The sequence below is a fragment of the Ruminococcus sp. N15.MGS-57 genome (genome assembly GCF_000980385.1).
GTDB lineage: Bacteria > Bacillota > Clostridia > Oscillospirales > Ruminococcaceae > Hominimerdicola > Hominimerdicola aceti.
Genome location: NZ_LARF01000012.1, coordinates 1 through 57,671 on the forward strand (window position 1 = coordinate 1; position 57,671 = coordinate 57,671).

Consider the following 57,671-nt stretch of genomic DNA (forward strand, 5'->3'; position numbering starts at 1 on the left):
CTTTTTGGCAAGATCGCAGCCTTTTTTCTTGGGGACTTTTTTTACAGCCCCTTTTACTTTTGTTCTTTCACATAAGACTAAACATATGTTATATCTATTCCTGCGATCTTTGCTCTGCCCTTTATGATAAGGATCTTTTCTTTTTCATCATAAGCTCCGTTAGGCTGGTCTATTCCGCCAAGAACGCAGTCGGCTTCCACCTTTATGCCCCAGTTCTTCGGGATATAAAGCTCCACTCCGCCGCAAAGCACATCAACATTCAGCTCGACTTCGTTTCCTGCCATATCGGCAGAATCAAAGTACACCTCCATACCGCTGTAACGGCAGCTTATGTCGACTCTTTTCAACACCTTTGAGGTTATATACTTTGTGCAGCCTGAAAATTTTGCGTCGATACGCACATATTCCCCGTTGTCTGAGGATTTATCCCATGCAGGATTATCGGTAGTGTGGGTGGTCCACTTGCTTTGTGTAAACCTGTAGCGGTAAGGGAAAATAAATGAAAATCCCACGCTGAGAAGCAGTGCCGCACCCAGAACAGGCCATGGGGTGAACTTCTCGATACCGAGAGTTTCGTCAAAGAGTATCGCCATGATAGCCATAGGGAAGAATATTCCCCAGCAGTTAAGGTGTCTGACGCTCGTTACGATAACAGGAACGAGGAGCAGTGAGATCACAACGCTCCACACGCTTACACTTCCAAGCAGACCTGTGCGGTCAAGGATAAGCGCAACGCCTGCAAGGATAAAGAACAAGCCCCATATAAGATTTTTGTTTTTCATAGAAATCTCCTTTCTCCAAGTCTGAGCTTCAAAAGCTTGTAATAGCTTCGTGAGGCGTAAAGCTGTTTGTGAGTGCCTGCAAAGCTTATAAGGCTTGCAGAGGTTATGTTTCGCTCAACGGAATAGATGTGCTTTACATTCACGATAGCGGATTTTGACACCCGCACGAACTTTCGTGGAAGTATCTCTTCAAGCTCGAAAAGCTTCATTTTGACCTGAAAAACGTCGTCAGAGGTATGAGCGTTAAGATTATGTTCCCCTGTTTCAAAAAACAGTATGGAATCAAGGGGAGGATAGAACTGAACTGCGTCTTTGAAAAAAGCTATCTCAGGATCGCCCTCAGCGGACTCCGCCGCCCTTTTCATTTTAAGCACACGTTCATCGGGCTGGGCGCACCTTATGACTATCTCGTCTTCAGACATATTCTCGTCTATCTCTATCCTGACCTTCACGCTTTCACCCCCGTTTTATCTGACAGCCTTATTATAATCTATTTTTCTTTTCATGTAAACCCCTTTTGGCTGACAGGTACAGATTTCTATGCAAGAGGTAAATTTTATGGCCCAAAGGGGTGCTGACCATGCAGCACCCCTCGATTTAGTTTTTTACCAGTAGCTTGCCTCGCTGCCTGTGCCGTTTTGCATATATTTGTATATGAGTTCAAAAAGCTCGCTGTTGTCAACATTGTTTTGTTCCATATAATCCACAACGCCCTGAGCGGTAAGACCGCTTGCATAGTCGCTGTTTCTAAGCACCATTGCAAACTCTGCCGCAGAGCAAGCCTTTGCAAAATTCTGTGACACAGCCTCTGTATAGTCAGAACACATAACAGACTTGTCTATAAGCTTGCTTTCGCTCGCCTCCGGGTCTTTATACCTCACTGAAACTGTGAGCATTTCTCCGCTGAGCTCGTTGGTTTCAGCCTTGCTCTCGTTATCCTGATATTTCAGCGACTTTTCATTGCCGTTATTTGGCACTATCTCATACAAAACCGTGACCTGCTGACCCGAGCCGATATCGCCTGCGTCCTTTGTATCGTCCTCAAAGTCCTCATCATTGAGAAGTCTGTTTTCATAGCCCACCAGCCTGTATGCTGAAACATTTTCGGGATTAAACTCTATCTGCACCTTTGCGTCCTTTGCGACAGTAAAAAGAGTTCCGCTCATTTCTGTTACAAGCACTCTTTTTGCTTCGTCAACGCTGTCGATATAAGCATAGTTTCCGTTGCCGTTATCAGCAAGGGCTTCAAGCCTGTTATCCTTATAGTTTCCTGAGCCGAAGCCAAGCACTGAGAGATATACCCCTGAGTCACGCTTTTGTGATATAAGGTCGGTAAGCTCTTCTTCACTTGACAGACCAACGTTCAGATCGCCGTCAGTTGCAAGGATAACTCTGTTGTTGCCGCCCTCTATGAAATACTCCTCTGCAAGCTTGTAAGCTGTGGTAATTCCTGCCGCACCTGCTGTCGAGCCGCCTGCTGACAGGCTGTTAAGTGCTGAAACTATCTCCTCGCTGTTGTCGCCACTTTCGCCCTCAAGAACAACGCTGTCGCTGCCTGCATAAGTGACGATAGAAACTCTGTCATCAGCCCCAAGGTTTTCAGCAAGCATTGAGAAAGCCTGCTGAACAAGAGGAAGCTTATCCTCGTCCTCCATTGAGCCGCTCACGTCTATGAGGAAAACAAGGTTTGTAGGAACGTCCTTGACCTTTGCTTCCCTTGCCTGAAGCCCCACCAGCATAAGCTTTGCTTCACTGTTCCAAGGACAATCTGAAAGCTCGGTATTTATAGACACCGCACCCTCCGTAGGCTTTTCATAGTCATACTTGAAATAGTTTATGAACTCCTCTGTTCTCACAGCGTCAGTGTCGACCTCCCAGCCGTCGTTTATCATTCTTCTCACGTTTGTGTAGGAAGCCGTGTCAACGTCTGTGGAAAAGGTGGAAAGCGGTTCGTCTGAAACAAGCTTATAGCCGTTTTCGGTCAGATGGTTATATTCCTCGGTATTGTAACCGCCTCCTATGTTCGCTGTGCCGTCAGTATCTCCGGCTGTAACATTGTTGTATCTGTAGTTTTCCGCAGTTGTTCTTTCATTGTTATAGCTGCCGCTCTTTCTGCTCTCCGAGCCGTCATAACCGCTTCCGCATGAAGCAAGCATTGTCGCCGTCATAACAAGCGACAGAGCTGTGGTCAAGTTTCTTTTTATGCTGTTTGAAGTTGTCTTTTTCATAGCTGTCATCTCCCGTAAAATAGCGTGGGCGATATGCCCTTGCGTTGTTAGCTACATAGTCCTCCACTTAGCAAGCAGGTCTTGCAGATCGTTTTTCGAGGAATATCTCATTCGGTCATAGAAATAATCGTTCTTGCTTTTCTGCGAGTCCTTAAGAATACCCGAATCATCGTCAAGACTTTTCCAGCCGTTTTGAAAAACGATATTCCCGTCAAGAGAAATTTCTATCTGAGGTGCATTTTCAAAAGCAATAGAATAGGTGCCGTTTTCTTTCCTCAGTGGTATGAAATATTCTCTGTTTTCCTGCATGATATAAGGGGTAGAGCTTTCAATGGTGATATTTGTTTCGCTTTCTTCTCCTGTCTTTGATACAAGGCTGTTTATTCTCAGGGTGTAATGTGCGCTGTCGCTGTCGAGCCTTGCTGAAAGCACTGTCACATCTGCAAAGAAGTCTGTATCTTCCAGAACGCTGTCCTCTGTGAAATAATCATCGCCCTTTGGAATGTAGCTGTCCTCATAAGCCTTTGTGTCTGTGTGGCTGAAACTGAGCTGTTCGTATGTCTTTTCTTCTCTGTTTTCAAGCCTAGCCTTGTCAGCCGTTTCTACGCTATGCTTTGAAACACTGTCCGACTCTGAGCGGATATCGGCGTAAAGGCTTACGCCGCCGATAATAAGCACGAGCGAGGCTGCTGCCGCTGCAAATTTTCTGTAATTTCTGCGGCTTACTTTTATCTGTGTCTGATCTTTGTCCGTTTTGTTTTCAAGCTGTCCCTCTATCCTGTCCCAGAGCTTTTCCATGTCAGGGGCAGTATCAGAAATATGCTTTTTGTAAAGAAATTTTATGTTCTTAGCCATAGATACTGTCCTCCTTTATGGTCTTTTTTAGTTTGAAAACAGCCTGACGGTATTTCCATGTGACAGTACCCAGCGGCTTCCCCACTGCCCGACTTATCTCACGAAATGTCATATCCATTCCAAGCCTCATGTTCAGGATATCCCTTTCGCCCTCTGAAAGCAGCTTCAAAGCCTCCTCGAAGGTGAGCTTTCCGATCACATCGTCGTCTACCCGCATACTGTCCTGCTGTTCTTTGTGCCCTGCTTCATCATCGTCAAGGGTCGGCGTTTCGTGCCGCCTTTTTCTGATAAAGTCAAGAGCGAGATTTTTCGCCATTACAGTCAGATATCGCTTATGCCCCGTTCCCTTTCGGTACTGACCTGCGGTGTCCCATAGCTTTAGGAAAAAATCTGATGTGAGGTCCTCAGCGTCCTGAGGACTTTTCACAATGTCAAGCATGATGTTATATATCACCTTGCCGTAGCATTGATAGATCTCCCTAAGCCCGTTTTTGTCATTTTTCAGGATCAGCTCCACCCTGAAATCGAACTCAGTGTCGGTCAAGTCTTTCACACCCCTCGATAACTTATATACGATTCTGCACGGGAGATTTTATGGCAAAATAGTATACAAATTTTATTTTTATTTTTTGTGCATTGATAACAAACTTATGTACAAACACAATTGTGCCGATAAGATATTTTAGCACATTAAAGTGCTCCTGTCAAATAAAAGAACACACCTCCGTCCATATGAACGAGGGTGTGTTCTTCGTGTGAAGATCTATGAGAAATTATTTGGAGAGGTCAATATTTCTTACAGCGTCCCTGACTTTGAGAACAAAGGTCGGAGAAACTGAAAGCTCGTCAATGCCCATTCTCAGGAAGGTTTCTGTGAGAGTAGTGTCAGCCGCAAGCTCACCGCATATACCTATCCATGCGCCGTTCTTGTGGGCATTCTCTGCAGACATTTCAATAAGTCTAAGTATAGCCTCATGGTGAGTGTCGCAGAACTGCTCTATATCAGGGTTCTGTCTGTCGCAAGCAAGGGTATACTGAGTGAGGTCATTAGTGCCAACACTGAAAAAGTCCACAAGCTTTGCAAGCTTATCGCTTATGATAGCCGCAGCAGGGGTCTCTATCATGATGCCAAGCTCAACGCTGTCAGAAACTGTTATACCCTGTTCTTTAAGCTCAGCCTTGACTTCACCACACATAGCAAGGGCTTTTTCTACCTCTGAAACGCTTGTTATCATAGGGAACATTATGCCCAGATTGCCGTATACGGAAGCTCTGAAAAGCGCTCTGAGCTGAGTTTTGAATATCTCAGGTCTTGTAAGACAAATTCTTATTGCTCTGTATCCCAAAGCTGGGTTTTCCTCTTTTTTCAGGCCAAAATAATCCACCTGCTTGTCAGCACCGATATCGAGCGTTCTTATGATGACCTTTTTCCCTGCCATGCTCTCAAGAACACGCTTATAAGCATGAAACTGCTGTTCCTCTGTAGGGAAATCTGAGTTTTCAAGATAGAGAAACTCGCTTCTGAAAAGACCTATTCCTCCTGCGTCATTGAGAAGCACAGCACCGATGTTGTCAACGCTTCCGATATTTGCATAAATGTTTATCTTTTTACCGTCCTTTGTGACATTCTCCTTGCCTTTGAGGGTCTGCAAAAGACGCTTTTTCTCCTCGTCTGCTTTCTGCTTTGCGGTAAGCTCAGCGGTGGTCTTTTCATCAGGGTCAACGAATATCTCCCCTGTAAAACCGTCAACAATAGCAAAGTCGCCGTCCTTTATTTCTGATAGGAATTTGCTTCCTACGCCTATTACCGCAGGTATGTTCATATTTCTTGCAAGGATAGCTGTATGTGAATTTGACGAGCCATGTGCAGTAACGAAGGCAAGCACCTTGTCTTTATCAAGAGATATAGTTTCGCTTGGTGCAAGATCATCGGCACAAACTATCATCTTGTCGTCACCTGCTGAGCCGTCGCTGACATTGCCCGTGAGGTTTGCGATGATCCTGTTGGAAATATCCTTTACATCTGCGGCTCTTGCCTGCATATAAGGATCGTCCATAGAAGCAAACATCTCCGCAAAGTTGTCTGCCGTCACTGCCACTGCATATTCTGCGTTGACCTTCTGGCTGTCGATGATATTCTCTATAGACTCGTTATAATCATCATCTTCAAGCATCATCATGTGTATCTCAAAGATCTGAGCGTTTGTTTCGCCCACCTCCCTGAGTGCCTTGTCATAAATGCTCTGGAGCTGTTCTGTGGCTGCCTGCTTAGCTCTGGCAACTCGCTTCTTTTCTCCCTCGCTGTCTTCTGTGTGAATACGTTTTATAGCGGTATCCTGCTTTTTGAATACTGAGATCTTACCCATTGCTACCGCACCGTAAACGCCTTTTCCTGTATACTTAGTCATAAATATCCGCCCCTTTTCTCATAGATCTTATTATTCTTCACGCTGTTTCCAGCCGATGGGACGCTCCTGCGAACACACCGCAGAAACGTCCCGCCGGCTGGACGGCTTTAACCGCCCAGCTGACAGATAATAATTAAAGTGTTTCCTCAAAAAATGCCTTGAGTGCTTCGGAAGCCTTGTCCTCGTCTGCACCCTCGCAGGTAACAGTAACAGTATCGCCCTGCTTAACGCCCAGACCCATAAGAGCCATAAGCTTTGTGATGTTCACGCTCTTTCCGCCCTTTTCGATAGTGCAAACGCTCTCGAACTCCTTTGCTTTCTTTGCAAGAAGTCCAGCCGGTCTTGCGTGGATACCAACTTCGTCTGTGATTGTGTAGCTAAATGTTTTCATGATGAATACCTCCAAATAATTATTTGATCTTCAAAATTATATCCCCTGCCGATATGCTGTTTTCGGCAGCAGGTTCAACAGACGCATAATCGTCCGTGTTGCCAATTATGATAGGTGTTGTCACCTTATAGCCTGCGGCTTTTATCTTATCCATATCAAAGCTTATGAGCAGGTCGCCTTTCTTAACTTCCTGACCGTCGCTGACATGGGCTTCAAAATACTGTCCGCCAAGCTTTACGGTGTCGATACCGATATGGAGAAGTATCTCCACTCCATCGTCCGATACCATATTTACGGCATGCTTTGTGTCAAAAACGCTGTCTATCTTTCCGTCGCATGGAGCGTAAAGCTTGCCCTCTGACGGCTCAACGGCTGCGCCCTCGCCCAGTATCTTTTGTGAGAACACCTCGTCCTCAACGTCCTCAAGCTTAACGGCAGTGCCGTTCATGTGGGAGTAAAGCGTTATTGTCTTGCCGTTAGTTTCTGTGTTTTCTGCACCCTCGGTCTGCGGTTTTTCTTCTATTTTATCAGAAGCTTTCTCAGTGCCGATAATGCTGTCAGGGTCATCGCTGTATGGCGAGTCGATAAAATCCTCAAGATCTGATTTTATAACTGAGACCTTTGGTCCGTAAATGACCTGAACGCCGTTGCCCTTGTGGATAACGCCTGAAGCACCGCTGGCTTTGAGCATATCGTCCATGACCTTTGAGGCGTCATTTACTGTAACTCTAAGTCTTGTTGCACAGCAGTCAACGTCTGAAAGGTTATCTTTACCCCCAAGACCTTTGAGTATCATTGCGCTTACAACGTCTGAAGCTCTCTTGTCTGTGCTCTTTACCTTTGCCGCCTTAGCCTCGTTCACGTCGCTTCTGCGATAAAGCTTAGGTTCAACGTCATCAGGCTCTCTGCCAGGTGTTTTAAGATTCATCTTTGTTATCATAAAGTAGAACACAAAGTAGTAAACAACTGCATAGATAAGTCCAACAACAACTATCCATATCCAGTGGGTCTTTGCGTTGCCCTGCAAAATTCCGAAGAGGGTCATGTCTATAAGACCGCCTGAGAACGTCATTCCAACGCCAACGTTAAGAATGTGCATAAGCATATAGGAAAGTCCTGCCAATACGCAATGAACAGCATACATAAGAGGTGCAACAAACAGGAATGTGAACTCCAAAGGCTCTGTTATACCTGTAATCATTGAAGTAAGAGCCGCTGACAGAAGCAAGCTTCCTACTACCTTTTTCTTTTCAGGACGAGCAGTTTTGTACATTGCAAATGCTGCAGCAGGAAGACCAAATATCATGAACGGGAATTTTCCTGCCATAAATCTTGTTGCCGATACTGAGAAAACTTCTGTTGACTTTGAAGCAAGCTCTGCAAAGAATATGTTCTGTGCGCCTGCTACCATGTTGCCGTCTATCATCATCGAGCCGCCAAGCTCTGTCTGCCAGAAAGGCATATAGAAAACGTGATGAAGTCCGAATGGGATAAGAGCACGTTCAAGTATTCCGTATATCCATGTGCCTGCATAGCCTGAGTTGAGAACGAGCACGCCAAGCTTTGATATACCAAGCTGTACTATAGGCCACAGATAGAACATTATGATACCAACGATAAGGTATGTGACAGTTGAAACGATAGGAACAAATCTTGTTCCGCCGAAGAATGAGAGCACCTGCGGAAGTTCTGTTTTATAGAACTTGTTGTGCAGTGCCGCAACGCCAAGTCCTACAAGGATACCGCCGAAAACGCCCATTTGCAGCGTGGTGATACCAAGCACTGACGTTGTGGAGTTTTCTGCCATTGCCTCAACGCCGCCCTTTGCGGTGATAAGTGCGCTGATAGTGGTGTTCATTACGATATAGGCGATAGCACCCGAAAGGGCTGCGACTTCTTTTTCCTTCTTTGCCATTCCGATAGCAACGCCCATTGCAAACAGAAGCGCAAGGTTATCGAAAACGGCGCTTCCCGTTTTGCTCATTATGTCGAGTATAGTGTAAAGCACACCGCCCTCATAGATGAATTTGCCAAGATGATAGGTTTCGATAGTTGTGGCGTTTGTAAAGGAGCTGCCTATTCCAAGAAGCAGACCCGCCACCGGCAGCAGTGCGATAGGGAGCATGAAGGAGCGTCCCACACGCTGCAATACGCCGAAAATTTTATCCTTCATAATAATAATATCCTCCATGATCAATTTATCTCAGCTGAATTATCATTATGGTACCGTTAATGATAATACCGCAGCGAATACATTATATATAAGCTGTGGCAATAATGCCTATCCACTTATTTTCTTCAGATGAATCGAAAGAGTTATCATTTCATCTTCCGATATAGTTTTAGCATAATTCTTCAAAATATGATCCTGCATATGCTTTGCGCATTTATACTGCTTTTTGAATTTCTTTTTTATGATATCAGTGAACTCCTCGTCCCTGCTGAGAACATTAGGAAGCTCCTGAGATTTGAAGAGTCTTTTCGCAAGATATTTTAAATGCACAAGAAATCTTTCATATGCAACAGAGTTCTTGTTTATCTTCCCTGCCAGGCAAGCGTCTGCTATCTCAGCACAGCTGTTCACCATTTTAGTGATATCCTGTATCTGTTCCATTTTTGTGCCGAGCCTTGCGTTTATGATGTGCATTGCGATAAAGCCCGCTTCATCACCCCTCAGCTCAACGCCCAAACGCTGATATATCTCCGCCACGCAATATCTTCCAAGAGCAAGCTCCTTCGGGAAACAGTCGCTTATGGCGTCCATGAGAGGATTATCAAATTCAAGTCCCTGCTTTTTTCTTTCAATGGCAAATGAGATGTGGTCTGAAAGTGTTATTATAAGCGACTCGTTTAGCTGTCCGTCGATATGTGAAGAAATATAGTCCACAAGATCTGCCGTAAGCTTTATATGCTCATATGGTATCTCGGTCAGGCACTCGATAAGTCTTTTTCTAAGCTCTGAGTCTGTGACAAGATACATTTTCTGTATTTTATCCTTATCAGGCTCGTCGCCGTATTTTTTTCCAAAGCCTATCCCCTTGCCTGAGATTATCTGCTCTTTTCCTTTATCGTCTATGACGCTTACGGTGTTATTATTTATCACCTTGATTATTTTCATTAAAAATCCCCCCTATAAAATAAAAAAACCAACCTTAATACGAACTCACACAATATGTCCGTACAAAGTTGGTCATGCCCAGTCTATAAATGAAAGGTAACACTCCAATAAAAGATGTTATGTATCAATTTCACTATAATTATATTAACACACCCATATTTATTTGTCAACAGCATACATAAAATTTGTTTTCCGAATCTGTTTTTTTAACAAATAAACTCATTTTGTTTTGTATAAAACCTACAATTATCAGCCTGAAAAGCATAAAAAAGCCGTGGAAACACTGCTGTTCCCACGGCTTTCGGTATGTTAAGAGAGTATCTGTATAGCTTTATTACTTTGTCATAAGCTCGCAAACAAGGTTTGCAAACTCAACAGGGTTGTCGATAGACATACCCTCGATAAGCAAAGCCTGATCGTAAAGAAGCTTTGCATAGTCTTTCAGCTTGTCCTTATCGTTAGCATAGAGGTCTTTCAGCTTCTCAAAGATAGGGTGGTTTGGATTTATCTCCAGTGCCTTTTCAGCCTTTACCTTGTTGCCGTCATTCTGAGGCATAGCGTTGAGGACTTTCTCCATTTCGATAGTTATACTGCCGTCTGATGAAAGACAAACAGGGTGAGTTTTAAGCTTCTTTGAAAGACGAACTGTCTTTACCTTGTCAGCGATAGCTTCCTGCATGAAAGCGAACATATCCTTGTTCTCTTCGTCAAGCTTTTTAGCCTCTTCCTTTTCTTCCTCTGTGTCAAGGTCGAGATCAGCGTCGCTTATGGACTTGAAAGGCTTGCCGTCATAGTTTATCATCACCTTGATAGCGAACTCGTCAACGTCCTGTGTAAAGTAAAGAACTTCATAGCCCTTATCCTTGATCTTTTCAAGCTGAGGGAGCATTTCGATCCTTTCCTTTGTTTCGCCGCAGGCATAATAGATCTCTTTCTGATCTTCTTTCATTCTTGAAACATACTCTTTGAGTGTAACGTTCTTGCCGTCAAATGAGGACGGGAACATAAGGAGATCTTTCAGAGTTTCGTTTGCAGCGCCGTATGACTGATAAATGCCAAACTTAAACTGAAGCCCGAATACGCTGTAGAACTTCTCATACTTCTCACGGTCGTTTTTCAGAAGCTTTGCAAGCTCGTTCTTTATGGACTTTTCAAGGTTCTTTGCGATTATCTTGAGCTGTCTGTCCTGCTGTAAAAGCTCACGGGAGATGTTCAGTGAGAGATCCTCAGAGTCAACAACGCCCTTTACAAAGCTGAACCAGTCAGGAAGCAGGTCTGCACACTTTTCCATTATCATTACACCGCTTGAATAAAGCTGGAGTCCCTTTTCATAGTCCTTTGAGTAATAGTCAAAAGGCGCACGAGCAGGTATATAAAGCAGTGCGTCATATGTTGCAACGCCCTCGTTCTTTGAATGGATATGTGCAACAGGCGGCTCATAGTCACCGAACTTCTCCATATAGAAGTTGTTGTAATCCTCATCCTTTAGCTCGCTCTTGTTCTTCTTCCAGATAGGGGTCATGCTGTTAAGAGTTTCGATAGCCTTGTGTACCTCTGGCTCTTTACCATCCTCATTATAATGAGTATGCTCGACTTCCATTCTGATAGGGAATCTGATGTAGTCAGAATATTTCTTTACAAGTGACTGTATCTGATACTGATCAAGATATGTTGAATACTTCTCGTCATCAGTATCGTCCTTGAGTTTCAGTGTGATAGTTGTGCCGACGCCGTCAGGCTTGTCACACTCTTCTATTGTGTAGCCCTCAACACCGTCAGATGTCCACTTGTAAGCCTGATCGCTGCCAAAAGCCTTTGTTACAACGGTAACTTCCTTTGCTACCATAAAAGTAGAATAGAAGCCTACACCGAACTGACCGATTATATCAACATCGTCCCCAAGGTCATTGTCTTTCTTGAAAGCGAACGAGCCTGAGTTTGCGATAGTACCAAGGTTGTTTTCAAGATCCTCCTCGGTCATACCGATGCCGTTATCAGAAACTGTAAGCGTTCTGTTTTCCTTGTCGATAGCGATATTGATAGCGAAGTCGCTCTTTTTCATTCCCACAGAAGTGTCTGTCAAGGACTTGAAATACAGCTTATCAATAGCGTCGCTTGCATTGGAGATTATCTCTCTGAGAAAAATCTCCTTATGAGTGTAGATCGAATTGATCATCATATCAAGCAGTCTTTTGGATTCTGCCTTAAATTCTTTTGTCTGCATAAAATCTCGACCTTTCCTTAATAATATTTTACTTTCTTTGAATACTGTTCCATATAATTAGCACTCTATCTATTTGAGTGCTAATTATATTATACAACAAGGTTGATAAAATGCAATAGTTATCACAAAATTTCTCTTATTTATTTACATTTTCATAACATTTCATCACATACCTGACAAAATACCATTTGCAAAAGCACCATGTTGTGTGTTATAATATATAGATAAGACCGAACAAGGGAGGAATAATATTTGACTACCAAAAAGTCTGTTTCTCTGCTGACCCCTGAAAAACAGCAGGAAAAGAAACTTCTTACTATAGATTGCGTGAAAATTTCACTTCTGCTCATTTTATACAACCTGCTAAACAGGATATTCGCAGTGTTATTCTTTTACGTTGCATACACTTACCACTCAGGAAAAATCACTCTTAGCTACTCGGCAGTTCTCAGCTATCTGAAAAAGCAGACCGCTTTTATAAGCTCAACTACTTTTTCCATGACGGCAAATTTGTTTATCACTCTTATGAGCGTGCTTGTTTTTGGGATAGTTTTTGCTATACTTTTCCGAAAACGAGAATCAAGCTTCATAAAGCCGAAAAAAGACACGGCAGTAAAAGGGTTAAAATGGTTTTCAGCCTGCTTTGTGATAAACATTCTGCTGTCACAGCTCATATCTATCCTCACGGGTATACTTGGTCAAAACGGAGTGACAGTTCCCACAAGCGATTTTTCCATTCATCAGCCCTCTGCCCTTGCAGTAATAGTGCAGTTCTCATACGTTGTGATAATAGCCCCTATCGTGGAGGAATTTATCTACCGTGGAGCGATCCTCACGGCTCTAAGCCCATACGGAAGGGGTGCGGCGGTGCTTTTCTCGGCACTTGCATTCGGACTTATGCACGGAAATATCCCTCAGGCGGCTTCGGCATTCGGCACAGGACTTGTTTACGCTATTATCGCCGCAAAGTGCGGCTCGATACTGCCAACAGTTATAATACACTGTCTAAACAATCTGCTTGCAAACTTCTCGTCCATATCTGATGCAATAGGGCTTGAACACTATGAGACCTTCATGAGCGTTGCTGAGATAGTCATAGGTCTGGTGGGCTTTATGGTGCTTTTCACAAGCCTTAAAAAGCTTCTCATTGATGACAGCGAAAACGTGCTTACACCAAAAGAGTGCCGCAGATATGTCTTTACAAACCCTGCCACTATAGTATATATGCTCTGCCTTATCATACCGATAATAAAGAGTCTTGTCCAAGCAAACAGCTAAAAATCACAAACAAAAAACGGGTGACTGCCAATAACAAATTGACAGCCACCCGATATTTTTTTATCCAAAAAGCCTATTAATAAGCCTTGCCCCAAAGCACCATATGCTTTGCAGGCTTTCCACAGCATACGCAGGTATCTGCTATCTCTTCCTGCTCGAACGGGATACATCTTGAACCTACTCCTGTGAGTTCTTTTACCTTATCCTCGCAAGCCTCATCGCCGCACCACATTGCCTTAACAAAGCCGTCGCCCTTTTCCTCAAGAGCCTTTGTTATCTCGTCAAGTGTCTTGCAAACATAGGTACGTCTTTCTCTGTTTTCAAGTGCCTTCGCATAAAGGCCATCATGAACAGCCTGAAGTCTTTCATTTACTGTTTCAACAAGCTCACCAAGCTTGCAGAATACCTTTTCTCTGTTGTGTCTTGTAACAAGCACACACTGATCGTTCTCAATATCCTTTGGACCAATTTCAAGTCTTACAGGAACGCCCTTCATCTCATACTGTGCAAACTTCCAGCCAGGTGACTGCTCTGAATCGTCAAGCTTAACTCTTATGCCTGCATTTTTAAGTGTGTTGTAAAGCTCGTTAGCCTTGTCAAGAACGCCCTCTTTGTGCTGTGCTATAGGTACGATAACTACCTGAACAGGTGCAACAGCAGGTGGCAGAACAAGTCCGTTATCGTCGCCGTGTGTCATTATAACTGCACCGATAAGCCTTGTCGTAACGCCCCATGATGTCTGGAATGGGTGTGCAAGCTTATTATCTCTTCCAGTATAAGTGATATCGAAAGCCTTTGCAAAGCCATCGCCAAAGTAATGCGAAGTGCCTGCCTGCAAAGCCTTGCCGTCGTGCATAAGAGCCTCGATAGCGTATGTTGCTTCTGCACCTGCGAACTTGTCGCTCTCTGTCTTTCTGCCCTTTACGACCGGCATAGCAAGCTGCTGCTCGCAGAAATCAGCGTATACGTTGAGCATTCTCTCTGTCTCCTCGATAGCCTCCTCAGGTGTCTCGTGGATAGTATGACCCTCCTGCCACAGGAACTCTCTTGAACGAAGAAATGGTCTTGTTGTTTTTTCCCAACGTACAACAGATACCCACTGATTGTAAAGCTTAGGAAGATCTCTGTAGGAATGAACTATATTAGCATAATGCTCGCAGAAAAGCGTTTCAGACGTTGGTCTTACGCAAAGTCTGTCTTCAAGCTTTTCACTTCCGCCGTATGTTACCCAAGCTACCTCAGGAGCAAAGCCCTCAACGTGGTCTTTCTCCTTCTGAAGCAGGCTCTCAGGGATAAACATAGGCATGCAAACATTTTCATGACCAAGCTCCTTGAACTTTGTGTCAAGTATATGTTGGATATTCTCCCATATTGCGTAGCCGTAAGGTCTTATTACCATACAGCCCTTTACGCTTGTGTATGAAACAAGCTCAGCCTTCATACATATATCAGTATACCACTTTGCGAAATCCTCGTCCATGGAGGTTATCGCATCAACCATTTTCTTATCCTTAGCCATTTATAAAACCTCTTTCTTATATCATTCAGGCATTGTCATTATTCTTGTTGCCGTCATCTTTTTTAACAGCTTCACTGCTGACATTCTTCTTTTTCTTTTTAAAATTAAGAGCATAGATATCCTCGTTATATATCTTATAATTGGGATCCCAGCCGTCAATGTGGGACTTATCAAATATGCCCTGTACCTTATAGTTCTCAGGATCATTCCCTGTATTCTCACCGTCCACCCTTTCGGGATCGTCCTTTTCGGCAAGCTCAGGGTGACGTTTTTCAATAAATCGTGCTATTTTTGGAGTGATAAGGCAGGCAATGACGATAAAGGTCATTATTACGACACAGCCTGCTGCCAGCTTCAACAGCAATAGCAGTAATTCTTTATTCAGACAAGTCACCTCTTTTCGCAAACATAAAGTTATTATAGCACAATTATTATCCAAATTCAAGAGGTGAAATATGAATTTACCGCCATTTCTGACCTTTAGCACAAAAAAAGGCGGAACAAAGTCCGCCTTAAAGCATTTTCTTTCGTTTGAAAAAGATTATACACACTATCACTACTATTATACTAAGGGCTATAACACCCGGATACCCCTCTTTAAGTTCGGGCATATTCTGAAAGTTCATGCCATACCAGCCCGTGATAAGGGTCAGAGGGAAAAATATAGTGGATATGACCGTAAGAAACTCCATATTCTTGTTCTGCTGAGCATTGACATGGGACTGATAAGCGTCTCGCACCTGCGTTGCATATTCAAGAAGATGTACAGTTCTGCCCATGAGCCTGTCGGCACGGTCTGAGATAGTGCCGAAATATTTTTTCTGCTTTTTCTCAAAGAAGCCGTTCTCGTCCTCTTCAAGCTCTCTGCCCAGATCCATTATTTCATCATAGTAGCTTCTCAAAATAAGAAGCTCTTTTCTGATAGGCGTTATGGTTTCAAGAAAATCGTCCGTCTTGCCATCGTTTACGTTTTCCTCAAGCTCCATAAGCTTTTGCTCATGTTCCGCAAGAAGCTCGGTGTCACGGAGCATAAATTCGCTGAAAAAATTGTAGATAAAATGCTCCCTGCTCTCTCCCTGATTATGCCTGCTTCTCTGTATGCGTTGGACTAACCTGAGCGAGAACTCCTCATCGTCTATTATCACCATGTTTTTGTTGTCGATAAAAAACTGTATCCTGTGTCGGCTTCCCCTTATGTCAAGAAGCTTGGGGATAGAAAGCGTGCCTGCCAGACAGAAAGGCTGTGATTCTATCTTACAGAACACAACGTCACGCAGGGATATCACGCCCTCGTAGGTTATGTTCGCCGTTCTGAGGGTTTCCTCTGCGTGAGCAGAGTCGGTAATAAACACAGCCGAGCAAGTTTGCTCGCTTAGCTGTGCCGGTGTTATTTCTTCAAGTGAACCCTTCAGGGCAAATATGGTCATTTATCCTCGACCTCCGCCTTTGAAGCTCTTTCATAGGCAAGGTCATAGAAAAATTCCTGAGAATTGAGCGGCTCTTTGCCGTCTGAAACAAGGGTATATTCCCCGTCAGAATCAAGCTCTCTTGCCTGACAATTATCTGCAAGCATTTTGTCGAACATCATGCTTATCTGAGACTTGATATCCTCGTCAAGAATAGGTGTAGCGACCTCAACACGTCTGAGGGTATTTCTTGTCATAAAGTCTGCGGAAGCAATATATATCTTTCTTTCCTCGCCCTTGCCAAACATATAGATACGGGAATGTTCAAGAAAACGTCCTACAATGCTTATTATCCTGATGTTGTCGGTTTCGCCCTCAACGCCTGGGATAAGACAGCATATGCCTCTTACCACAAGGTCTATCTTAACGCCTGCTTTTGAAGCTTCGATAAATCTGTCGATTATCTTCTTATCAGTGAGAGAATTTATCTTCACGCCAATATAGCCCTCTCCCCCTGATTGTGCTATGGCTATCTGCTCGTCTATCATATCAAGCACCTTGTTTTGCAGACAATTCGGTGCAACAAGAAGCTTGTCAACGCTCTTTACAGTATCGTCAGAAGCAAGAGCATTGAACACATCTATAGCGTCCTTTGCGATGTCCTTATTGCAGGTCATAACAGACAGGTCGGTATAAAGTCTTGAAGTTTTCTCGTTGTAGTTTCCAGTGCCTATCTGAGTATAATACTCGGTCTTTGTGCCTGAACGCTTTGTGATAAGACAAAGCTTTGAATGTACCTTATAGCCCTCCAGACCATAGATAACAGTACAGCCAGCCTTTTCGAGTCGGCGTGACCACTCGATATTATTTTCCTCATCAAATCTCGCCTTAAGCTCTACCAATACAAGAACGTCCTTGCCGTTCTCTGCGGCTTCACAAAGGGCTTCGACCACCTCACTGTGCTTTGCCACACGATACAATGTCATTTTTATAGACACAACATTTTTATCGTCAGCCGCCTCACGGAGCATATTGATAAAAGGCTTTATGCTCTCAAAAGGATAAGAAAGCAGTCTGTCTTTCTTTTTTATCTGCGGCAGGATCGGCTTGTTATCGTCAAAGGCAGTAAACCTCTGCGGAACTCTCTTTTTATAGAAAAGCTCGGTTTTCTGTCTGAGTATATCCTGTATCTGGAACAGAAATGACAGATCAAGAGGAGTGCTGTTTCTGAAAACAGATTTTTTATTCACTTCAAGCTGTTTGCAGAGCAGGTCAACGATATTGTTATCAAGCTGTCTTGAAAGCTCCAGTCTGACAGGTGCAAGACGCTTTCTTTTCTTGATAAGGTCAGCCATGAACTCACGGTAATCAAGATCTTCGTCGTAAAGTGCATCAGCGTCGATATCAGCATTTCTTGTAACTCTTATAAGCGACTTTGACTTGACGGTGTAGCCCTTGAAAATTTTAGGTACATAGTGGAGGATAAGCTCCTCAGAGAGCATATACTTGCCTGTTGAACCGACCTTTATAAGTCTTGGAAAGACCTCACTTCCGCAGGAGATAACACCCAGCTTCTCCTTGGAATTTTTGCTTTCAAGGACAACTGCGGCATAGATATCCTTATTTTTAAGGAAAGGGAAAGGCTGTCTTTTTCCCACCACCATAGGCGACAGGAGCGGAGCTATCTGATTGAGAAAATACTGCTCCAACTGAGAATTTTCCTCCGCTGTAAGCTTGGAAAAATCAACAAGAGCAACGCCCTGCTCGGCTATTTTCTTCATAAGGTCAGCGTATATCTTATTTTTACGCTCGTTAAGCTCGCCCACTCTAGCGATAACGGCTTTGAGCTGTTCCTTAGCGGTCATATTTGTTTTATTTTCCCTACTGTCTGGATCGACCTCCATCTGGTCAGTAAGCGAGCCTACACGGACCATAAAGAACTCGTCCAGATTGCTCTGATAGATAGAAGCAAAAGAAAGTCTTTCACAGAGTGGCACGCACTCACGCTCAGCCTCCTCAAGGACTCTTTCATTAAATTTCAGCCATGACAGCTCTCTATTCATAAACACATTTTTCATTGTGCCATACTCCTTTTATTATGATATCAAAACACATATACTTATTTAATATATTATATCACAAAACGACAAATTGTTAAAGAGTTTTAAGCAAAATTCATGTAAAATATTCTTATTTTACACTTCCTATATTGTAGCTGCGCACAAAAATTATGCAAAATGACGCATTTGCTTTTTAGTGAAAGCATAATACTGTGCAAAAAGGCAAAAATCAAAAAAGTCCAAACTTTTCACGCAAAAAAGGTTGACAACGGGGCATAAATAGTGTATAATAATCAAGTCGCTATGAGAAACGCATATGGCGGTATAGCTCAGTTGGCTAGAGCACTTGGTTCATACCCAGGGTGTCACCGGTTCAAATCCAGTTACCGCTACCACATTTCTCATAGCGAAAAATCGGCCCGTTGGTCAAGAGGTTAAGACGCCGCCCTTTCACGGCGGAATCATGGGTTCAATTCCCGTACGGGTCACCAAAGTTTAAAGCTCGGAGATAGCACTTTGCGCTGTTTCCGAGCTTTTGTTATCTGAAGTTTCATACCTTCCATGTTCTGCCCTACTTTTCCCCGCACACCTCACTCTTGAGTTTTTTCGCCACCTTGAAATACTCATGCATTTTCACGTCCGCAGGGTCTATCTGCAATGCAAAGGATATCCTGCCCAGTAGCGAATTTATGTACTTCTCAGACGTAATGTCAGCACCTTTGAAAAACAGGCTTTGGGAAACTCCGTATTTCTCACAGTAATATATTTCCTGACGTATCTCCCGACGCTGTTTCGACGAGATCTGCGCCTTTTCGTTGACTACTATCCCCGTTACCTGCTGACGTTGCGATGAGCCGATAAGCGTCGTTTTTTTCATGTTTAGCTTAAACCCCATTTTCCGCAACGCCCTGCTCACAAGTTGCGTTATCTCTTTGGCGTTAAGCTCAGCTTTTCTACCTGAAAATGTCATATCATCACAGTATCTTGTGTAATTTATGCCACGCTCTCCACACCACTTGCCTATCCTCTCATCAAATCTTTTCATCACCAAATTCGATAACTGCGGAGATGTTGGCGCACCCTGTGGCAGCATGCTGTTGTGAGTGCATATATTTGTCAGCAGCGTTGTAGCAGGCTTAGAAAATCCAAGCTCGCACATGACCCCATAGACCTTGCCAAAATCAATGCTGTCAAAAAAGCCTGAAACATCGAGTTTAAGCACTCTCTGTTGACCAATATGCGGCTCTGCATTTTTCAAAAGCGAAGAGTTTTTGCAATATGCAGTGGCATACTCAGATACAGACAGCGTGTAAAGATACCTTTCAAGTATCCTTCTTTGAACGAGCTTGAGATATTCGTTCGGCACTTTTAACACCCTGTTTTTATGCCCTCTGCCACGATGTATTATCACCTTGCGGTAATTTGAATAACACTTTTTCTGATTTCGTTTATGATAGCGTATTCGGTTGTTGCTAAGCATATAAAGCTTTTTTAAAGGAACATCAAGCTCCTCTGAGATCCTTATGATATCATTATCAATATCATTCATTTTGTCACCTCAAAAAAATAATAACAAGCGTCAGCACAAGATTCAAATGCTTTGGAGCCGAATTTTATTTAATGGAATTAAATCCGATTCGGTGAAAAAGCTTTTGATAAAGCTACTATTCCCTGAAACTTCCACAGCGACTCGCTGTAGTTATGCGTTTTGCAATATCGCTGCTGACGCTTGTCATATTTTATTAAACCATGTTATGTACTCATGATAAAAGCACCTTGTTTATTTTATGAGATAATTATATCACGCGAAATGCACAACAATTGGTGCATCTCGCAGAGTACAACTAAAAAAATGGCTGTATACAAACACACTGATATCATTTTACCAATTTATGCACGACACGTCAATGGGTTATCCTGACATTTTGCGCCAAACGCCAATATTTTGTATGAATACACAAAAAAACATCAAAAAAGGAGTGTATTCGCAAATTTAGAAGTTCCAATTACAGAGAAGTTTTTTTCAACAACATTGTTCTACCTATTCCAACACCATCTTTTACAATTGCAACATATGGTTCACCTTGGTGAAAAAAATCAATCTTTCCAATTAAACCTGATGCACCATATACATCGTATGCACCATTCTTATCAACAGCCTCAGATAGTTTCAAATTAGAGATACCTTTTTTCGCATACATCTTCAAGTCTAACCCGCATAAACCCATCTACAAACCCGAATTTGTTGCGTAAGTATCGTAAGAATTATTAATGCAGATTTGAGGGCTAAGCGTTTTTGGCTTATAAAGTCAAATAAGTGTCGTGTAATGGGCTTAAAAAGTGTGCTTGCCCTTGTTGTTGACACGCCATGTGCTTATGTGCTACAATTCAGCAAGTAGGAAACACAACTCATAAGCGACCTTTCCAACTATTTTGACGTCGAGCTTATCAACCGCTTCTCACAGAAATACACTTTCAGCGAGATATCAAGATCGGTGTACAGAAAGATAGTTGAAAAACGGCTTGCGAGCGAAATAAAAGTCATCAAAAGGCTTCGCCCTGAGCTGAATATAGACAGCCTGTTCAGTGCAGACGAGCTTGCAAAGGCAGTAGATAAGATAACAGCCGACACCTACAACGTGAAATCAGGCGCAAGACCTGCCGTCACAGCAGTGAGCAAGTTCATTGACAGCAAGCTCCTTTCACACTTCTCACGCATGGCAAAAACATACAGACCAAACCAAAACTAACGCTCCGCCACAAAATACTAATGACCGCACCTTTCACGGGTGCGGTCAATTTTTTTATTCTGACAATTTTACTCTTATTAAACAGATATAAAGAAAAGAAAGATAAAAAAAGCTCGAATTATGTTATTAGGATATGTCACACCCACAAAATATCACGCTAAACAGCCGATATCAAAATGTGATTTTTGCATTTGATGTGCGGGAATTGGATTTTTTCTATATGATCTTACCGTCAGACACTTCGATAACACGACTGCATTGTTCTGCGACTTTTGGATCGTGAGTAACGATAACGACTGTTTTTCCCTCTTTGTTAAGGCGTTTGAAAAGCTCCATTATCTCGGCCGAGGTCTTTGTGTCCAGCGCTCCTGTAGGCTCGTCCGCAAGTATCATGGCAGGCTCGTTGACAATTGCTCTGGCTATAGCAACACGCTGCTTCTGTCCTCCCGAAAGCTTGTTGCAAGGCTTCTTAGAAAGATCCCCCATACCAACAGCTTTTAATGCTTCAAGAGCTTTTTCTTTTTTATTCTTTATCTTTTTCTTTGCAAAATCCAATGGGATCAATACGTTTTCAAGGGCAGAAAAATCCTCAACAAGTGCAAAGTCCTGCATTACAATGCCTATCTTTTCATTTCTTATCTGTGCATACTGCCCCTCCGATAAATTTTTTACCAAAGTGCCGTCAATTGTGTACTCACCACTCTGATAGCTGTCTATGCAGGCAAGGATATGCAAAAGTGTGGATTTTCCTGCGCCTGATTTTCCAATTATCGCTACCATTTCACCGTCTGATATCTCGCATGATACCCCATGCAAAGCCTCATATTCATTGGCTTTCTTTGGATTATATATCTTTATTATTTTATCAAGCTTTATCATTATAATGCCTCTCTTATTCATTTATCATCAAGATCTCATTTGGTGTATTTCGTCTCATTATAACGCCCGGTATCAAAAGTGAGATCAGAATGTTCAAGATAACGATACATACACAGCCGATCAAGTGCAGCCAACCAAAACTTATCACTGTATTTCCCATAAATTTGCTCATAGTAAGAACATTTGAAATACACACTGCAATGGCGGCTGCCATAACTGCGGTCATAAGATCACACACAAGATCTATCTTGATATATGTGTTCCACTTTGCTCCGCAGAGATAATAGATACCATAATCTCCAAGTCTCTTTTTTATGTTCACTGCCGAAGCCGAAACTGAGCTTACAATAACAAGAACTATCACGCATATAAGCATTGGAACAAGCTTGATAAGCTGACCATTAATATAGACAAGCGAATTTTCTCTGAAATCCTCAAAGTCAAAAACCCTGCCATAATCCCTCAGATATAATTCAAGCTCCTTAAAACGCTCATTGCTTACATTATCCTTTAACGTTACTATTTGATTGCCGCAAGGATATATTTTACAGTTTATATCTTTAAGGCAATCTGTCGGAACTATCAGCATCATATTGCCATGCTTATTGACATTAGCATAAAGATCTCTGAAATCAGGCTTTTCTTTTATACTATCCTCAGTGCCTAAATATGCAGATGAAAATCCCAGCAACTGTGAGCCGTCAGCTATGACACCGACAATTTCCACCTTGTTCTTAACATACTCATACTTATAAGGATCAGCATAGTCAAAATCCTCATCATCAGGGGACATCTCCCCTACTTTCTCTTTGTGCATAATGGTAACTATGTCACCCGTTTTGTAGTTGCTGTTTTCAGTCACAACAGCAGGTATCAAATCTCCGTTAGCCGACGCATTAGACAGCCATTTTCCCGAACTCATCTGCGGCGTAAATGACTTTATCATATCTTCAGATAAAGCATTAACGCTCATTCTATCGTCACCAAGTCCATTAGATAGATCTTTTGATGACGGAGAATAATACAAGCTTGTATCATATCCGCTTGTCACCGACTCCACATCATCAATATTTTTAAGCTCACTGTCAAGAGGAGCAGTATCATATATATTACATATATATAGTCCCTTGCCATCAGGAAAGTATTTCTTTACAGGAGTATACATCTCTATTCTTGAAAGAACAGAAGAAACAGCCGCCGTCATTATAATAAATGCAATGGCGAGCTGAACAGCGATAAAAATATTGCTGTAGATATTTCTTGCAAATTCTTTTAAACCATATTTTATCATATTATTTTCCCCTCTCTTTCATCATTTTCACAGGGGATCTTTTATTTGTAAACAATATCACAATGTTAAGGAACAAATAAATAGAAATAATATATATTCCAAATATGGTCATATATACCCTGAAATTATATGCGACCTTGATATACTCAAAAAACAAAGTAAGCTTAGGAAGCAGCGCATAATTGAATACCAATGCAAATATCACATATATCGTCACTGATATCATACCTATCTCGGCTATATACATCCGTCTTATTTTATTTGACGTGCAGCCACACAGCATGAATATAGCAGTCTGTTTAGCACGGGATCTTATTATGTATCTGAAAAGCATTGCAAGGTTTATTGCAGAAGCTATCGCAACGGCTACGGACATAAATATAACGGAATTGTAGAATTTTATTTCAGCCATATCGATCGTGTCTATCGGAGGAAAATTAACATTACACGTTAGAACTTCGCTGAAAGCTTTTTTCAGCTTAAAAAAGCTTTCTGTATCGAGAGCATTGTCATCAAGAAAACTTATGCTTGAAATAGTGCAGTTATCACCCAACGTTTTAAATGGCACCTGAAATTCCTCTTGTACAGTATTACCGAATATGCCTATGACCTTATAGCTTTTGCCAAGCAGTTCAACATTCTTGCCAATCATATCGTCTTTTGCGCCGCTAGGCAGCACGACCAAATTTTCGTCTGAAGCATATTCTTCCTTAGTAAAATATCTGCCTTTGCGTATACTCATATTGTCGACATACGATTCGTATAAACTATAATCATTCAGCTCCTCATCATATTGAATGCGCACCGCAGACATAAGATACGGTTGACCGTCGTCAAAACACTCATCAATTTTAAGCTCGTTCTGATCAAAATTTATACTAAAATACATACCCGGTATTGACGCTTTAGAATTATCATCAAGCTTGTCAAGCACCTCCCGAAGCTGAACAGGAGTTATAGAATCTGTTCCAAAATAAGACAAGATCCTGCCATCACTGTCTTCCTGAGTATCTATTATATCGCCAAATGAAAAAGTATAGTTAAATACATACTTCTTTTGCTTTTCAATATCCTTGCTTGCTTTAAAATTCTGAAATGCACCATGTGAAAACAATATTATAAGCACATCAGTAACGGCGCAAACAATAAATAGAATAAAGATAAGTACATTCTTTACGGCAAAATTTTTCAGGTTAATAAAAACGTATTTCATTTAGTCCCCTTAATATTACTTATTTTGATTTATACGATAATAAACATCGTCTATAGTATACTGATTATCCTTATCGGTTTTAACTTTTACACGATGGATATAATAAACATATGAATTATTCTTGTTTCTTTTAATTCCAATACCTGTTCCGGCATTTTTTGTTGTTATCTCATTTGTCTGATTTGATATAACAGCATTATTTGCTGTATTTCTGCATTCAACCGATACCTTTATGTAACGTTGAAACTTACTTTCTGTTTTTCCCGCAGTAGTCATTGCAGTTGAAGAATCGCCCTTAATATTCCAGCTCACATAACTATTATTTCCAAGCTTTCCTGAATAAGCATATGACTGACCATATACCTCTTTGGTTGCTGACGTAGTTGCTAATGCAGTAGTAACAGCCATAGTGCTTACAATAGCCAATGCAACAATTCCCGTAACAATTTTCTTAATAATCATACTTATTTCCTTTCTCGTTTCGCAATAAATCACGAATTTTTAATTATACAACTAATAATTTTATGACCTGTGCTTAACTTAGAATATCTTCATGCTCACTTGAATTTCATCAAAAATTCAACACAGTACTATGAAGTTCTAAGTATTCTGACTTACTTCCACTGTAGGTATACACCTGTAATTCCGTACGATATTTATGACCTGAGATCGCACTAGAGTAGGAATCAGTTGCTGTCAAGTATTTCCCGTTGACCTCTTTTCTTAAAACGTGAACATTTCTCCATGAACCATTCACATTTTCCTGAAGATAAAGATAAACTGTTATCTTTGTTGCCGTTGATTTTCCTGTAACGGAACAATCATATGAAATTTTCTTAGAACTGGAACGTGTGATGTTTGTGCTGATTTTGTTCGTATATAAATTCATTAATGCTATTTCATCATCAACTGTTGTTTCAGCAAAAACATTAAAACTAAAGCAGCAAGTCATCACACATATAAGAACAAGTGTAGAAATAAATTTTTTTAACATAAGATCACCTCCTTTCCCATAAAAACCTTCCACATAAATTAAAACATGAAAGCACGCTGTTTTTGACAATAATTATCAAAAATATTTTTAATTTGTAGACTCAACTGAATTTGCCATACGAATTATGTCATCTTTGCACAAATTACCGTCTATTTCAAAAGCATAAGTTCCATCTGTCCATGCAATTATTGTATATTCACTGTCATATGAAATGAATGCTTTTTTGCCATTAATATCTACCCATTCAGTCTTCATATTTTCGGTATCTACCTGATTAGACACTGTCAAAGAACTTTGCGAATAGTTTATGTATTTATCGCCTGATATATAATGTATTTCATGCCTTGTATCGGTAGTGACAACAGATTTGATTTCAAATTCGCTAGGTACGAATGTCGGTACATACTTAACAAAATTATAAATGCTAAAATCGTCCAAAGAATTATCTTTTATATGCGTTATTTCAGCGTTTCTATTATTATCCTGTACAAAAACTCCAACAAACCATTCACGCAGCGGCGGTACGGCGGCGACTGTCACAGAGCCGACTGCAAGCACTGCAGCTATTATCGCCGCAGCAAATCTTAGAGTGATCTTTATATGTCTGTGACCGCTTTTTCTGTTAGTTTTTATCAGCTCGCCAATTCTCTGCTCATATTTTTCCGAAAAATCATGTGAAATTTTCTCAACAGCCAAATAATCCTTATAGTCTTCATCAATTATGCCTGTTTTTATTGCCCGTCTTAACTTATCATTCAAAACGATCACCACCGATCAAATCTAAAATTTGTCTTTTGGCTTTGTTCAGATAATTAAATACCGTTCTCTTAGAAATGCCCATGATCTGTGCGATCTCATCAGCGGTCAGATCATAATAAACCTTATATGCTATCACAGACTTTAGTTTATCATCCAGCTTTCTTACCGCATCTATAAGCAGATCTAAGTCAATATCATCATAAAAATCCTCACTCGGCTCATCTTCCACCTTAAGATCAAATATAGACGATGTTGGATTTTGATTTTCCTTATTGTAGATCGCATAACAGGCGTTTCTAATAGTTCTAATAAGATATGCGTCCATATCGTGCAAAGAATAATTGTGAATTTTTTTAAAACATTTTGCGATGCTGAAAAAAGCATTTGCACAAGCCTCTTCTGCCAGCGCAGAATTATTCAAGATCTTGTATGCAAAAGCATAGGCTATCTGACGATTTCTGTAATAAAAATCTTCAAAAGACGTCTGATCCTTATCGTTGTCTATCAAGGTCATACATACAGCTAACATTTGATTCCCCCTGAGTTACTTATGTTACTAAGTATAACACATATTGACATACTTTTCAAGATACCAACAAATAAACTTATAACCCGAAATTATAATACATTTTGCGATTTATACTTGTATAAAACTAACATGATCGAGCCATTCAATTTAGTTAAAGCTACAAAAATTCAAATATAAATCAACAATATGATGCACGAAACGACTACTTTCGCTATTATTTATAGTGTAAGACTAAAATAAATAGGAGGTTTTTATGGTAAACATAAATTCAGAAGTAATCGTTGAACGTATACAGAAAGACGGAGTAAACACTATAATCATAACAGCGGTCATAGCTATACTAAGCTGGATATTTAATATGTATCACAAAAGTGCAAACAAGTATCGTGACCAAAAAGACCAACAATTTCGTGAAGCAAGAGCTACATTTGAATCGGCTTTAAAGCAGATCAACAAAGATGATACTGATTTTAATGAATTTTATGATTTATTAAAATACACTAAAACGACTGAGGAATATTATCAGTTAGATCAGTTAATTAATGATAAAAATGAGGTTGAAATAAAGAAATACATAACTGGTAGAATATTTGAATTAAATGACAAAAATCCAACTCCATTTAATGAATCTGAATTTGCATACAAAATTATACTTGGAAAGATACGAAATTTAAGAATATATGAGAATATTGTTGTTCCTACACTTTATACATTATTTACAGTGATTGTAATTACGATTGCTATAGGATTAGTATTGAATATAAATAACAACCCTTTAGGCTGTTTGGTATTAGCAAACATATTAATATCCGCTATTTTCTTTGTAACGTATGGTTCACTCTTGCTTGATGACGATAAAGTTTTCTTATCATCATCTTTAGTAAAAATACTTGTTATTCTAGAATTTGTCGCCGCTACAACCGTTGAGTATAATCAGAAATTCGGCAATGCTTTTGCCCTTTTTGTAAATGTATGTTTCTTTATAACAACAGTTGTTTCAGCACATCTAAACAATGTAAAAAACATTACTCGTATCTTAAACAAAAAGAGCAAATTGCGTGGTTATAATATGATCATGTCTTTCGTAAAATCACAAAATGGTGAACTTTTGTCAGATGAAAAACTGGTATCTTTCATTTACTTTTTCAACCATAAGATCTATGGCATTTATCAATTCAAAAAAATTGAGAATAACAAATTAGTTTTGGTCAAAGAAATAAGGAAGTCATACTATGATTCAATAATCGATCAAAAAAAGGTCTTTTCAGAAATTGAAGAAAACTCCAAATGCAGAATTATTCAATAAGATAGGCATTACCTTGAATCTAATAGCCAAACCTGAAAAAGCCAACCGCACCCAAATGGATGCGATCGGCTTTTTTATCTTATTCTATTTTTTTACCCCAGCTTCAAAACATTCAGCAAGAATATCCAGCTAGTTCCATAGTAAGCCACAACTGCCACCAGATCGTTCAGCGTGGTTATCATAGGGCCTGACGCAACGGCAGGGTCTATCTTTATTTTCTTGAAGAAAAGCGGTGTGAGCGTTCCCACTGCGCTTGATACTATTATGGCAAGTATAAGTGAAATGCCTATACAGCCCGACATTGCAAAGGAGTATACCAGCCCCTTGCCCTTGAAGAAGAAAATATACAGCCCCACTGCTATGAACGACAGCACGCCTATAAGAGTGCCGTTTAGAAGTCCAACTCGCATTTCTTTTGACACAAGGTGAAGCTTCTGCTTTGCAGTAAGTCCTCCGTCTGTAAGCACACGGATAGTCACTGCAAGGGATTGTGTACCAACATTTCCTGCCATGTCAAGTATCAGCGATTGAAACGCCACAATAAGAGTGAGCTGTGCAACAACTTTCTCAAACGCTCCCACCACTGTTGACACCACCATGCCAAGTCCCAACAGCACAAGAAGCCACGGCAATCTCTTTTTCACACTCTGCAACACAGGCTCGTTAAGATCCTCCTCTGCAGAAAGACCACCAAGCTTTGCATAATCCTCGCCCATTTCATCATCTGACGCCTCGATGATATTTTGCGCGGTGATAACTCCCAGCAGTCTGTTTGAATCGTCAAGCACCGGTATAATATACTCTGAATAATCCTTCAGTTTTTCGATACAATCGGCAGTCTGCTCGTTGGCGTAAACATATGGGAAAGAAGTTGCCGTTATGCTCTCAAGTTCCACCTCGCTGTCAGCCGTGATAAGATCCTTCAGATCTATAGCTCCGCTGAAAACCTTATTTTCGTCCACCACGAACAGCGTTGAGATGTTGTCATTTTTTCTCGCCTGACTAACAAGAGCGTTCATTGCCTGCTTTACAGTCATGTCTTCGTCAATGATAATGCAGTTCGTAGTCATTCTGCTTCCTATCTCTTCCTCATCAAATGAAGCGATAAGCTTGAGTTCACTGCGTACATCAGGTGCAACAGCGTCTATAATAAGGCTTCTCCTGTCCTTATCTGTTTCAGACAGAATATTCACCGCTGTATCAGTGTCAAGCTCCGATATAAGCTCCGAAGCCTTGTGGATATCCATTTCCCTGAGATACTCCCCTGCCTGCTTTTCGTCAAGATATTCAAATATCTCTGCCAGCATTTCAAGACTGCACACACGATAGAATTTTCTTCTGTTGAGAACAGAAAACGTACTTATTACCTCTGCGATATCACTGCCATGATAATCGTCAAGCTTGTTCATCATGGCTTTCGGGGAATCATTGCTGTTGATGACAGCGGTTATCTCGTCGCAGTGAATGTTCTTTACTGCGTCCTCGTTTAAAATTACATTTTTGTTCAGTTCATTTTTGTTCAGTTCATTTTTCTTCATTTGCTTGTCCTCCGTTTCATTTTTTTATGACGTGAGGGACAAACAGGCATAAAAATGCCCGTGCATGACAGGTCACACACGGGCAGATATATCAGATCACAACGAATAAAACGGCAACGCAAAGCGAAGCCCGTCGGCTGTGTTCACATATATACATAATCGCCCGTTAGACCCGCAACTGTCGCAGTTTGCCACTTTATTCACCTCCGTATTATCTTAGTCCTTTGATATTATACCATTTTAGCAAAGATCTATCAACACCCAAAATCTTATTTTAATATTAAAAAGCTGTTAAAGCAATGGTGCAAATATCCTTAGCACGCCGTCAATGAGCCGTCCAAAGAAACCACGCTTTGTGTCCTCAAGCGTGCGCTGTCTGCACTTGCTCTGGGTTTCAAGGATATCCGCCTTGAAAGTCTTTATTATAGACGAATCATAGAATATAGAACTGCACTCAAAATGCAGGAAAAGACTTCTGTAATCAAGATTTACCGAACCAAGAACCGCAAGCTTGTCATCACATATACAGCCCTTTGCGTGAACAAACCCAGGGGTGTATTCATATATCTTCACTCCTGCCTCGATAAGCTGACGATAATAGCTTCTCGAAAGCCTGAAAACCACCTTTTTGTCAGCGATACCTGGCATTATGATGCGCACGTCGACCCCACGTTTAGCCGCCCTTATAAAAGCGTCAAAAAGGCTGTCACCAAGCATAAGATACGGTGTGTAGAACCACATATAATCGCTTGCGGCATAGAGCATCTCAGAAAAAAACGTGTTGCTCACATTTTCGTCCACCATAGGGGAATCATAATAAGGCAAAACATAGCCGTCGCCACCCTTGCCCTCTTTTTCAAAGCTCTCCCCAACAAGGTCATGAGGTATCATGTCATTTGAAAAAGCGTTCCAGAACTCCATAAACATATAGGTGTAGCTTTTTACGCCCTCGCCTGTTATCTTAAAGCCGATATCTTTCCAGTGACCATATTTCGAGCCTATGTTTATATACTCGTCCGAAAGATTTATTCCGCCGCTGTATGCAACTCTGCCGTCCACCACCATTATTTTTCTGTGGTCACGGTTGTTGAGCTGTGATTTTATAAAAAGGAACGGATTGAAAGGCACACATTTTATACCTTTCTCCCCAAGCTTCAAAGCGTCTGCAAGAGAATATGTTGCGATACTTCCAAGGTCGTCATACATTATCCTCACATCAACGCCCTGAGCCGCCTTTTTCGCCATGATATCCACCACAGTGTTAAGAAACTTGCCGTTTTGCAAAATAAAATACTCCGCAAAAATATATTTCTCAGCCTTTTCAAGCTCCTTGCACATATCAGCGAACATTTCCTCGCCCACGGAAAAATACTCTGCGCTGTCAAGCTTCACCATAGGAAATCCCGTTGCATCGCTTATCCTTTTCACCGATTGAGCAAGCCTTTTGTCCTCACGTTCAAGCTCCCCTATGCACTTTTCCCCGTCAGGGAGCTCATAGTCCATGTGAAGCCTTGCCTTTGTGATATTCTTTTCAAGCTTTTTCGCAGTATTGTTATTGCCGAAAATTATATACATAACTGCACCAAGCACGGGAAAAGTAAGTATCACAATAAGCCAAAGGGTCTTGTAGCTGCTCTCCTCACGCTTTGTGTTGATATAAAGCACAAACAGAAATGACAGCACAGTAAGCACGATGCTGAGAAGCCCTGCCGCCTTGCTGAGCCATTTAAGTATGAGAAGATACCACAAAAACTGCATCGCCACAGGGACTATCACCGCCACCACTCTGCCTGCTATTTTCTTTACATTGTTCCACGTCAACTCCGTTTCGCTCCTTTCATTTATCATCTTAGGACAACAAAACACTATCATTATGCGATGTTACCATTATTATAACAATTTTTTTAACATAAGTCAACGCCATTGATTTTATTATTAAAAAGTGTTATATTAAATATGAGATATGTCCTGCTGATAGCTTTGTCTGTAGGCGGACGAACAGTGTTCGCCCCTACAAAAATAATATAATTGATAACGGAGGTAACAAAATGTGTACTGCGGCAACTTATAAAACGAACGATTTTTACTTTGGAAGAACTCTTGACTATGAAAGCTCCTACGGCGAGGAAATAGTCATAATGCCAAGAAACTTTCCCCTTAACTTTGTTAATATGGGCAGGATAGCTACCCATTATGCGGTAATAGGCACTGCTCATGTTGCTCAGGATTATCCTCTTTTCTATGACGCCGCCAATGAAAAAGGTCTTGCCATGGCAGGTCTTAACTTTGTTGGCAATGCCTTTTACCGTGATGATATCGACGGCAGGGACAACGTTGCGCAGTTTGAGTTTATCCCATGGATACTCTGTCAATGTGCAAACGTGACAGAAGCAAGGACGCTTATAGAAAAGATAAACATAACCAAAACTCAGTTCAGCCCGCAAATGCCGTCAGGTCAGCTCCATTGGATAATAGCAGACAAGAACGATTGTATTGTAGTGGAATCTGTAAAAGAGGGCATAAAGGTCTATGACGATCCCGTGGGAGTGCTGACGAACAATCCTCCATTCGATATGCAGATGTTCAGGCTCAACGATTTCCGTGGACTTTCTCCAAAACAGCCTGAAAACACTTTTTCAGACAAGCTTGACCTTACTTCCTACAGCCGTGGCATGGGTGCAATGGGTCTGCCAGGTGACTTATCCTCACAGTCAAGATTTGTAAGAGCCGCATTTGTGAAAATGAACTCACGCTCCGCCCCTGACGAGCAGGACAGCGTGAGCCAGTTTTTCCACATTTTAAACTCAGTTGACCAACAAAGAGGCTGCTGCGAGGTGGCAGAGAGCAAGTATGAGATAACCATTTATACAAGCTGCTGCAATACTGACAAGGGCATTTACTATTACACCACCTACAACGGACATCAGATATCCGCTGTTGATATGCACAAAGAAGACCTTGACTCCGCCAAGCTTATTGCCTACCCTATGATAACGGGCGAGATAATAAACTTTCAGAACTAGCAAACGCTCCGTACAAAATCTGTACGGAGCGTTTTTATTACTCAAATCTGAAATATTCAAAATCGAAATTGCTGCCCGGCAGGAAAGCGAATGAAACTTTCTGTTTGCCGCTGATATCTGAGATATCAAAGCTCTTCTGAGCATAATTTTCGCTGTCATCTGTCCTGAACTCGCAGAGTATACGGCTTTCACCCTCACTGCCGTTCAAAATAAGATGTATACTGTTGAGGGCAAGCGGTGACTTTCCGCTTATAACGAGCCTGCTCGGCTGTTTTTCAGAGAAATCGAACTCGCCAAAATCAAGCATAACATTGTTGCCTATCTCAGTCACACACTTTTCGCCCTTTGTGAACTTGTCACCATAAATGTTGTCAGCATCAGCCGCATTATTCACCGCAAACTCACGGCTCACCTTTTCAAAGTTGAAACCGCCCACTTGGAAACCGTCATCAGTAAGGATACAAAGGGTCTCAATACCCTTGAGCTTTCTTGAAAGCTTGAAAGTTTCAGGCTTGAAGATCATCCACTCAGGCTCTTTGTGATAACAAAACGTGCCAAGAAGCTTGCCGCTCTCCTCAGGTATTCCGTCATAGAAGCTTATTTTAACAGGGTCAAGGGTGTTCGCCCATATCTGCACCGTAACAGTGTCAGAGCCTGAACTGCCGAAGTCAAGATTATCATATGCCGCCCATGATGTTACCTTGCCCATTGCAAAGCCTACACCCTTCTTCATGCCGCTTGAAACGTTGTCGCTCGCCCTTGTGAATAGTCCGCCGATAACAAACTGATATGGGTCGGTAAGTGCGTTTCCAAGTCCCTCAGCGGTGAATTTGAGCATAGATATGATGTGATAACGCTCAGTGCCGTTTTTGCACATTGCACGAAGCCAGAAGCTTCCATCACCCTTTGCTTTCACCTTAATGCTGTCTGCTGTTACCTCGCACTCTGCAAGATTAGATGTTATGCCCTTTTCATTTGTCACCCTGAACTCGATATCCTCAGCATAATCCGAATTGACAGGGAGCGCCTTATATTTCACCGTTATCTCAGGGTTATCCTTGTCAAGAGTAAAAGTATCAGTATAAAGTTCTATCTTTCTAACAGGTATCTCGTCTGTCCTGCCACACTCGGTAGGAGCAAAGCCCACGTTTTCAAGCGACGATGTACCGCTGTCATATTCCGCCTCAACAGCATCAAGGGTAACAACACAGTCAGGCAGACCCTTTGATGTAAGCGTTACCTTTATCTCCCCCGTCTTATCAGCCACACCAATAACAGCAAGCATTTTTCCTGAGAAAAGTCTGCGTGATGTGCCTTTATACTGGTCATAGTCTGTGCTGTCGCCGTTGTCAAGACCCATAAGCCTTGCCGCACCCTCAACGCTGACGTTCACACGGTTGTTGGCGTTTGCGCAGAAAGTGCCGTCCTTGTCAAATGCGGATATCTCAATATAAACAAGGTCAGAGCCGTCTGCAAGTATCTCCGTCTTGTCAGGGGCAGCTTCTATTCTAACAGCGTCCCCGAATGAACGCTGCATATCCTCTGCGATGATATTTCCATTCTCGTCATATGCAACAGCTTTAAGCTCGCCCTTTTCATATGGTATGATATAGTTCGCTGTCAGCTCCTTGCCATGCTTGTGGTCTATATCATATGCACCCATTGAAACGCCGTCCTTGAAAAGCTCAACTCTCGGAGCATTTGAGCAAACTCTCACGTCACAAGGAAGTCCGTCGCTGAAATCCCAGTATGGGAAAATATGCACGAATGGCTCGGTCTTATAGTCTGTCCACTCTGCACGGAAAACATATGCACTGTCCTTTGCAAAGCCTGCTGTGTCGAACTGACCGAAGTAGGAATTTTTCGTGCTGTATGGAGTAGGCTCGCCTATGTAGTCAAAGCCTGTCCAAATGAACTGACCTGCACAATATTCTGCGTCACGGTCAGGGATAATGCAAGCTTCAGTATTTTTTGCGCCCCAGCCTGTGCAGCTATTGCCCAAAGATGAACACTGCTCGTCATCATCAGTTAGCAAGGTTTCAGACAGTGGGAAATGATAAATTCCACGGCTCTGAACAACAGAAGCCGTTTCGCTTCCGTATATCATCCAGTCAGGGTGAGCGGCGTGGTGTTCCTCATAAAGTCTTTCACCGTAGTTATAGCCTGCAAGCTTGAGAATATCAGCGCATTTCTGACCGTTCTCCCACTGCATATAGTTAGAGCCGAATGTGACATAGCCGTTGCCCTCAGGGTCATGGAGCCTAACGAGCCTTTTAAGCCAAGCCGTTACCTCCTGACCTCTCTCGTCAGCGTGAGTGTCAAAAATCTCATTTCCCACACTCCAACCTATGATAGAAGGGTGGTTTCTGTCACGGCGCACCCATGAAGCAACGTCCTTTTCTACCCACTCATCAAAAAATCTGGCATAGTCATAGTCGGTCTTTGACCTCTCCCACATATCAAAGCCCTCAGAGAGAATGAGCATACCTGTTTCGTCAGCGATGTCCATAAACTCCTCTGCAGGCATATTGTGAGAGGTTCTGATAGCGTTGATGCCCATTTTGCGTAGCTTTTTAAATCTTCTCCTTATAGCCGCAGGATTGGAAACTGCCCCAAGACAGCCGTTGTCATGATGTTCGCATGAGCCGTGGAGCTTAACGTGTCTGCCATTGAGATAAAAACCGCTGTCGCACTTGAATTTGATAGTCCTGAAGCCGAATTTCTGACTTACACGCTGTACACAGCCGCCGTCCACAAGGATTTCCGACGCCATGGTGTAAAGCACAGGCGAGGTGATATCCCAAAGCTCAGGGTCTTTCACTGTCATGGTCTGAGCGGTGAGAGAATAGCTCACGCCTTTCACACGCACAGCCTCAGGTATGCAGGAAATATCCGCCCCACAAGCGTCAGACTCATAGCTTGCCACCTCTTTGCCGTCCTTGTCGAGGATAGTGTTTTTAATGCGTATGCCACCAAGAGGAGTACCCACAGGTCGGAGCATCTCAGCCTTCACAGTCACCTGCCAGCCGTCCTCCTGCTTTGACGTGGTGATATAAATGCCGTCATTGCCGAAGCGTATCTCAGGGCTTTCGCAAAGCCAAACCTTTCTGAAAATGCCTGCTCCTGAATACCACCTGGAGTTTGGCGCGTGGTGATCCACACGGACAGTAATAATGTTCTCTCCGTTCTTGACAAGGTCGGTGATATCGAACATAAATGCCGAGTAGCCGTATTTCCACTCCCCTGCCAAAGCACCATTCACATACACCTTGCTGTCCATGTAAACTCCGTCAAAGCGGATAAAAGTGCGTATGCCCTCTTTCTTTTGATAAGAAAAAGCCTTTCTGTACCAGCCTGTAGAAGTTTCATATAGGTCATTTGTATTATAAATAAGCCAATCGTGAGGAATGTCCACAGGCTTGAAAGCAAAGTCCTCTGAGTAGTCAGAGCCGAAAGCCGCCTTGTAAAATTCCCAATCGTTGCAAAAAAGCTTTCTGTCTGAGTATGTTTCACAGATATCCATAAAAACTCCTTTATATTTTACTTATCTGAATATGAAAATGTGCGTTTATCAAAGGCTTTTCAAGCTGATATTTCTCTGCAAGCCTTGGTCCGCAGGAGTTAGAACCTACCCCTGCCATTGCATAGTCAACGCAGATAACATTGCTCTCGCACCTTTCAAGCTCATAGTTATGTGCCTTTGCCGCAAGCTCCTCCTGCGAAAACTGAGAAGCGTTGAATGAAAACTCCTCTCCTGCAGTGAACATCACACTTGTGTCCTCACTGCTCACAGTGAGATATCTGCACCCATAGTGCGATGAATTTTCCTGCGGTCTTATATAATCCTCGTGCATATCCCCGATATCAGCCGCAAATTTGCCCATATAGCAAGCCTGACGCTTGTCAATGTAGCTTTCTGTAGGACCATATCCGAAATATTCCGCCCTTGAAAAATCTTTTGGCATGAAAAGCCTTATACCGAACCTTGGAAGCATATCTATCTTATTTGAAAACTCCGCTTCGCATTTTATGTCAAGCCCACTGCCGTCAATAACATAAACAGCTTTCAGCCTGCAAAACGGCTGTTGTATAGACCAGCCAAAAGACTGTGTAACGCTTATCTCCGCTCCGTTCTCGCTCGCTGAAAGCTCACAGCCGTAGCTTTTCACATCAAAGTCATTAAGATGCACCTTGTACCAATTGTACTTCATGACATCATTATCCGTAGGCGCACGGAAGAAGTTATACTGCAAAGGTCTGTCAAGAAGTTCTCTGCCGCCGAATTTCACAGAAACAAATGCCGACTTACGCTTGTCAAAGCGGTAAACAACATCTCCCACTGTCACAGTGATACAAAGTGGAGTTTCCTCTGCCTTTACCTTAGCTTTCGCCTTTTCCACAACCGCTTTCCTGCCATCAGCTATTTTCAGTTGGTCAAAGCATACCTCATAGCCTTTCTCACAGTATTCGGTATCCTCTTTAGCAGTGAAAATAAACCTTATGAATGTTTCATTTTCATACTCCGCTGTATCATCGGGAACATTCACCACAGTGCTTCCCATAGGCTCGATGTCAAAATCCACTCTGCCGATATGGATAATACCGTTTTTGTCCGTTATCTCATAGCGGCAATCGAGAATATCCCCAGCGTTTACAAACTCCAGCGTGCTTGAAAAAACAAAGCTTCCCTCGCTTTCCCCTTTTGTTACTCGCACAGGTCTGTATACCTGCTTTACCTCAAGCAGTCCCGTGTGTGGCGTTCTGTCAGGGTAAACAAGACCGTCCATGCAGAAATTGCTGTCATTGTGTCTTTCCCCAAAATCTCCGCCGTAGCCGTATTTTATCTTACCCTCAGCCGTCTTACCAAGCGGTACAGAATGGTCGCACCACTCCCACACAAAGCCACCGCAGAAACGCTCATTGGAATAGAACACATTGTGATAATCCTCCAGATCTCCCGGGCCATTTCCCATGGCGTGGCAGTATTCACACTGCACAAGAGGTCTGTTTTCCTCAGGCTTTTCAAGATAGCCTTTCAGCCCGTTTAGATCCCAGTACATACCCGAAACTACGTCAAGCACGCTGTCGGAAGTTCCGTCAAGGCAGTGTGTGCTTTCATAATGCACAAGCCTTGTATCATCAAGCCTCTTTATAAGCTCAGCTTCATCGAGCATATTTTTGCCATATCCGCTCTCATTACCCAGCGACCAGAACACCACGCAAGGGCGGTTGATGTCACGCTTTACAAGACATTCCGCACGATCTTTTATGGCATTGCCAAACCTATCGTCGCAAGCAAGCATCGCAATGCCGTTGTAATCTGAATAGTCCCACTTGTAGTCATAATAGACCTCCACACAGCCATGTGACTCCAGATCCGCTTCATCAATAACATAAAGCCCCAGCCTGTCGCAAAGCTGATAAAACATAGGGGAGTTAGGATAATGTGACGTTCTCACAGCGTTTATGTTGTGCTTTTTCATAAGCACAAGGTCAGCTCTCATCTGCTCATAAGAAGCATAATATCCCGTGTCAGGATAGCTGTCATGACGATTTACACCCTTGAACTTCACCGCCCTGCCGTTTATCTTAACAACGCCCTTATCCACCTTTACATCTCTGAAGCCAACCTCCTCGCCGATAACCTCGTCGCCTGCATTGATAGTAAGCCTGTAAAGATACGGCGTTTCAGCACTCCAAAGCTTGACGTTCTCTAACTTTATCTCAACGCTCTCACCGTCATAAGCCGAAAACTGAGCCATTGTAACACCATCATCATCGCAAAGCTTTGCCGAAACATCACAGCCGAATACCGTAAACTTCAGCCTTGCAGAGCCATTTTCACCGAGAATAGTTTTCACGATATAATTTTCAAGACGCATTTTCGGTCTTGACAGCACATAAACATCTCTGAAAATTCCCGAAAGCCTTATCTTGTCCTGATCTTCAAGATAAGTTCCGTCGCACCATTTTAGCACAGCGGCAGTAATGATATTCCTGCCCTCAGCAAGATATGGTGTAATATCAAACTCAGCCGTAGCGTGAGAAACCTGTGAATATCCCACAAAGCTGTCGTTCACATACAAATAAACACAGCTATCCACGCCCTCGAACACAAGCACCCTGTCCATGCCGTCAGGGGAATAATCATATTCACGCTGATAAACTCCCACAGGTATATCGTCAGGCACAAAAGGCGGGTCAAATGGTATTGGATAGCACACGTTCGTATACTGCGGCTTGTCATAGCCGTAAAGCTGCCAGTTTGACGGCACCGGGATAGTGTTCTCAAACTTTTCGTGAATAAAATCGTCCTCTAGGTCTATTATGCTGTCATAATAACGAAAACCCCAGTTGCCGTTTAAAAGCTCCATTCGCTGAGAATTTTTACGGTCCTCAAAAGGATCCTGCCCCTTTGCAAACGGCACAAAATAGCAGTGCTTATCAAGCGTGCCAATGTGCAGCGCCTGAGTATCCTCATGATATATCATTTTCGATCTTGGCGAATTTTCCGCCGCAAGCTTTAAAATATCCATAGCTGTTCTCCTTTACAAGTTTATAAATTACTGTAATTATTTTATCAGCTATTGACAGGCAAGTCAATGAATGATATTATTAATTTATAACAATATGAATATGGAGTTGATATTTTTGTTCTTTGCCGATTATCCTATCCTGGGAAACGAAAAGTCCCTGCCACTATATCTGCAAAATATGGGTCATCATCACTGTCAGGATCACCTTATAAGACCCGAGGGCTATCACTATGACCAGATCCTCTACTGCACCAAAGGCAGCGGCACGCTTATCTTTGAGAATAAAGCCATTCCCATACCACATGATACCGCCATATTCATACCCGCTGAAACGCCCCACGAATACTATCCAGAAGAGGATATATGGGATATCCACTGGATAGTCCCCTGCGGATATGCCGCCAAGGATATCCTTACCCAGTTCGGCCTTACCGAGCTTAAAACCTTTCACCTCAGCGACACAAAAATGCTCGAGCATATTTTCCGCAAAATGCACAATGCTCTGCGAACCGACAGTATTTTCGGCAATTACAAAGCCTCTGGCTATTTGTATGATTTTCTTATGGAGTTTTACCGCCTTATCGCCTACAAAGACCCTGCCACATCAGTATCCTCCGCCCTTATGAAAGCACTGGACTATATAAACTACAACTATTTTTCACCTATCACAATGGACGAGCTTTGCAGTGTGTCAGGAGTAACTAAACAGCACCTTTGTCTGCTTTTTCGCAAAAAACTCAGTATGCGTCCAATGGAATACATCGCAAAACGTCGTATCCAAGAAGCCAAAGCCCTGCTCACCGGTACAGAAAAAAGCATCGAGCAGGTAGCCGAGGAAACAGGCTTTTGCTCAGAAAGCTATTTCTGCAAGCTTTTCAAAAGATACGAGGGCATGACCCCCTCCGCTTTCCGCCAGATCAAATAACCACAAACAAAAAAAGAGCCGCCCAAAGGCAGCTCAATTATGCAGAAAAATTAGCCCTGCTCCTTCATCTTAGCGAAACACTCGCTGCAGTAAACAGGTCTGTCCTCTCTTGGCTTGAAAGGAATAACAGCCTCGCCGCCGCAAGAAGCACAAGTTGCTGTATAAGTCTGTCTTTCAGACTTTGTAGCAGCCTTTCTTGCATCTCTGCAAGCTTTACATCTCTGTGGCTCATTTACGAAACCTTTCTCAGCATAGAACTCCTGCTCGCCTGCTGTGAAAACGAACTCGTTTCCGCACTCCTTACATACTAATGTCTTGTCTTCGTACATGGTTCTTACCTCATTACATAAAATTGTGCCTAGTCGGATTTGCACCGACACCTTTGAATAAACAACGCTCTGCTATTAAGCTATACGGCCATATTCCTATCTCAACAGTGATCTCAATTTCCGTCTGACTCTCTGCATTGCATTGTCTACCGCCTTTTCCGACGTGCCCAAGCCTAATGCTATCTGATTGTATGACATTCCTCTCAAAAACGATTGAAATACCTGCCACTCCTGCTCCGAAAGTGCAGAAGTGATCTTATCATAAAGCTCATTCAGCTCCTCACGCTCCACTACGACCTCCTCAGGTACAGTGCCACCGCCGCCAAGAATAGCCTCAAGGTCAGCTTCCTCGCCACCTGAAAGAAGTGCATTTCTGTGAACAGATGAAATGATCTTATTTTTTATACATTTTGTAGCGTAAGTTGAAAATTTCGCATTTTTGTCTTCACGATAGGTCCTAACCGCACCCAGAAGCCCCATAAGCCCCTCTTGGACAAGATCCTCGTGAACCTCGGCGCCATATTTTTTTGCCAGAAACTCCACCGTACAGATATATCTCGCAATAAGCTCACCGATAGCCGTTTTGTCACTCTGTGCATTTAGCACAAGCTGCTCATCTGAAAGCTTTTTCTGCTGATCCTGCCGATCGCCTCTCAAAAAATACCGCCCACCTAATCGTAGAAATTACCGCAAAGCCCCATTCTGACGCCACTGCGTAATGTTATAATACCATTTTAGACCATAAAAGTCAAGAGAATTGACGAAATCCGCCGTCCTTGTGAAAATATTTGTAACATACCACAGTTTTAAGAATGTATTCTTGTGATTTTCAACAAACAAAAAGTCAGCCGTGTCGAAATACACGGCTGACCGCAATTTACGCAACTTTGATGTTATACACGGCAGTATTTTGCTCTGCCATCGCTGAAAATATCCCCTCCGTGGCAATCGTCAGCCACAACAAGAGGAAAATCCTCAACGTAAAGTTTTTTCACAGATTCACAGCCCAGCTCCTCAAAAGCCACTACCTCACAAGACTTTATGCAGTTGCAGGCAAGTGCGCCTGCACCGCCTATAGCACAGAGATAGACCGCACCATTTCTTATCACGGCGTCCCTTACCTCTTGTGATCTCTCGCCCTTGCCGATCATTCCGCCCAATCCAAGATCAAGCAGCCTCGGAGCAAACCTATCCATTCTTCCTGAAGTGGTCGGTCCGCATGAACCGATAGGCTTTCCCTCAGGTGCAGGAGTAGGTCCGGCATAGTAGATAACAGCGTCTTTCAAAGGGATAGGAAGCTCCTTCCCCTGGTCAAGCAAAGCATTGAATCTTTTATGTGCAGCGTCCCTTGCAGTGTACACAACACCCGAAAGCAATATCTTGTCACCGCATTTAAGCTCTCCGCTCACCGCTTTAAGCTCCTCGGAACGCACCTTTCTTATTTCCGACATGACAAACCATTATTCAGCGTCATCATCGCTTACAAGAGAAAGACCATCGTCAATAAGATCTCTTGCAGTGTTTACAGCACCGATACTATTGCCATACAGATCGTTAAGTGATGTAACGAGCTGCTGAACAGTTTCGCTCAGACTTGTGAACTGTGTCTTAACAGACTCTCTCAGATCAGCAGACTGTGCTCTGATATTCTTAGCTTCGTTCTTAGCGTCGCTTACTACCTTTGCAGCCTCAGCATTTGCCTTTGATGTTACGTCAGCGGCTTCTGCGTTAGCCTTAGATGTAACAGCCTCAGCTTCAGCGTTAGCCTTAGAAGTTACCTCGGCAGCCTGCTTGTTTGCTGCACTTGTAACAGCTTCAGCCTCCTGCTTAGCGGCAGCCGTCATTGCGGCAGCGCTTGACTTAGCTGTCTGAAGTGTAGTATCAGCCTCTGTCTGAGCATTTGTAACAAGCTTCTGTGCCTGTGCGTTTGCGTCAGCAAGAACCTGATCCTGAAGCTGCTTAGCTTCATCTTCCATCTGCTTAGCTGCCTTCTTAGCTTCCTGAACGACCTTATTAGCTGTGTTCTGAGCCTCCATGAACACGCTTCCAAGATCGAATGCAGGAGTGGCTGTGCCGGCATTAGCCTCAGCAGTTTCGAGCTTCTCTTTAAGATCCTCGATCTCCTGCTTCTGCTTTTCAAGCTCAGCGTCCTTTTCAGTTACCTGCTGCTCATAGTCAGCGATACGAACCTTCATTGTATCAGTATTAGCCATAAGCTCGGCTATCTTGTTTTTAGCCTCTTCTACCTTTTTCTCAAGTTCCTTCTTGCCCTCGAAGTCCTGCTTCTGAGCGCCGCCCTGCTTCTCAAGACGTTCGATAGTTTCGTTCTGGTCATTGACCTGAGCCTCAAGAGTATAAATTTTAGAAGTAAGGTCGTCTACATAAGCAAGAACGTCCTGCTTATCAAATCCGCCGACTCTAACCGTTCTTAAATAACCATTACTAGCCATTTCAATCCCTCCACATTAGTGATTATCTCTATTATACAATAAACCACGTTATTTTTCAACTGATTTAAGCCGTTTTCAAAAATTTCATTATTCCATACAAAATAGCAACTGAAATTTATACAAAATGTCTTAAAATCATATTTATCACAGAATAATTATATCAAATTTTCCGTAAGATTTCAAGTGCTTTTGCGAAAAATTTTCAATATCATGATAATTTTCTGAGAATACGAAAACCTCTTCGATTATGTAAACGTTTTCCGATTTTGGTTCAAACAAGGCGGACAGCGTAAACGCCGATCCGCCTTTGAAAGCATTATTACTTGTTCTTGAAGATATTGAAGATATCGTCGTAATAATTTGGATTATCAGCAGCCTTAACGCCAGCCTTGTGCATCGCTTCAGCGTCAGCCTTTGCGTCGTCAGCCTTCTGAGTAAAATTTGCAGTATATGTTGTCGCAGCCTTTGGTGCAGCAGCCTCAGGAACGTCATCTCTGTCAACAAAGTCAGCAGCGATAACAGTAACGTCCATAGCGTCCTTGGTATCAGGATTTGTACCGTTACCGAAGATGATCTCAACGTTATCGTCAGCAGCGTCTGCTATAGCAGCAGTAAGCTCGTCCATATCGCTGATAAGGAGATCCTCGCTCATTGTAACGTTTACGATAAGTCTTCTCGCACCCTTGATAGAAGTTTCAAGAAGGTCAGAAGAAATTACCTGATTGATGATATCCTGTACCTTATCCTTGCCCTCGCCGTGACCGATAGCAATATGCGCTCTGCCTGCGCCCTTAAGAATAGTAGTAACGTCAGCGAAGTCAACGTTGATCTCATCATGTCTTGTAATGATCTCAGCGATAGCGATAACGTCTGTCTTAAGAACTTCATCAGCGATAGCATAAGACTGCTTCATAGTGAGGCGCATCTCGTTTGTGATAAGGTTCTGGTTAGGGATAACGATAAGAGCGTCAACGTGCTTGATAAGAGCCTCGATACCCTTCTCTGCTCTCTCCATCTTCTTAGCGCCCTCAAATTTGAAAGGCTTTGTAACAACTGCGATAGTGAGCTTGTCAAGTGACTGTGCGATCTCAGCAACTACAGGTGCAGCACCAGTACCTGTTCCACCGCCCATACCTGCTGTGATGAATACCATGTCAGCGTCCTTGATAGCGTTCTCGATCTCGTCCTTGCTTTCCTGAGCGGAAGCCTCGCCGATCTCAGGCTTTGCACCTGCGCCCAGACCGTGAGTAAGCTTCTCACCTATCTGGATCTGTGTGTGTGCAGCTGACTTATGCAGTGCCTGGATATCAGTATTAACAGCGATATATTCAACATTTCCCTCGATACCGGCCTGTGCGATACAGTTAAGTGCGTTTCCACCGCCGCCACCGACACCGATTACCTTGATCTTTGCGCCTACGACTGGCTCTTCAACATACTCGTAACCCATAATAGAACTCCTCCTAAAAGCGAATTTTCATACTTCTCCGTATTTTTACATATCAATTTATCAAATCAAAAATAAAATGCAAAAAAGCCTATGTGCCGAATATGCACATAAATAGATACAATAATATATTATCATACTTTTGTCAAAAAGTAAAGAACTTAAATGAAACCATTATAAATTTTTTATTAATTATCAATAAAACGACTGATTTTTCAGTTTCATTTGTGTATACTATACAATTAGTTATCCTGACCCCTACCAATCTGTGTTCGTCTGATCGTCCACATAGCCGTTGTCAGCATATCCATTGTCGGTATAGCCCTGATCGCCGCCGTTATCATATTCCCAGTCGGTGTTTCCGTTCTCGTTTGTCCACTGATCTGTGCCTGTATTGTCAGCATCATCATTGCCGTCCCATGCGTTGGTATCGTCGCTGTAGCCTTGGCTATCGTCCCCTGACCATGAGTTATCACCGTCCCATGTGTTGCCGTCATCAATATTAGTATCAGCCGATACCGCACTGCTGCTGTCATCTGGCTTTGCAGAACTTGTGTCGTCAGGTTTTGACGACTCGTCCTGCGATTTCGGAATAGCCGAAATGCCGCTGTCAGCACCATTGTAAATAAGAGTACCCTCGTAATCGTCAGTAATGCTCTTGTCAATTACCGCCTTAAGATATGTAAGCTTGTATTCCATATCCACTGAGCTTCCAAGCTTTATTTCAAGCCTGCCGTCATACATAAGCTTAATATCCGAACGGGTGGTCAGGTCAATAGAGTCTATATTTTTAAATTTCAGGTCATGAAGATCATTCAGAAGCTCTTTAAGGATATCCGCCTTAAATGAATCCTCAGAAGCAAGCTTGTCGCCCTGACTAAGGCTTTTAAGCTCAAAGCCCTTTACAACAGGTATATCCCCTGTCGGAGCAGGATTTTTCGTTTCAAGTATCTTTCCCGAAGCAGACAGCACATAGTATGAATTTTTATACTCGATATCAGCCGCCTTTTCGGCCTCTGTGCAGGTTATAACAAGTGTTGACGGAAATTTCTTTGTGACCTTGACATCATCAAGATACACAAGAGTATCTTTCAAACGCTTTTCAACTATATCCGTATTCGTCCTCACAAGGTTTTGTCCCGTTGAAACGCCGCCCACGCCAAGGATCTGATCCTGCTCGTAAAGGGTAACGCCCTCTATTTTTATCTCCGACACATTAAAAAACAAAAACATACTCAGCACCAGCAGCAGCGCCGCAGCCGCAAAAAAGCTGGCAACATACACATTGCGCATATTCACTGTCTGCCGACGTGCCGCAGGCCGCTGTGAGTTCATTCTGTTTTCCTTGTAAGTTCCGTTCATTTTCCTCTTTCCTAACTGCTAGTAATTTACACGTTTTATGTTTCCACCCAGAAGCGTAAAAGCATTTTCAATGCAGTCATAGCCCCTGTCCATAAGCTTTATATTAGTGAGAGATGTTTCTCCCTCTGCCGAAAGCGCCGCCACAGCTAACGCCGCACCGCCTCTAAGGTCAGGCGCACGGACTTTTGCTCCGTAAAGCTCCTTCACGCCCTCGATAACAGCCACTTTTCCCTCTGTCTTTATATCCGCACCCATTCTCACAAGCTCGTCAACATGGCGGTAGCGGTTTTCAAAAATATTTTCCACCACCACACTGGTGCCTTTTGCCTTAGCAAGTGCCGCCGTGACTATCGCCTGAGCGTCCGTAGGGAATCCCGGGTAAGGCATAGTCCTCACCGTCCGCACAGCTTTTAGCTGTTTAGGTGCTTTTATAAATATCCTGTCCTCATATAGAAATACCTGACAGCCCATTTGCTCAAATATAGGTATGACCGCACGGATATCCCCTGCCCTTGCCCCAAGCAGACCTATCTCACCGCCTGTTGCCGCCGCCGCGCTCATAAAAGTCGCCGCAACTATCCTGTCGGGCATGACAGAGTACTCACAGCCGTGTAGCTTTTCCACACCGCTTATGGTTATCGTTCCGCCCCCTGCGCCGCTTATCTTTGCACCGCAGCAGTTCAGAAACTCCGCAAGATCGCATATCTCAGGCTCTCTTGCCGCATTGTATATCACCGTGTCGCCCTTTGCCAGAACAGCCGCAAGCATGATGTTCTCAGTCGCTCCCACAGAGGGGAACGAAAGGTCTATCCTAGCCCCTCTAAGCCCTCTCGGGCAGGTGCAGCTAAGCACGCCATACTCCTCGTTTATCCTGACGCCCATTTTTCTAAGTGCGCACAGGTGCATATCTATAGGTCTCGGACCAAGCTCACACCCTCCCGGGAATGACAGCCTGCATTCACCTGTTCTTCCAAGAACAGCTCCCAGAAAAACGATAGACGAACGCATCTCTCTCATAAGCTCATCTGGCACAAAGGTCTTTACAGCACCCCTTGCGTCCACAGTAACACAGCCGTCCTCACGGCTGCACCTTGCCCCAAGCACCGACAGAATGCGACAAGCCGCAAATACGTCCGAAAGTGCAGGACAGTTATGTAGCCTGATCTCTCCGTTTATAAGAACACACCCTGCCAGCAGCGGCAGAGCTGCGTTTTTTGCTCCCTGAACGGTTATCTCTCCGTTCAGCCTGCTTCCTCCCTGAATGATAAGCCGTTGCATAAGCGTCGCTCCTTTTAAGGTTTTGACTTATCTTATGCAGGACCGCCCATATAGGTTAAAGCTATTTGTTGATATATATCTCTGTAGCGTTTGAAACAGGCATAAAAGCAGGCAAACAAGGCAGATAGGAGTCCTTGCCTATCTTCTTTTTCATATCCTTAGTTGAAAGTATCATGCCGGTAACGCAATCGTCAAACGTACTATCGTCCATATCAGTAATATTCACAAGTATCCTTACAGTGACCTCCTTGCTGGAAAACGGAGGAACAGTGTCGCCTATGACCTCGCCGTCGCTGTTTGTTGTAACGCTGGTCGCATAGCATACCGCGTTGTCATATTCAGAAGAAACATGGCTGATCTCATACTGCGGTATCTTTATCTCAAAAGGAGACGGGTTTTTGATATTGAACACTATATCTGCAAAACGGTAGCTTGAACTCAACTCAGAACCAAAAGCTTCTTCGTTGTATACAGAATAATTTGACAGCGCATATGTTTTAAAATCCGTCATACCCATTGTTTTGAACACGTTGTCATCATATCTAACCACGCTCTTGTCTGCGTCGTTGAAAAACAGCGGTGGGAAGAAGAACACCATAAGCACAAGCACGATAATAACAGCCACAACTGTCTTTATTATCTTGCTACGCTTTACATATGAATCTCCCACCTTTACTCCCTTGCTAAGACCTTTCGCCGCCTGCGCAGGCATAGCCGCAGCGTCCTCAAGGAAATCGTCCTCATCGTCCTCTTCCTTGTGCTTGGTAGGGTCATCGTAAGTCTTTGTGGCACGGTCGAACTCCCCTGCCTTGTTGAACTTTTCTCCGTCAAAAATCTCGTCGGCGGTGCGGTTCACTCCGCTGCCCTTGAACTTTTTATCTGACAGCTTTTTTATCTTGTCAACATCAGGCACTTCAATGCTGTCCATTGAAGCCCTCTTGTTATACTGTCTGTAATTCTTATCCATTATTTTATCCCCTTAAATTTTACGTTCCTTATCCCTTAATAAGTGGCTCTAAAGCCTTGAATATCCTGTCCTCAGTATCGGCAACATGAAGCTTTGCAGCGTTTTCCGAGCACTGTCTGAGCTTCTCAGGGTCTTCTATAAGCCCCTTTACAGTATCGATGAAAAGCTTTTCCGTCAAGTCTTTTTCTTCGATAACAAAGCCTGCTCCTGCGTTTTGCAATACCATGCCGTTGTAATACTGATGATTTTCAGCCACCATAGGCGACGGGATAAGCACAGAAGCTCTGCCCATTGCTTCAAGCTCCGCCAGCGAAGCTGCTCCGCACCTTGATATAACAAGGTCAGCCGCAGCCATTGCCACAGGCATATTGATATAATCCTTTATGATACGTCTGCTGTTGTTGATATCTATACCCATAGCCTCCAGCTTTTCAGGATAGTCCTTATAGCCCTGATAAGTGCCGTAGGAATGTATATGACACACCTTAACATCATTGTCCTGATACCATTTCAAAAGCTTTGCGATATTCTCATTAAGCACTCTCGCACCCAGACTTCCGCCTGTTGAAAGCACACATATTTCATTTTCATCAAAGCCAAGCTGTTTTTTAGCCTCCGACTTTGACATGGTGTTGAAAGCTCCCCTTACAGGCAGACCTGTCACCACCGTCTTAGCATTTTCGGGCATATACTTTTCTGCCTCTTTCACAGTGAGCAAAACAACGTCCGCAGACTTTGCAAGTATCTTGTTTGTCACGCCCGGAAAAGCGTTCTGCTCGTGAATAGCCGTCTTTATGCCCATTTTAGCGGCTTTTCTAACTATAGGTCCTGAAACATATCCTCCGGTTCCTATAACAAGATCAGGTCTTGCTTCCTTTATTATCTTCTTTGCAGTGCTTCCTGACTTTACAAGACACCCTGCCGCATGGATATTTCTTTTGAGATTTACCCAGTTAGGCTTTCTCTGAAAGCCCTCTATCTTTATAGGATAGAACTTATATCCTGCCGCAGGCACGAGCCTTGCTTCAAGCTTTTCAGGATTTCCCGCAAAGCTTATCTCAGCGTCAGGATAATGTTTTTTTATGATCTCCGCAATGGCAAGAGCAGGATTTACATGACCTGCCGTACCTCCGCCTGCAAGTAAAACTCTGAGCATAGAACTAATACCTCTTTACTTTTTTTTGATGCACTGACGTGAAACGTTGAGCATGATACCCATTTCTGCAAGCTGTATCATCAGTGCAGTACCACCGTAGCTGAAAAACGGCAGTGAAATACCCGTGTTAGGGAAAGCGTTGCAGGCTACCATAATATTGAAAAGTGCCTGCGAGCCTATCTGTATTGTTATACCAGCCGCAAGAAGCATACCAAAACGATCCTTGCTTCTTGAAGCGATCATGAAGCCCTCGATTATAAAAAGCACAAACAGCAGTACCACTACCATTGCACCCACGAAGCCAAGTTCCTCGCAGATAATAGCGAAAACGAAGTCGTTTTGCGACTCAGGCAGATAGTATTTTTGCCTTGACTCTCCAAAGCCCAGTCCGAACCAGCCGCCCGAGCCTATAGACAGCAGGGATTCATAAGTCTGAAAAGTCGTTCCGCTAGGGTCGGATTCAGGATTTTTCCAGCTCTGTATACGCTCTGAGATGTAAGAAAATCCCGACCCTGACGCCATTTTATATATCAGTAGCAGCACCCCGAAAACAGCACACACACCGATAAATTTCCAGAAGGTTTTTTTCGGCATACCACTTATGAACATCATAGACACGCCTATGATACCCACCAGCATTACCGCCGACATATGCCTTTGCAAAACAAGCACCAGTGCCACCGCACCCATTATCACAGTAAACGGTATAACGCAGAATTTCCAATCCTTGAACTTAGGATAATTCACCGACATTATGTATGCGAAAATAATAATGAACGTTACTTTCAAAAGCTCCGACGGCTGAAAGCTGATCGGACCTATTTGTATCCAACGCCTTGCACCGGCAACGTCTATTCCGAAAAGAGCTGTATAAAACGTAAGAAGATATGTGGCGATAAACGCAATATATGCTATCTTAGTGTTCTGAAAGAAGTGATAATCAAGATAGCTCGTTGCAAACATCAGAAGAAGACCAAGTCCGGCAGACTTGAGCTGGCTCACCAGATAATAATATCCATCGTTATATTCACTCAGACCCCACGCATAGCTTGCAGAAAACATCATCAGAAGTCCGAATACAAGCAATACCATTACAAGAATGAAAAACGGCTTGTCTATCTCCGTAAGTATAAATCTGAATCTATGTTTTCTTTTTGCCTGTGCCACAGGTTGTTTAAGAGGAACGTGACTATTATACACTATGCTTCCGTCACGTTCACGTCTAGGACCTCTTATAGCCAAACAAACAACCTCCCAACAAAATCTCTATATGAAAAACTTTCCCGAATATATCGAAAATGCTATCGCCGCCGCAGCCCCTGCCACAGATATCACAGCGAATATCCCGATCACGGCGTGATCCCCATGACCCTTTTTCTGCAAATGCTCATGAAGCGTGTAACCTTTCATAAGCAGCTTTTTTCTTATCTTAAACACGATATACTGCAAAAGCCCACAAGCTCCGTCAACTACCACCGCCGCACCTGCCAGCAGGAAAACGAAATATTCTCCCGAAAGCAGCACCGCCATAGTCATAAGACCACCAAGCGCCAGCGCACCCGACTCGCCCAAATAAAGCTTCGCAGGACTGCACCCCCAAAAGAGAAAACCTCCTGCCGCACCCATTGTGCAAACAGCAAAAAGCTGAGCGGCGTCAGAGCCTGCCCCTGCCGCAAGACCGCTTGACAGCCCTGCCGAAAATATCAAAGCCGTTACAGCACACAGCCCGTCAGTACCCGTGTCGGTCTTACCGCCTGCGCAATCGTGTATCTTCACCATGTTTATCCCCACTGTCATAAACAGCGGAAAAAGCGGATAAAAAAGCCTGCCGAACTGCACATAGCCCAAGTGAAAAGGCATAAGCACAGCCGTCTGCACTCCTCCGCAGTATCTAAGTCCCACGCATACACCAAGACATATAAGATACTCCATACATATCTTGTAAAGAGGCTTCATGCCTATGCCAAGCTTTTTCTCCTTAACATAGTCCTCCGAAAGCCCGATAGCCGTGAGCATCAAAACTCCGCCCAGAGCGATAAACACACGCCTTGAAAACTCTCCGTTCTCAAAACTCAGCACCGCCTGCGAGTCATAAAATATAACTCCCGTAACAATGCCGAATATAACGCAGAGCATTATGACAACTCCGCCGAATTTCGGCTCAGAGCCGTCCTTTGCGAACCTGTCGCCTATATAAAAATCGAATTTGCCTGTTTTTATCCTGCGGAAATATGGTATGAACACTCTGCCGAGAACATATCCCAGCACCATTTCACACCCCAGTATCACCGCCTGCACGCTCCAACTCATTTTGTCAGTGCATTGAACACTTCTTCAAGCTTCATTCCTCTGCTTCCCTTGAAAAGCACAGCGTCGCCCTTTGAAACTATCTCCTTCAAAGCGGCCGCAAGGTCATCTCTGCTTTCAAAGTGCCTGCAATTTTCCTTTGCAAAGCCCTTTTTCTCAGCACCCTCTATATAGCACTTTGAGTCCTCGCCAAAGCAGTAAAGCAGGTCAGCCTTTGAAGCCGCAACATACTCTCCCACATTTCTGTGATAGGTCTTTGAGTTCTTGCCAAGCTCCAGCATATCTCCAAGCACGCAAATGCGCTTGCCCTCCGCCTGTGCCTGTGAAAGCACCGAAAGGCTCGCTTTCATTGAGTCAGGCGCAGCATTGTAGCAGTCAACTATATATGTAACTCCGTCAATGACGGTAACATTCTGTCTTAAACCCTCCGGTTTGAACTGAGCAATACCCTTTACGATATCCTCAGGCGGTATATCCAGTGCAAGACCCACGCAGAATGCCGCAAGAGCGTTCTTTACATTATGCTCGCCCAAGCAGTTTATCTGGGCGGCTATCTTTCCGCCTGCATAGTTTATAGTAAATGTTATGCTGTTGTCAACAGTCTTAACACCGCTTGCATAAACATCGCAGTCCTTCTTTGATACAGAATAGTAATAAACCTTTCTGTCAGAATGTAACTGCACCCCTGCAAGCAATTTATCATCACGGCAAAGTATCAGCGGAGCGTCATAAGCCGCACCGTCAAGTATCTCAAGCTTCGCCTTGAGAATGTTTTCCTGCGTGCCGAGATTTTCAATATGTGAAATGCCAATGTTAGTTATAACAGCCACGTCAGGCTGACATGACATTGACATTCTCGATATCTCGCCCTGATGTGACATACCCATTTCGATAACAGCCGCCTCATAGCTGCTGTCAAGACCGAAAAGTGTCTGCGGCATACCTATCTCATTGTTGTGGTTGCCCTGAGTTTTCAGTGTCTTGTATTTCTGCGCCACAACAAGGGCTATCATATCCTTAGTGGTGGTCTTTCCCACGCTTCCTGTTACGCCAACTACCTTAACATCGAATTTAGACCTGTAATACCCTGCAATGTCGAGCAATGCCCTTGCAGTGGAGTCAACGATCATACATCTTGCACCCTCCACAGGTCTTTCCGTGACAACAGCCTCCGCACCAAGCTCCATAGCCTTTGCGGCAAAGTTGTGTCCGTCAAAATTCTCACCCTTTAGTGCAATAAAAAGCGAGCCTGGCTTTATTGTTCTCGTATCGGTGGAGATATCGGAAATTTCAACGTCAGCAGGATAGCCGTAGCTTCCATGAACCGCCGATATTATCTCCTGTAAGCTTAATTTTTCCATTTTAATTCTTATCCGCCAATTTCTCGGCAGTATCTCCTTTCCCTTTTCTTATAAATATATCTTTATCGCAAAACCGCCCACAGCCGCTTTGCATATCACGGGCGAACACTGTTCACCCCCTACATTTTTCTCTTATCTGCCCTCAGCTTCAAGCTCTTTAAGAGCGTCCGCAACGACTTCTCTCTCGTCAAAATGTATCTTCACACCACCTGCAAGTATCTGATAATCCTCATGACCCTTGCCGGCAAGCACGATGATATCGTCCTTTTCCGCATGATGTATAGCCCAGTGGATAGCCTCACGCCTGTCAACGATAGTTATGTAAGGGGTCGTCTTGCCCTCCAGACCTACCAGAACGTCGTTTATAATATCCTGCGGATCTTCATTCCTCGGGTTGTCGGAAGTGACGATAAGAAAATCAGCATTGTCCGCCGCAGCCGCAGCCATAAGGCTTCTCTTTGAAGCGTCTCTGTTTCCGCCGCAGCCAAAAAGGCATTTTACCTTTCCGCTTGCACTGTTCTTTATAGCCGAAAGCACGTTCACAAGTGCGTCAGGAGTATGAGCATAGTCGCATATAACAGTGAAATCTCTGCCCGTCGGAACTATCTCCGCTCTTCCTCTTACGCCCTGCATAGTACCCAAAGCTCTGATAGTCTTGTCAACATCAAATCCAAGGGTCTCACAGCAGGCGATAACAGCCAGCGAGTTTGAAACGTTGAAAAGTCCAGGCATATTGAATGAAACATTGTGCTTTATCTTTCCGTCAGTGAAAACATACTTCACACCGCTTGCTGAAAGCAGTATATCCTCTGCTCTGAAATCAGCCTTTGTACAGCATGAATAAGTTTTCGCAGGACAGCTTATCTCTTTGAGATATCTTCTGCCGTATTCATCGTCTATATTGATGATAGCGTTGTCAGATATAGTGAAAAGTATCTTCTTAGCCTGATAGTAATTTTCCATCGTACCGTGAACGTCAAGATGATCCTGCGTCAGGTTAGTGAAAACGCCTACCTTATAATGACAGCCTGAAAGTCTTTTCTGTTCCAAGCCCTGCGAGGAAGCTTCCATAACAACATAGTCGCACTTCTCATCAGCCATTTTTCTGAAAAGCTCATAAAGGTCATAAGGCTCAGGAGTCGTTCTTGCAGTAGGATAAACGTCGTCGCCTATCTCGTTCTGACAAGTGCCGATAAGACCAACCTTACAGCCGAATGAAGAAAGCACCTTCTTTATAACAGTTGTGATAGTCGTCTTTCCGTTAGTGCCTGTTACACCGATAAGAGTAAGCTCCCTTTCAGGGTGACCGAAAAATGCCGCACACAGCAGAGGGAAAGCCTCTCTTGTGTTCTCCACGATTATCTGACAGTCAAGCCCCAAATCTCTTTCGCAGACTACAACCGCACAGCCCTTTTCTATCATGTCCTTAGCAGCGTCATGTCCGTCAAAGGTCTTTCCTTTTATGCACACGAACATCGAGCCTGCCTTGACAGCCTTTCTTGTGTCGCTTGTGACGTCGCTTATCTCCATATCAGGCAGAGAAGTTTTCGCAACGTCCTTTATGATATCATATAGTTTCATAATTATCATTCCTTATCATGGTTTCTTACTGTGAGCCTACCGAGGTCACTGCAAATGTTACCGACACAGCCGTTCCCATTGGAACGCTCTGTCCTGCTCCCACGCTCTGATCGGACTGTGCAACTGCACCCTCCTCCTCATAGCCTGAGCCTTCTGCCGTCAAGTTAAGACCATACATATCAAGCGTAGCCCTTGCCTGCTCCTTTGTAAGTCCTTTAAGTTCAGGCACAGTAACAGTTTCTTCCTTGGCGTTTGCTTCTGTATAAAGCACGACTGAGCCGCCATGCTCTATCTTTGCGGCAACAGGCGTCTGTTTAACAACAGTGTCGCCCTCGCCCTTGACCTTGACCTCAAGTCCAAGATCTTCAAGTGTCTTTTTGGCTTCCTCAACAGTATAATACTGAACGCTAGGTACTGATACCTGCAAGTCTGCAAGCTCGTTTTCGTCATACTCAGGGAAGATCCCCACATAAGGCAGAACGTCTGAAAGCACGTTCACGCATATAGGTGCTGCCACCTGACTTCCGTAGAATTTCTCGCCCGTCGGGTGGTCTACCATTACGAGCATTACTATCTCCGGATCGTCAGCAGGAGCAAATGCACAGTATGAAGAAACATACGTCTGACCGGTGGAGTCCTCGTCCATTTTCTGTGAAGTACCCGACTTACCGCCTATCCTGTATCCCTTTATATAGCAGTTAGAGCCAGGCTGACCTTCAACAACGCCCTCGAGTATCTCTCTCATAGAAGCGGAGGTGTCCTCAGAAATGACCTGACGTCTTACAACAGTGTCCATTTTCTTTACAATGTTGCCGTTCTCGTCAGTTATACTGTTCACTACCTGCGGTGTAACAAGATAACCGCCGTTTATAGCCGCCGAGTAAGCTGTTATCATCTGTATCGGTGTTACCTTATTTGTCTGACCGAATGAAGATGAAGCAAGCTGAACAGGGCCCATGTTGCTAAGCGGCATACTGATAGAATTTGATTCCGCAGGCAGGTCGATACCTGTCAGCTCGTTGAAACCGAACGCATTGTAATACTGACAGAACTTTTCAGAGCCAAGCTTCATGCCTATCTGAATGAATACAGGGTTACATGAGTTTAGCATTGCCTGGGCAAAATCCTGCGAACCGTGGTCGGTAGTTGACCAGCAGTGGAAAGTCGTGTCCTCCACCTGTATCTGAGTGCCACAGCCAAAAGTATCATTAAGAGTGATAGCCTTTTCTTCCAAAGCCGAAGCGCCTGTTATGACCTTGAATACAGAACCCGGATTGTATGTTTCTGAAACCGCCTTGTTCTTCCACTGAAGGGACCATGCGTCAAGCTGTTTCTGCTTGTAATCGTTTGAATCTTCATCAAGCCCCGCAAGCTCCGCCGCCGTCTTTTCATCGGAGATAGCCGCAGGCTCATTAGGGTCATAAGGATCAGAAGTCGCCATTGCGTATATCTGACCTGTCTTAGGATTCATTATGATACCGCAGGCTCTGTCAGTAGGCTGATTTTCCTCAACTGCCTTTGCAAGCTCTTTTTCAAGGATATACTGAATGTTGGCGTCGATATTCAGATTAAGATCGTCGCCGTCCTGAGCGTCATAGCTCTGCTTGTATCTGTATGGTATCTCAGTTCCGTCGCTTGCCTTTGCAGTGATTATCCTGCCGTCAATTCCGCTGAGATAATCGTCATAGTAAGCTTCAAGACCATATATGCCGTTGCCCTCATAGTCCGTGTGACCAAGAACAACAGAAGCAAGAGTATTCTGTGGATAAAGTCGTCTTGTGGTAGGGTCGCACCTTACGCCGTCAATGCCAAGCTCCGTGAGCTTATCCTCGATAGCCGTGGAAACGGTCTTTTCCACCTCTTTTTTCAGCACGATGTACTGAGTATCCGTCTTAGTGAGTTTTTCTCTCACAGTGTTAGTGTCTATCTCAAGATTGAGTGCCAAAAACTCCACAAGCTCGTCAAGACATTCGTCCCCTGATTTCGTTGCGTCAAGTCTTTGCTGATATGTAGCCTTCTTTGACGCGTCGTCCTCTTTGGCTATATATCCTTTAAGTTCCTCTATCTTCTTGTCGTTGTCATCAAGCTTTTCTTTGAGCATAAGAGGGTCTGCATAAACAGTATAGACCGTTGCGCTCTGAGAAAGCACCGTTCCGTTTGAATCATAAATAGTGCCTCTTGACGCTGAAACAGCCGTGCTTTTAAGCTGCTGAGCGTTTGCAAGGGACTGCCACTTCTTGCCATCCTTTATGGACACCGAAAAGATGGTCGCAACCGTATATATAAGTATCGCCGCCACAGGCAGGCTCAGCCAAATATTCAGACGTTGTTTCATTCTGGCACTTGGTCTGTCGGTCATAAATATCTCCTCTCAGGACATCACCGCACATACAAAATCTTCAATAATTTAGCACAATACGGCAAATATCATATTTTCACACATACAAATTAATAGAACAAGAAAGCTAAGCACAAATATCTTGTCCCTAACTTTCCCCATAGTTATTTTATTCACTAAGCCCCGATATATTCCAGAACAGAGCTGAACCAGTGTTTTATCTTAACGAACACATTGTCGTCCTCGGCCTTTACCACCTTTGCCACCGAGTCTGACTCCACAGTTACATACTCTATCTGAGATTTATCCAGCTTTTTAAGTCCCAGTTCATTCTCAGCATACTCCTCGACCTTTGACATATTGGTCTTCTGAGCAAGCTCTGACTGTAAACTTACATTCTCTCCCTGAAGCTGAGCAAGCTGTTCCTCCTGCCTGGTCTGCTCAGAACATAGGCTTGATATTTCGACTCTGCCGTATATCATCGTTCCAAGAACAACAGCCACCAGCAGACAAATGCATATCACAGCTACTACCGATACGGTTTTCTGCTTTAGTGCAGGGTTTTTCTTATATTTTATGGCTCTCTGAGCCTCCGCCTCCTGAGCGTTGTCATAGGCACTGTAATCAAATGCCAAGTTATGTACCTTTGCCATTGCGGTAAAACACCTCTCACGATCCACGGGCAAGCCCGTTATTTACACATTCCCAATTTCACACAAATTTCACTCAGTCCTTGATCTTCTCGATCACCCTGAGCTTAGCACTGCGGCTTCTGTTATTCTCCGCAAGCTCCTTTTCATCAGCCTCTATAGGCTTTCTGTTCACAAGCTTTCCCCTAGGCGTTCTTCCGCATATGCACTGAGGAAAATCAGGCGGACATATACAGCCCTTGCAGAAGCTCTGAAATCTCTGCTTTACCAATCTGTCCTCCAGCGAGTGGAAAGTGATTATGCAAAGCCTGCCGCCCACGTTAAGACAATCGAACGCCTTGTCAAGAGCGATATTCAAATGTTCAAGCTCCTTATTTACCTCTATCCTGATAGCCTGAAAAGTCTTTTTGCAAGGGTTTTTCTCACGCCTTGC

General features: G+C 43.3%; 48 protein-coding genes and 2 tRNA genes (1 of these 50 running past the window's edge). 7 read left to right on the plus strand and 43 right to left on the minus strand.

Annotated features, from left to right (window positions below; translation table 11 throughout):
• Window positions 1–77: 77 nt before the first annotated feature.
• From WS40_RS03550 to htpG, 10 genes are all read right to left on the minus strand, one after another.
• Window positions 78–782, minus strand: a complete 705-nt coding sequence (locus tag WS40_RS03550) for a LiaF transmembrane domain-containing protein (RefSeq protein WP_046440264.1) — start codon at window positions 780–782, stop codon at window positions 78–80.
• Window positions 779–1,234, minus strand: a complete 456-nt coding sequence (locus WS40_RS03555; protein ID WP_038670617.1) for a LytTR family DNA-binding domain-containing protein — start codon at window positions 1,232–1,234, stop codon at window positions 779–781. Before WS40_RS03555 ends, WS40_RS03550 begins: the two co-directional genes overlap by 4 nt.
• A gap of 153 nt (window positions 1,235–1,387) precedes the next feature.
• On the minus strand, window positions 1,388–3,010 hold the full coding sequence (locus WS40_RS03560; RefSeq protein WP_046440266.1) for a vWA domain-containing protein: 1,623 nt from the start codon (window positions 3,008–3,010) through the stop codon (window positions 1,388–1,390).
• A 51-nt stretch (window positions 3,011–3,061) separates the two neighbouring features.
• The gene (locus WS40_RS03565) at window positions 3,062–3,865 is read right to left on the minus strand and encodes a hypothetical protein (RefSeq protein WP_046440267.1); all 804 of its coding nucleotides are present in this window, start codon (window positions 3,863–3,865) and stop codon (window positions 3,062–3,064) included.
• Window positions 3,858–4,418 (minus strand): RNA polymerase sigma factor, encoded by a 561-nt coding sequence (locus WS40_RS03570; protein ID WP_046440269.1) that lies wholly within the window; start codon window positions 4,416–4,418, stop codon window positions 3,858–3,860. Before WS40_RS03570 ends, WS40_RS03565 begins: the two co-directional genes overlap by 8 nt.
• A gap of 220 nt (window positions 4,419–4,638) precedes the next feature.
• Entirely contained in the window at window positions 4,639–6,273 is a 1,635-nt protein-coding gene (ptsP, locus tag WS40_RS03575) for a phosphoenolpyruvate--protein phosphotransferase (protein WP_046440271.1), read from the minus strand.
• Window positions 6,274–6,406: 133 nt separating this feature from the next.
• Entirely contained in the window at window positions 6,407–6,664 is a 258-nt protein-coding gene (locus tag WS40_RS03580; RefSeq protein ID WP_022286557.1) for an HPr family phosphocarrier protein, read from the minus strand.
• A 19-nt stretch (window positions 6,665–6,683) separates the two neighbouring features.
• Entirely contained in the window at window positions 6,684–8,837 is a 2,154-nt protein-coding gene (locus WS40_RS03585) for a PTS transporter subunit IIABC (protein WP_046440273.1), read from the minus strand.
• 108 nt (window positions 8,838–8,945) lie between these two features.
• On the minus strand, window positions 8,946–9,782 hold the full coding sequence (locus WS40_RS03590; RefSeq protein ID WP_046440274.1) for a PRD domain-containing protein: 837 nt from the start codon (window positions 9,780–9,782) through the stop codon (window positions 8,946–8,948).
• 334 nt (window positions 9,783–10,116) lie between these two features.
• A complete protein-coding gene (gene htpG / locus WS40_RS03595) occupies window positions 10,117–12,006 on the minus strand; it encodes a molecular chaperone HtpG (protein WP_046440276.1) in 1,890 nt (629 codons plus the stop codon).
• Window positions 12,007–12,258: 252 nt separating this feature from the next.
• On the opposite strand from htpG, the gene WS40_RS03600 reads away from it, so the two are divergent.
• Window positions 12,259–13,284 (plus strand): CPBP family intramembrane glutamic endopeptidase, encoded by a 1,026-nt coding sequence (locus WS40_RS03600; RefSeq protein WP_325208395.1) that lies wholly within the window; start codon window positions 12,259–12,261, stop codon window positions 13,282–13,284.
• 76 nt (window positions 13,285–13,360) lie between these two features.
• Here the strand turns inward: WS40_RS03600 and proS are convergent, their stop codons facing one another.
• The 4 genes from proS to ppk1 form a co-directional block, all read right to left on the minus strand.
• Window positions 13,361–14,803 (minus strand): proline--tRNA ligase, encoded by a 1,443-nt coding sequence (proS, locus tag WS40_RS03605; RefSeq protein WP_038670602.1) that lies wholly within the window; start codon window positions 14,801–14,803, stop codon window positions 13,361–13,363.
• 25 nt (window positions 14,804–14,828) lie between these two features.
• Entirely contained in the window at window positions 14,829–15,161 is a 333-nt protein-coding gene (locus WS40_RS03610) for a hypothetical protein (RefSeq protein WP_243128179.1), read from the minus strand.
• A 154-nt stretch (window positions 15,162–15,315) separates the two neighbouring features.
• Window positions 15,316–16,230, minus strand: coding sequence for a magnesium transporter CorA family protein (locus tag WS40_RS03615; protein ID WP_046440278.1), 915 nt, complete (start codon window positions 16,228–16,230; stop codon window positions 15,316–15,318).
• Window positions 16,227–18,287, minus strand: coding sequence for a polyphosphate kinase 1 (gene ppk1 / locus WS40_RS03620; RefSeq protein WP_046440280.1), 2,061 nt, complete (start codon window positions 18,285–18,287; stop codon window positions 16,227–16,229). Before ppk1 ends, WS40_RS03615 begins: the two co-directional genes overlap by 4 nt.
• Before the next feature lie 300 nt (window positions 18,288–18,587).
• On the opposite strand from ppk1, the gene WS40_RS03625 reads away from it, so the two are divergent.
• Together WS40_RS03625 and WS40_RS03630 are read left to right on the plus strand one after the other, a co-directional pair.
• Window positions 18,588–18,664 (plus strand) — tRNA-Met (locus tag WS40_RS03625).
• Window positions 18,665–18,685: 21 nt separating this feature from the next.
• Window positions 18,686–18,760 (plus strand) — tRNA-Glu (locus WS40_RS03630).
• An 80-nt stretch (window positions 18,761–18,840) separates the two neighbouring features.
• Here the strand turns inward: WS40_RS03630 and WS40_RS03635 are convergent.
• Together WS40_RS03635 and WS40_RS11380 are read right to left on the minus strand one after the other, a co-directional pair.
• Window positions 18,841–19,818, minus strand: coding sequence for a reverse transcriptase family protein (locus tag WS40_RS03635; protein WP_046440282.1), 978 nt, complete (start codon window positions 19,816–19,818; stop codon window positions 18,841–18,843).
• A gap of 457 nt (window positions 19,819–20,275) precedes the next feature.
• Complete coding sequence (locus WS40_RS11380; RefSeq protein ID WP_171028901.1) at window positions 20,276–20,443, minus strand: hypothetical protein; 168 nt, start codon at window positions 20,441–20,443, stop codon at window positions 20,276–20,278.
• 321 nt (window positions 20,444–20,764) lie between these two features.
• Here WS40_RS11380 and WS40_RS03640 point away from each other — a divergent pair, with 321 nt between their 5' ends.
• On the plus strand, window positions 20,765–21,019 hold the full coding sequence (locus tag WS40_RS03640) for a hypothetical protein (RefSeq protein WP_046440284.1): 255 nt from the start codon (window positions 20,765–20,767) through the stop codon (window positions 21,017–21,019).
• A gap of 216 nt (window positions 21,020–21,235) precedes the next feature.
• Here WS40_RS03640 and WS40_RS03645 read toward each other — a convergent pair whose 3' ends face one another.
• The 7 genes from WS40_RS03645 to WS40_RS03675 form a co-directional block, all read right to left on the minus strand.
• Window positions 21,236–21,898: an ABC transporter ATP-binding protein gene (locus WS40_RS03645; RefSeq protein WP_022288376.1), complete on the minus strand. Its 663-nt coding sequence runs from the start codon at window positions 21,896–21,898 to the stop codon at window positions 21,236–21,238.
• 13 nt (window positions 21,899–21,911) lie between these two features.
• The gene (locus tag WS40_RS03650) at window positions 21,912–23,189 is read right to left on the minus strand and encodes a hypothetical protein (protein WP_046440286.1); all 1,278 of its coding nucleotides are present in this window, start codon (window positions 23,187–23,189) and stop codon (window positions 21,912–21,914) included.
• 1 nt (window position 23,190) lies between these two features.
• Window positions 23,191–24,315, minus strand: coding sequence for an ABC transporter permease (locus WS40_RS03655; RefSeq protein ID WP_325208396.1), 1,125 nt, complete (start codon window positions 24,313–24,315; stop codon window positions 23,191–23,193).
• 102 nt (window positions 24,316–24,417) lie between these two features.
• Window positions 24,418–24,864 (minus strand): hypothetical protein, encoded by a 447-nt coding sequence (locus WS40_RS03660; RefSeq protein ID WP_022288374.1) that lies wholly within the window; start codon window positions 24,862–24,864, stop codon window positions 24,418–24,420.
• A gap of 109 nt (window positions 24,865–24,973) precedes the next feature.
• Window positions 24,974–25,396 (minus strand): hypothetical protein, encoded by a 423-nt coding sequence (locus WS40_RS03665; protein WP_022288373.1) that lies wholly within the window; start codon window positions 25,394–25,396, stop codon window positions 24,974–24,976.
• Between the two features lie 87 nt (window positions 25,397–25,483).
• The gene (locus WS40_RS03670) at window positions 25,484–26,155 is read right to left on the minus strand and encodes a DUF4367 domain-containing protein (RefSeq protein ID WP_046440291.1); all 672 of its coding nucleotides are present in this window, start codon (window positions 26,153–26,155) and stop codon (window positions 25,484–25,486) included.
• A complete protein-coding gene (locus WS40_RS03675; RefSeq protein WP_022288371.1) occupies window positions 26,148–26,684 on the minus strand; it encodes an RNA polymerase sigma factor in 537 nt (178 codons plus the stop codon). Before WS40_RS03675 ends, WS40_RS03670 begins: the two co-directional genes overlap by 8 nt.
• 253 nt (window positions 26,685–26,937) lie before the next feature.
• Here WS40_RS03675 and WS40_RS03680 point away from each other — a divergent pair, with 253 nt between their 5' ends.
• Window positions 26,938–27,990: a hypothetical protein gene (locus tag WS40_RS03680; RefSeq protein ID WP_022288370.1), complete on the plus strand. Its 1,053-nt coding sequence runs from the start codon at window positions 26,938–26,940 to the stop codon at window positions 27,988–27,990.
• Between the two features lie 92 nt (window positions 27,991–28,082).
• On the opposite strand, the gene mgtE is transcribed toward WS40_RS03680, so the two are convergent.
• Window positions 28,083–29,528, minus strand: coding sequence for a magnesium transporter (mgtE, locus tag WS40_RS03685; RefSeq protein ID WP_046440294.1), 1,446 nt, complete (start codon window positions 29,526–29,528; stop codon window positions 28,083–28,085).
• Between the two features lie 291 nt (window positions 29,529–29,819).
• A complete protein-coding gene (gene cls, locus WS40_RS03690; protein ID WP_325208397.1) occupies window positions 29,820–31,349 on the minus strand; it encodes a cardiolipin synthase in 1,530 nt (509 codons plus the stop codon).
• Window positions 31,350–31,576: 227 nt separating this feature from the next.
• Between cls and bsh the strand changes: the two genes are divergently transcribed.
• Entirely contained in the window at window positions 31,577–32,551 is a 975-nt protein-coding gene (gene bsh / locus WS40_RS03695; protein ID WP_046440296.1) for a choloylglycine hydrolase, read from the plus strand.
• Between the two features lie 37 nt (window positions 32,552–32,588).
• Here the strand turns inward: bsh and WS40_RS03700 are convergent, their stop codons facing one another.
• Together WS40_RS03700 and WS40_RS03705 are read right to left on the minus strand one after the other, a co-directional pair.
• Window positions 32,589–36,074: a glycoside hydrolase family 2 gene (locus WS40_RS03700; RefSeq protein ID WP_046440298.1), complete on the minus strand. Its 3,486-nt coding sequence runs from the start codon at window positions 36,072–36,074 to the stop codon at window positions 32,589–32,591.
• A gap of 10 nt (window positions 36,075–36,084) precedes the next feature.
• Window positions 36,085–39,087: a glycoside hydrolase family 2 TIM barrel-domain containing protein gene (locus WS40_RS03705; protein ID WP_325208398.1), complete on the minus strand. Its 3,003-nt coding sequence runs from the start codon at window positions 39,085–39,087 to the stop codon at window positions 36,085–36,087.
• A gap of 100 nt (window positions 39,088–39,187) precedes the next feature.
• Here WS40_RS03705 and WS40_RS03710 point away from each other — a divergent pair, with 100 nt between their 5' ends.
• Window positions 39,188–40,012 (plus strand): AraC family transcriptional regulator, encoded by an 825-nt coding sequence (locus WS40_RS03710; RefSeq protein ID WP_243271189.1) that lies wholly within the window; start codon window positions 39,188–39,190, stop codon window positions 40,010–40,012.
• A gap of 50 nt (window positions 40,013–40,062) precedes the next feature.
• On the opposite strand, the gene WS40_RS03715 is transcribed toward WS40_RS03710, so the two are convergent.
• The 16 genes from WS40_RS03715 to rsmH form a co-directional block, all read right to left on the minus strand.
• On the minus strand, window positions 40,063–40,341 hold the full coding sequence (locus WS40_RS03715; protein ID WP_022288363.1) for a zinc-ribbon domain containing protein: 279 nt from the start codon (window positions 40,339–40,341) through the stop codon (window positions 40,063–40,065).
• A 96-nt stretch (window positions 40,342–40,437) separates the two neighbouring features.
• The gene (locus tag WS40_RS03720) at window positions 40,438–40,998 is read right to left on the minus strand and encodes a sigma-70 family RNA polymerase sigma factor (protein WP_046440300.1); all 561 of its coding nucleotides are present in this window, start codon (window positions 40,996–40,998) and stop codon (window positions 40,438–40,440) included.
• A 236-nt stretch (window positions 40,999–41,234) separates the two neighbouring features.
• Window positions 41,235–41,792 carry a FumA C-terminus/TtdB family hydratase beta subunit gene (locus tag WS40_RS03725; RefSeq protein WP_046440302.1) on the minus strand — a complete coding sequence of 186 codons (558 nt, stop codon included), beginning with the start codon at window positions 41,790–41,792 and terminating at the stop codon, window positions 41,235–41,237.
• Window positions 41,793–41,801: 9 nt separating this feature from the next.
• Window positions 41,802–42,791, minus strand: a complete 990-nt coding sequence (locus WS40_RS03730; RefSeq protein WP_022288360.1) for a hypothetical protein — start codon at window positions 42,789–42,791, stop codon at window positions 41,802–41,804.
• Between the two features lie 319 nt (window positions 42,792–43,110).
• The gene (ftsZ, locus tag WS40_RS03735) at window positions 43,111–44,241 is read right to left on the minus strand and encodes a cell division protein FtsZ (protein WP_022288359.1); all 1,131 of its coding nucleotides are present in this window, start codon (window positions 44,239–44,241) and stop codon (window positions 43,111–43,113) included.
• A gap of 255 nt (window positions 44,242–44,496) precedes the next feature.
• Complete coding sequence (locus tag WS40_RS03740; RefSeq protein WP_046440304.1) at window positions 44,497–45,600, minus strand: cell division protein FtsQ/DivIB; 1,104 nt, start codon at window positions 45,598–45,600, stop codon at window positions 44,497–44,499.
• Between the two features lie 18 nt (window positions 45,601–45,618).
• Window positions 45,619–46,878 (minus strand): UDP-N-acetylglucosamine 1-carboxyvinyltransferase, encoded by a 1,260-nt coding sequence (gene murA / locus WS40_RS03745; RefSeq protein ID WP_022288357.1) that lies wholly within the window; start codon window positions 46,876–46,878, stop codon window positions 45,619–45,621.
• A 61-nt stretch (window positions 46,879–46,939) separates the two neighbouring features.
• Window positions 46,940–47,845, minus strand: a complete 906-nt coding sequence (locus tag WS40_RS03750; RefSeq protein WP_046440307.1) for a hypothetical protein — start codon at window positions 47,843–47,845, stop codon at window positions 46,940–46,942.
• A gap of 28 nt (window positions 47,846–47,873) precedes the next feature.
• Window positions 47,874–49,001 (minus strand): undecaprenyldiphospho-muramoylpentapeptide beta-N-acetylglucosaminyltransferase, encoded by a 1,128-nt coding sequence (gene murG / locus WS40_RS03755; protein ID WP_046440310.1) that lies wholly within the window; start codon window positions 48,999–49,001, stop codon window positions 47,874–47,876.
• A 15-nt stretch (window positions 49,002–49,016) separates the two neighbouring features.
• Window positions 49,017–50,243 (minus strand): FtsW/RodA/SpoVE family cell cycle protein, encoded by a 1,227-nt coding sequence (locus WS40_RS03760; RefSeq protein WP_046440312.1) that lies wholly within the window; start codon window positions 50,241–50,243, stop codon window positions 49,017–49,019.
• A 24-nt stretch (window positions 50,244–50,267) separates the two neighbouring features.
• On the minus strand, window positions 50,268–51,311 hold the full coding sequence (locus WS40_RS03765; RefSeq protein ID WP_325208399.1) for a hypothetical protein: 1,044 nt from the start codon (window positions 51,309–51,311) through the stop codon (window positions 50,268–50,270).
• On the minus strand, window positions 51,308–52,669 hold the full coding sequence (locus WS40_RS03770; protein WP_046440316.1) for a UDP-N-acetylmuramoyl-tripeptide--D-alanyl-D-alanine ligase: 1,362 nt from the start codon (window positions 52,667–52,669) through the stop codon (window positions 51,308–51,310). Before WS40_RS03770 ends, WS40_RS03765 begins: the two co-directional genes overlap by 4 nt.
• Before the next feature lie 132 nt (window positions 52,670–52,801).
• Complete coding sequence (locus WS40_RS03775; protein ID WP_046440318.1) at window positions 52,802–54,250, minus strand: UDP-N-acetylmuramoyl-L-alanyl-D-glutamate--2,6-diaminopimelate ligase; 1,449 nt, start codon at window positions 54,248–54,250, stop codon at window positions 52,802–52,804.
• Window positions 54,251–54,275: 25 nt separating this feature from the next.
• Window positions 54,276–56,609, minus strand: a complete 2,334-nt coding sequence (locus tag WS40_RS03780; protein WP_046440320.1) for a penicillin-binding transpeptidase domain-containing protein — start codon at window positions 56,607–56,609, stop codon at window positions 54,276–54,278.
• Between the two features lie 155 nt (window positions 56,610–56,764).
• A complete protein-coding gene (locus tag WS40_RS03785; protein WP_046440323.1) occupies window positions 56,765–57,241 on the minus strand; it encodes a septum formation initiator family protein in 477 nt (158 codons plus the stop codon).
• A 73-nt stretch (window positions 57,242–57,314) separates the two neighbouring features.
• Window positions 57,315–57,671, minus strand: the 3' portion of a protein-coding gene (gene rsmH / locus WS40_RS03790) for a 16S rRNA (cytosine(1402)-N(4))-methyltransferase RsmH (protein ID WP_046440325.1). It continues 579 nt past the right edge of the window; only the last 357 of its 936 coding nucleotides appear in the window; its start codon lies beyond the right edge, outside the window — the gene reads right to left on this strand; its stop codon occupies window positions 57,315–57,317.

Excerpts from the sequence above, each read along its gene's own strand:
- WS40_RS03550 (WP_046440264.1), bottom strand. The coding sequence starts at position 782 with ATGAAAAACAAAAATCTTATATGGGGCTTGTTCTTTATCCTTGCAGGC.
- WS40_RS03560 (WP_046440266.1), bottom strand. The coding sequence starts at position 3,010 with ATGAAAAAGACAACTTCAAACAGCATAAAAAGAAACTTGACCACAGCT.
- WS40_RS03565 (WP_046440267.1), bottom strand. The coding sequence starts at position 3,865 with ATGGCTAAGAACATAAAATTTCTTTACAAAAAGCATATTTCTGATACT.
- ptsP (WP_046440271.1), bottom strand. The coding sequence starts at position 6,273 with ATGACTAAGTATACAGGAAAAGGCGTTTACGGTGCGGTAGCAATGGGT.
- WS40_RS03580 (WP_022286557.1), bottom strand. The coding sequence starts at position 6,664 with ATGAAAACATTTAGCTACACAATCACAGACGAAGTTGGTATCCACGCA.
- WS40_RS03585 (WP_046440273.1), bottom strand. The coding sequence starts at position 8,837 with ATGAAGGATAAAATTTTCGGCGTATTGCAGCGTGTGGGACGCTCCTTC.
- WS40_RS03590 (WP_046440274.1), bottom strand. The coding sequence starts at position 9,782 with ATGAAAATAATCAAGGTGATAAATAATAACACCGTAAGCGTCATAGAC.
- htpG (WP_046440276.1), bottom strand. The coding sequence starts at position 12,006 with ATGCAGACAAAAGAATTTAAGGCAGAATCCAAAAGACTGCTTGATATG.
- proS (WP_038670602.1), bottom strand. The coding sequence starts at position 14,803 with ATGGCTAAGGATAAGAAAATGGTTGATGCGATAACCTCCATGGACGAG.
- WS40_RS03615 (WP_046440278.1), bottom strand. The coding sequence starts at position 16,230 with ATGACCATATTTGCCCTGAAGGGTTCACTTGAAGAAATAACACCGGCA.
- ppk1 (WP_046440280.1), bottom strand. The coding sequence starts at position 18,287 with ATGAAAAATGTGTTTATGAATAGAGAGCTGTCATGGCTGAAATTTAAT.
- WS40_RS03635 (WP_046440282.1), bottom strand. The coding sequence starts at position 19,818 with ATGAATGATATTGATAATGATATCATAAGGATCTCAGAGGAGCTTGAT.
- WS40_RS03645 (WP_022288376.1), bottom strand. The coding sequence starts at position 21,898 with ATGATAAAGCTTGATAAAATAATAAAGATATATAATCCAAAGAAAGCC.
- WS40_RS03650 (WP_046440286.1), bottom strand. The coding sequence starts at position 23,189 with ATGATAAAATATGGTTTAAAAGAATTTGCAAGAAATATCTACAGCAAT.
- WS40_RS03660 (WP_022288374.1), bottom strand. The coding sequence starts at position 24,864 with ATGATTATTAAGAAAATTGTTACGGGAATTGTTGCATTGGCTATTGTA.
- WS40_RS03665 (WP_022288373.1), bottom strand. The coding sequence starts at position 25,396 with ATGTTAAAAAAATTTATTTCTACACTTGTTCTTATATGTGTGATGACT.
- WS40_RS03675 (WP_022288371.1), bottom strand. The coding sequence starts at position 26,684 with ATGTTAGCTGTATGTATGACCTTGATAGACAACGATAAGGATCAGACG.
- WS40_RS03680 (WP_022288370.1), top strand. The coding sequence starts at position 26,938 with ATGGTAAACATAAATTCAGAAGTAATCGTTGAACGTATACAGAAAGAC.
- mgtE (WP_046440294.1), bottom strand. The coding sequence starts at position 29,528 with ATGAAGAAAAATGAACTGAACAAAAATGAACTGAACAAAAATGTAATT.
- bsh (WP_046440296.1), top strand. The coding sequence starts at position 31,577 with ATGTGTACTGCGGCAACTTATAAAACGAACGATTTTTACTTTGGAAGA.
- WS40_RS03700 (WP_046440298.1), bottom strand. The coding sequence starts at position 36,074 with ATGGATATCTGTGAAACATACTCAGACAGAAAGCTTTTTTGCAACGAT.
- WS40_RS03705 (WP_325208398.1), bottom strand. The coding sequence starts at position 39,087 with ATGGATATTTTAAAGCTTGCGGCGGAAAATTCGCCAAGATCGAAAATG.
- WS40_RS03710 (WP_243271189.1), top strand. The coding sequence starts at position 39,188 with ATGGAGTTGATATTTTTGTTCTTTGCCGATTATCCTATCCTGGGAAAC.
- WS40_RS03715 (WP_022288363.1), bottom strand. The coding sequence starts at position 40,341 with ATGTACGAAGACAAGACATTAGTATGTAAGGAGTGCGGAAACGAGTTC.
- WS40_RS03725 (WP_046440302.1), bottom strand. The coding sequence starts at position 41,792 with ATGTCGGAAATAAGAAAGGTGCGTTCCGAGGAGCTTAAAGCGGTGAGC.
- WS40_RS03730 (WP_022288360.1), bottom strand. The coding sequence starts at position 42,791 with ATGGCTAGTAATGGTTATTTAAGAACGGTTAGAGTCGGCGGATTTGAT.
- ftsZ (WP_022288359.1), bottom strand. The coding sequence starts at position 44,241 with ATGGGTTACGAGTATGTTGAAGAGCCAGTCGTAGGCGCAAAGATCAAG.
- WS40_RS03740 (WP_046440304.1), bottom strand. The coding sequence starts at position 45,600 with ATGAACGGAACTTACAAGGAAAACAGAATGAACTCACAGCGGCCTGCG.
- murA (WP_022288357.1), bottom strand. The coding sequence starts at position 46,878 with ATGCAACGGCTTATCATTCAGGGAGGAAGCAGGCTGAACGGAGAGATA.
- WS40_RS03750 (WP_046440307.1), bottom strand. The coding sequence starts at position 47,845 with ATGGATAAGAATTACAGACAGTATAACAAGAGGGCTTCAATGGACAGC.
- murG (WP_046440310.1), bottom strand. The coding sequence starts at position 49,001 with ATGCTCAGAGTTTTACTTGCAGGCGGAGGTACGGCAGGTCATGTAAAT.
- WS40_RS03765 (WP_325208399.1), bottom strand. The coding sequence starts at position 51,311 with ATGAGTTGGAGCGTGCAGGCGGTGATACTGGGGTGTGAAATGGTGCTG.
- WS40_RS03770 (WP_046440316.1), bottom strand. The coding sequence starts at position 52,669 with ATGGAAAAATTAAGCTTACAGGAGATAATATCGGCGGTTCATGGAAGC.
- WS40_RS03775 (WP_046440318.1), bottom strand. The coding sequence starts at position 54,250 with ATGAAACTATATGATATCATAAAGGACGTTGCGAAAACTTCTCTGCCT.
- WS40_RS03780 (WP_046440320.1), bottom strand. The coding sequence starts at position 56,609 with ATGACCGACAGACCAAGTGCCAGAATGAAACAACGTCTGAATATTTGG.
- WS40_RS03785 (WP_046440323.1), bottom strand. The coding sequence starts at position 57,241 with ATGGCAAAGGTACATAACTTGGCATTTGATTACAGTGCCTATGACAAC.